Genomic DNA, 56732 nt, shown 5'->3' with positions numbered 1-56732 from the left:
TCGCCTCACTGATCGCGTCCCAGCCGACGTCGACTGCCGTGGGAGGCCCGGGCAGGACACGCACACGCGCCTCGATCCAACCGGTGTGTATGCCGCAGAAGCCGGTGAACTGAGACGGCCCGACGACGTGTATGAGGTCGTCGCCGAAGGTGTAGATCCCCATGCCGGACGCGCCCGGCACGGCGGACACCTCGTACTGACAGTGGCTGACGAACAACCTCGTCCAACTGGTCCCGGATGCGGGACTTCGATGATCTGCGTCATTCAAGTCGGCCACTCCCAGATCCTACGGCCGACCTCACCGGGCCCTCGCAGCTCGGGATCGCGTTCGTGTTCTGAACCGAAATTGAGGTTCTATCGTCCCTCAACGCGAGTCTGCCACGGTAGCGGCTCAGGAAGGCCGACACCGCGGCGCGCAGAACGAGCTGATCGGCCGGTAAAACGCTGGCAGCGGAGGCAGACGAGGTAGCCATGCATCACCGCGCGCCAGCAGCAGCGATGAACGCCAGTTCACCCGGAGCGGCATGAGCGTGCGTCCTGTGCTGCCGAGGACACGGGGCGGGGCCACCAGATAGTGCGCCATGTCGGGCCGGGCGGCCCGATATTCGGGCGTCTCGCCGGAGTGCGTCCACTAGCGTCCCACCTCATGGAGAACACCACCGTACGCACTGAACGCCTCGAGCTTCGCCCGGTGCGGGACGAGGACGTCGACCGGATCCTGGAATACCGGAATCTGCCGCAGGTCACGCGCTGGCTACTCCGCACGCAGGTCGACCCTGCATCCTTGCGCGCGGCATGGCGACGCGCGGCCGCAGACCCCGACGACCACAGCATGGCGGCCACGCTCGACGGCGTGGTGATCGGAACCGTCTCGCTCGACGTCGTCGACGGCATGGGTCAACCCGGCATGCCACCACGGACCGAGGCCCAGCTCGGCTACATCTTCGATCCAGCCTACGGCGGCCACGGCTACGCGACCGAGGCGGTCACCGCGATGGTGGCGCACGCATTCGACCGGCTGGGGGTTCGGAGAATCACCGCCGGTTGCTTCGCGGACAACCTCGCCTCGGTGCGAATCCTCGAGAAGGTCGGCATGCGTCGTGAGCAGCACGGCGTCGGCGATTCCTGGCACGCCGAACTGGGCTGGGTGGACGGTTACACCTACGCCCTCCTCGCCGAGACATGGCATCGAGAGTCAGCACCGTAGGAGCAGCCGAAGACTCTCAGGCTGGCATGAAGCCCTGGCCAGAATGTTCGCCGTGGGAGCCAGCTCGGTAGTACCCGTCGAGGAAAGCTGCGTAGATTCCGGGGTCGTACGACTCCTCCACCCAATTGATCACATCGAGGATCTCTCGGGCTTCCTCGGTGCATACGGTGGTGAGATACTCCTTGGTTCTGGCGACGCCCGCCCCCAGCATCAGTTCCGCGTCGATGGCGCCGGTCGCGTCCATACTGGTGCCGCGAGCGCGGTGAACCAACAGCGCGTCCTCGACGGCGCCGACGTGCCACAGCTGGACGGCGCACATCCGCATCAACTGCGTGTTGCCGGGTACGGTGCCCGTTCCAGAGTAGGTTTCCGCCTCGCGCCGGGTTTCGCGCACGAGGACATCCCGCACGATCGAGACCTGGTCAGCGCCGACCCGCAAACCGTAGGCGGCCAGGTGCTGGTCGGCGTCCCGCTCGTGCTGGTCATAGATGTCCATCCCCACGGACCGTGTGTAGCAGGAGCAGAGCCTTCGGCCAGACAGCGCTCCCGAACCGCGGCAGATGAGCGCGCCCGCTAGTGGCGCCGTTCGGCCGGCCAGGACCCGAGGCGGGGTATTTCTTGACTCTCGACCCGGTCGAGGGCCGACCCTTCCTGGGTGACGCCTGAAGAGCGCGACCAACGATCAATCCCCCTCGCGATTGACCTGGAGATGCTGCGGCCGGTACTGCGCGGCGGCTGGGGAGCGGATACCTGCGACCCGCACGATGTGCAGGATTGGCACGCCGGCAACGCAGCCCGTGGTCAATGCGGGGTGACTGCCTTGATCATTCAGGACCTGCTCGGCGGAGAGCTGATCCTCGGGGAGGTCCTCACCGGAGACGCCAAGGTCGGCTACCACTACTGGAATCGATTGGCCGACGGCCGCGAGGTCGACCTGACAGCTGACCAGTTCCAGCCACCGGAAGTCGTTGTCGGCGGTCAAGTCCAGCAACGCCCGCCGGGCCCACCTCGGCGATGCCGTCAGCAGTACGAGATCCTGCGGGACCGCGTCTTCGCAGCCCTCTACGGCGGCGATCCAACGCAATCCACGCAACCGTGACGGCCGGCGAACAGGCCGAGCGCACGAACGGCGGCAGATGAGTCCACCTACCGCGATTTAGGCTTCGCGCGTCCGGCAGAAGGAGCAGCCCGGCTCGACGGCCTTGAGAGCCGGCGTAGCGTCTTTGTCATGGCAGGTCGCTGGCATCCGGAACACGGGCCCGAAGGCTTCCTGGGAGTAACTGCTGACCAGGCACGCCTCGTGCTCGATGTCGAAGAGGGCTGGCCCACCTACGACGCGGGTCTCGAGTTTCAGGGGCTGGCCATGAGCGCTATGTCCGATACCCCCGAAGGCGAGTACCTACCTGACATACCGACCGCGCTCAACCTCATCTGGGGAGCACTGACAGATGAGATGGACGCTCCTGGAAGGGGATCGCCGGACCAGGACGCCGCTGCGGTCCGACACATGAAGCAGGCGGCAGCCGAATGGCTTGCGGTCGTGTATTCGCGAGTGGACAGGGCGGCCTACCTTGATCATTGGGTACACGATGAGTGCGGCTACCAGCGGATGGCCCCTGAATCGTCGATGTCTCCGCAGCCCGGCGAGGATTTCGCCGGGTGACGTGTTCCACCGCACCAACCACCTGCGGCGGCGCGTGACGCTCGGTCGGCGGCATGAGCGGATGCTCAGGGTCGGAAATGCCTGAGCGGCTGCTCGCGACCGGTGCCTGGGTCGACAGGCATGAGTTGTGTCGGTCGGCCGTGGGAGACTCTCGCGCCGTGAACGTTGGCGAGTTTTGGGCGGTGGTGGAGTCGGCCGGGGCGGGACTCGATGGGCGGACCGGCGATGACGGTGAGGCCGTTGCCGCGGCACTGGTGACGCGATTGGCGGCAACATCACCGGAGGGCATCCTCGAGTTCCAGGAGCTGTTCGATCAGCTCCATGGCGCCCTCTATCGCTGGGACGTGTGGGCGGCTGCGTACCTGATCGGCGGGGGATGCTCGGACGACAGCTTCATGGATTTCCGGGCGGGAGTCATCGCGCTAGGGCGCGAGTGGTACGAACGTGTCCTGGCCTCCCCCGAGGCACTGGCTGACCATCCCGTGATACGACAAGCGGCGGCCGAGGAAGACGACGGTGCGCTGTTCGCCGAGTCGGTGAACTACGTAGCCAGCGAGGCCTACGAGCAGGTCACGGGTGACGACCATGCCTTCTACGAGGCGATGAAGGCCCGCCAGCACGTTGCGGTCGGCATCGACGAGGCCCGCGAGCCCGACATGGGTGAGGACTTCGACTTTGATGACGATGACGAGATGCGGCGTCGGCTGCCCCGGCTGGCCGAGTTGTTCCTCGACCGCGGCGAGGATTGATCTCGGCAGCTGAGCCCCGACGCTTGGAGACGGCGTGGCCAAGCCAGGACAGAAGCCTTTCGTGGTGAGCCGTTACTTCCGTCGCCGGTGGAATGAATCGCGGGGCGACGAGTTCGACATCTGGGGCTACGCAACGTACTACTTCGAGACCGCGGAGGACGGCTGGCCGGTGCGCCAGGTTGAGGTGTACGACTCGGGGCCTGTCATGCGTTACGGGCCGGCTCACCGTGAGGACCGGTTCGGTGGCCTCGGGCAGGGGCAACTCGACGAGTTCGAAGAGTGGGCCGAGTGGGAAATTACGGCTGACGAGTTCGAGCGGCAGTGAAACGAGCTTACTGTATGCGGTACAGCCCGTCTCGGCGCTCGCATCGCCAGAAGCGGTCGTGTCTGCGGCGGCGGGAGCCGAGTGGATGGCTGGAGACCCATGGGATCATGACGTCATGTCGACCCAGCATGATGCCGGTGACGCTCGGGCGACCGACCGGGCCCGAGGAGTTCCAGATCGCGGCGGGTCATGGAGAAGTCTGCGCAAGTTCGGGTCGGCCGGCGAGGCTTACGGCTTCCGGCGCACCGGTCTCGTGTTCCTGACCTGCCTAGCGCTGGTCAGCGGACTCTCCGTGGCGGCGGCTACTGTCCGGATCAGCTCGTCACCGATCGGGAGAGCGGAGCAGGGCGTGGCCGAGGAGAGCGCGGTCGAGGTCACCTACTGCGCGGGATGGGATCCGGGGAGCCGGAAGCCCGTCGGCGTGATGAGTGTGGACGCGGCGCGCAAGCGCGATTCGGCCGGAGAGCCTTACGCGGTGCTGCTCACCGCCGACGCACGGCCGAGGGCGCTGCTGCAGATCGACTGGGGGCGCCATTACCTGGGCCTGTTCCTCTTCGACGAGCACAGCCGCCGCGACCGCGCCTTTGACTACCGCGAGCTCGAGCCGGGCCTGCTCGATCTGCGCCACTACGAGCAGTGGCGCTATGCGTCTGCGGACGAGCCGGAATTCCCCGAGCGCGCCTGGCACTTCACCCTCACGGCCCGACCGGACAGTGACACCGCCGGTGTGCAGCTGGACCATCACGGCCTTTTCCAGACCAGCCACGACATCCCGGAGCGGCACCGCACCCTGCGCAGGGCCCCGTTCGGCGACTGGACGGCGTACGCGGACGGCCGCATGCTCGGTTTCAAACGCAGTGCGGGGGGCGCCGGCGACGTGACGCTCGTACCCGCCAGGCACAAGGAAGATCAGGGGCACCGGGAGGCCCCGACGCCGCTGTGGAGGGCTCCATCGGGCATGCGTCCCCGCGATCTGCAGGCGATGTTCACCCCGGGCAGTCGGTTCTCAGACACCGAACTCGGCACCGCGATCGTTACCGAACCCGAACCCGCCAGAATGCTGCGGCTGCCCACCGGTGCGGTGATCGCTGCCGACCCCGGCACCCTCCGCGGCAGCGACGAGCCGTTCACGGTGATGGTCCCGGCCGGGGACTACCCGGTGCTGATCGGCGGCATGCGGTGGGAGAGCGAAGGCTGGAACGAGACGACCGCCGCGATGCTGCGGATCCTCGACAAGCCCACCACGAGCTGGGAACTCGCGGTCCGTCCCGGGCAGGACATACGGCTGCTCGGCGACGACGAGTTCTACGGCTTCGGAGTGGACACCGGCATGGGCGCATTCCTGGACGCGTCAGGGCGGGACGCCCTCGCCGCAGCGTACGAGCACCGGCAACAGAGCGACGCCTGGGACGACGACAAGGAGACGGAGATCGCCGATCCGAACAGCGCCACCAATCTGATCGCCTACCCGAGCGGGAGAGGCGACGGCTCCTACCCGGTCTGGATCGGCCGCACCGCCGACGGCGAGGTCACCTGCCTGGTGGCCGACATGCTCGTCCTCCACGACATGAAGCCCCTGCCGCCCACCGCACCCGACATCACCGTCTTCCTCACCCCCACCCCGACGGGCAGCGGCGTGCGGCCGGAGCCGAAGCCAGCAGACCCCGAGGCAACCGCCGAGTTCCTGACCACCGTGGCTGCCAGCATCGAAGCCAAGCAGGAGCAGGTCAGCCGTCGCTGACACACCGCCCGCCCAACGGCGCCCGGGTCCCGGCGAAGCCCCGCCTGCGGGCCCAGGCCGAAGGTCCCGGTCCGCCCCTGCCGGGTCGCTGGTTACGCTCTATCACAATCGCCCCGGGAATATCGCCGTCTGCACGGCGCTGGTACTCCCGACGAGTGTCTACAAGGAACACCTCATGCTGCTGGGCCTGCAGCGCCTGCCTCGGCGTCACCCGGACCAGGCGCTCGCGTGCTGCCTCCAGCTGCCGTAGGACGTGCGGATCACTCATTGGTATCCCTTCAGGCTGAGGCAGTGGCTCGAGACGGGCACGTGGCAAACCCGAAGATCACGGACAGAACATCGGCCGGATGGTCGGCGCGTCGGTACCGCCCGCAAGTCCCAGAAATGCAGCGGAACGAGCGATGAGGTCGCGCTCAGCCCAGGTCTGTCGGGGTCACTCAGCGCTTGAAGAACTCGGTCAACACTGGCGCGAGGACGTCGTCAGGAACGCCATGCCATCCACCGGGCAGGCTGCGGTGGAAGCCCTTGGGCAACGTCTTGGCAACTGCGGTGGCCATTCCGGTGAGATCGTCACCGCTTCCCTCGCTGCCCAGGACGAGGGTCGGCACGCGCACCGATGCGAGGAGTTGGAACGAGGTGGCCTCGCTGACCATGCAGTCGTAGACCAGGGTATGCGCGACCGCCTCCATCGCTGACCAGGACTGATCCTCGCGCATGCCGGCGATGATCTCGCCGGGAACGCCGATGCCGGTCAGGAAGTAGTCCACTGCGGCCGCACGGCCTCTCGCCGCTAGCAGCTCGGCGAGTTCGGCGGTGAAGGCCGCCTGTGCCGAACGATCCTCGTTGGTCTCGATCGGCGGCTCGAGAAGCGCCAGCCTGGGAATCGTGAGTCCGCTCGCGGCAGCGTGCAGGGCGACCAAGCCGCCCGAAGAAAAGCCATAGAGAAAGGCCGAGCCGCCGGCTTCGTCGATGAGCGCGGCGAGGTCGTCGATTTCGCGCTCCACGGCGTACGGCTGGGTGTCCGCGCTGTCCCCGCGACCGCGCCGATCGTAGTGGTAGACGGTGAAGTCAGCCGCGAGCAGGCCGATCATCCCGCCAAACGAGCTGAGTTCGCGGTAGTGCCCGGCGGCGTCCACCAGGATGAGCGCGGGTCCGGTGCCCGCCTGCTCGTAGGCGATCGGGGTGCCGTCCTTGGACGTCACCGTCTTGCTGGTCGTTGGCCCTAATATCGCCACTGGCTCGCTCCCCTCGCCCATGTACTGAACCGTACAGTTCAGTACGGTACCGAGCTGCTCCTGTACTGTCCAGTACAGTGCCGGGCACGTTTGGGGAGGCATTTCATGCGGAGAGTGGAGCAACCCGAGCAGGAGCCGCACGCGGTCGAAGGGCGTTCCGCCCAGAAGCGGCGGGCCATCCTGGGGGCAGCGCGCGAGGTGTTCCTCAAGAACGGCTACACGGGCGCAAGCATGGACGACATCGCCGCCCTCGCCGTGGTGTCCAAGGTAACCGTGTACAAGCACTTTGCCGACAAGCAGCGCCTGTTCATCGCCGTCGTAACCAGCGCCATCGAGGAGGCCGAGGAGAGTAATCAGTCGCTCACCGACCGCCTCGCCACGAGCGTCGACGTCGAGAAAGACCTCCGGAATTTCGCCCGCCAACACATCGTCCTGGTGACGCAGCCCCACCTCGTTCAGATGCGGCGAATGATCATCGCCGAGGCCAACCGCTTTCCGGAGCTGGCTCGGACCTGGCATCACACCGGCCCCGAGCGTGGCCACACCAAGCTGGCCGCACAGATCGAGCAGCTCGCACGCCGCGGGCTCCTACAGGTGACCGACCCGCTGCTCGCCGCCCAACATCTGAACTACCTGATTCTGTCAGTCCCGGTGAACGAGGCCATGTTCACAGGCCGAGACAAGCCCTACAACCTCCGGCAACTACAGCACTACGCAGACGAGGCAGTCCGTGTCTTCATGGCCGCCTACAGGCGCTGACGAAGTTTCGTCGGAGCCGGGCCGGACGCACTCATCTCGGCTAAAGTCGGACGTGTTCCGCACGCGGATTCACCAAGGCCCCATCAGCGGCTCGATGAGTGCGTTGCCGCGGGTGGGGTGTGCCGGCTGTCACCCGCAGCGCCAGATCACTGGGACGGGTAGGTCGCCGCCGGCCGATCCGTCGCCCGCGATGAGGTGACCGTCCCGGCTGATCGCCACGGCGTAGTTGGCCAGGCTGCTGTTGTGGTTGTTCAGGTCCGGCAGTGTCAGCGCGCCCGGGTGGCTGGCGAGTACCCCCCGCCCTTCCCGGTTGTTCCCAACGAGCCAGCCGTCGGCGCTGACGCTCCGGCCGCCGATGCTCATCTCTGCGTAGGTCTGGACCTCCCCGGTGCGCAGGTTCCACCGCGTCGGGACATCGGTGTGCGGGCCCCTCGCGGTACCTGCGACCCAGCCGTCCGCGATGGACATGGCGCGCGACGTGGTGGCCTTCGCGCCGTCAATGACCGGTAGCCGTAGTTTCCTGAGCGTGCCGTTGGGCAACCAGGCATACGCCTGCGGCATGCTGGCGCCCTGGCGGTTGAGCGTGCCGACGATCGTGCCGTCGGCGGCGATGTCCCTCGCCTCACCCTCCCAGGCGCCGCTCGGCATCCGCAGCACGGTCGGCTCGGTCGACGGTGATCGCCACACCACGGGCTGTCCACGGCCGGCCGAACCGACCACCACACCGCCATCATTGATGGCGTTGGCCCTGGTAGGGCGCTGGCCCGGCAGATACGTCGCCGCGCCGTCGCGGTACATCCAGGCCTGTTCACCCGTGGTACCGCTGACGCCAACCGCCACGCCGCTGGTGTTGATGTCGGTGGGTAGTTGCTGGTCCCCGGGCACGTGAACCACATGGAGCAGGCCGTTGTCCCAGATCAGCATGTCGAGTATTGGGCTTTTGCCACCTGGGTTGGTCCGACCCACGATGTAGCGCCCGGTCGGGTCCATCCCGATCACTATGTCCATGATGCTGCGTGCCGGCACCGCCAGCCGTTCGACCGGGCAGCGTGTGGGCAGGCCGCGCGGCGGCGTGGTGGACCTGGACGCCACCGGCGCCGGGTGGGCCGGCTGTGGCAGCGGTCAACCACGGTGGGCGCGGCCACGCTTGCCAGCACGGTGACGCCAACCACCGCCGCAGCCGATATCCACATCCGTGAGGTTCGCCGCCGAGCCGCTGCCCGCCCGGCCTGCACAATCTCCTCCGCGGAGAACCGCGGTCCGTCCACGATCAGGCCGGCCCGACGCTCCAGCGTGCGGCCAAGCCGACCATCCAGCCGGTCATTCACGGCGTTACCGCCTCCTTCTCCGCGTCTTCTTCGTGTAGCTGTCGGCGCAGCGCGGCAAGGCCTCGCGACGCGTGGCTTTTCACCGTGCCGCGCGAGATGTCCAACACCTCGGCGATCTCCGCTTCGGCCATGCCCTCGTAGTAGCGCAGCACCAGCACGGCGCGCTGCCTTACGGGCAGGGCCCGCAGGTGCTGCCACATCGTGTTCGCGCTCCAGCCGCGCATCCATCTCGTCCGCGTCGCCGCGCTCAGGCAGCTTGTCGACCAGTCGTTCTCGGTGCGACCGGCCCCGCCACCACGACGTCGCGGTATTGACCATCGCGCGTCGCACATACCCCTCGACCGCGGCGGGGCCCGGATACGCGGCCACTTGACATACGTCTTGACGAGCACCGTCTGCAGCAGGTCCTCGGCCCTGCCCCGGTCGCCGACCAGCAGGTACTCGCTGCGCAGCAACGCCGCCGAACGCGCTGTGACAAACCCCCGGAACGCGTCTTCGGCAACCTCGTCCATCGAACCTCCACCAGCCAATCCGACCGCTCGAATGAAGGACGCAGCCACTTACCGATCGGTTGTCCGTCGGCCTACTAACGACCTCGCGCACGGTTGCGAGTCCTTGAGCATCGATGATCGTTGTTGGCGTCATGGTTGGCGCTGCGATCATGATGAACCCTCGGATGACAGGTCTGTCCCGGCAGGTGATAGCGGGCCTGGTCGCGGAACTGGGACCACGGTGGCAGGCCCTCCACCAAGATCGGCTCGCGACGCGAACACGCCGTCGCCGCGTCGGCGCGGGTGCGAAGCACCGATTCGGGTTCGCCGACCGGCTGCTGGCCACGCTGGTGCACCTGCGGCACGGGTTGACCCATGACGTGGTAGCAGCCTGGTTCGGAGTGCACCGTTCGACGGTCACCCGCACCATCGCCGAGGTACGGCCGCTGCTGGCCGAGCGGGGTTGCCGGGTGCATGACGGCGTCCGGCTGCGCACTCTCGCCGACGTGGTCGGATACCTGGGTCAGCACCCGCGGGCGTTGATGGACGCCACCGAGGTGCGGGTCCGCCGGCCGGTCGAGGGGCGGGCGGGTAGGGACCGGTTCGTATCAGGCAAGGCCCGGCTGAACACGATGAAAGCGCTGGTGATCTGCGATCCGGCTGGTCGGCTGTTGTTCTGCGGCGAGACTCGGCCAGGCTCGATGCACGACCTCACCCAGGCGCGGACCGCCGGCCTTGTCGACCTCCTGCTCCACGCGCCCCTCGGGGTCCAGGTCCTCGCCGACGCCGGCTATCAAGGACTGGGCGCCGACACCGCCGGCGTGGTCATCACACCGAAGCCCAAGCCACGCAAACACCAAAAGTCACTGCCGCCGAGCGTCACCGCCGCGCACGACGCGGCCCGCAAACGGCACTCGTCGCAATGGATCCGCGTGGAACATGTCATCGGGCACCTGAAGAACTGGCGGATCCTGACCCGTTACCACGGCCGACGCGAACACTTCGACACCACCATCCGCGCCATCGCCGGCTTGCTATCCGACCACCAACACACCGACCGCACCGAGAACGCCACCAAGCCACTCAAGGCCCTACCAGCCGCACCTCACCGCCGATGAGGTAACTGACCATCCCGGCAACCGTGCACGAGGTCGTTAGCAGTCGTCCTGCTTCCACTTGCCGTCTTCCCGTACCCATGGCTCTTTGGTCTGGTTCAGCGCAGGCACGTCGTACGTGTAGGTCGCTCGAGCGAGATCACCCGCGATTTGCGCATCGAAGCTCTTGAGCGGCATCGCCTTGCCGTACATCTGCTTGGCCGCAGTCAGCATGCCGGTGAACTCGCTGAGGGTTACGCGATCCTTGCACCTGGCCGAGAACAGGTCGTACGCGACCGTGGGCTTCGCGTCGAGGAAGGCGTCCGAGTACGCCAACACCGCCTGGCGAAGCTCCTCCTGCCCATCAGGCGCCTGCGCAGTCGGGCTGGCAGCCGCACTTGGCGGCGCGATCGCCGAAGGCGCCGCGGATGTCGAGGACGCAGCAGCGTCTGGCTTATCGGCGTTGCCCGCGCAAGCGGTCAGAGGCAGAGCGAGAAGCGGAATTAAGATCATGGCGTTGCGGATCATGGCGCGGTGCGTCAGCGGCCCAGGGTCAGCGACGTGGCGAGCGTGCGGGCCGTTGACGGGCGGCATGGCGGTGTCATTGGGCGGCGGCCAGTGTAAGACGTACCCGTGTGTTCGGATCGGCCGGTTCGCGCGGCGATCTCCGCCGGATGCAGATCGGGATCCCGCCGGGTCGGCCTGTTCGCCATCCTCAGTCCCACCGAAACCCTCGACCTTTGCGCAACGCTGGCTGGGCCCACACCGGCGAGGCACCCGCCGCGGCCTCCGTCATGTTGAACTTCACGACGCCTCCTGTCCGGGCAGTCCAAACAGCAGCGGATGCGCTACGCCACCGGCAGGGGCTCCGCGAGCAAGAAGGCGGCTATCCACCTTGACGTTGCTGATCGGGTTACCGCCGCTGAAGGCGTACCGGTTGCCGGCGAACGGATCCGCTTCAATTTCCGCCGGCGGCGCCGCCGTCGCTGGTTAGTCGGCCGGGCAGGTGTGCCCCTAGAATCCCGGTGTCTCGGAACTCGACAGTTGGGAAGTTTCCGTGCGTCGCTGGACGGCCGTCCTGACCTTGATCGTGCTGCTCGCCGGGTGCGGTACAGGCGAACAGGTTGACTCGCAAGCTCCAGCGCCGGTTTGGCAGAGCGCCGCGCCGACCACCCCGGCCGCGCTGACGGTTGTTGAGGCGAAGAGCCGCTACCTGGCGATCGTGGCGCCGTACAACACCGCGTTGGAAGAGCTGGAGGACGCCGTCAACGCCGGGAAGCCGTGGCGGACGGTCCGTACGCTGGCCGCCGACGTGGCCCGAACGAACGCGGCGCACGCGGTTGAGCTGCGCGAGACGATCTGGCCGGCAGCGGTCTTGGCGCCAATGGCCGCACTTCTCAAGGAGAACGACGTCGCGTTACGGCATTGGCGGCGGGCCGGCGAAGCGGCGGATGTCGATGCGCTGATGCGGGAAATCCGCGCAGCAGCGGCGCACAGCGGAGCCAAGGAGGCCGGCAGGGTGCGCGTCGCGCTCGAGTTGCCCGCCTACCGAGAAGGCTGACCACCGCCTGCTGCCGGCGGATCATCGGCCAGGTGCGGCCGCAGCACCGGGGCCGTTGTGTTCAAGGACCCGGTTCAACTCGCACCGAGGCTCGCGCTGCCTCCTGCGCCTCACTACCTGACGACTGACCTACAAAAGACTGCGTGCCCCTGTTTTGCCGTTCGCACGCCTCGCGACTCGGGATAGCGTCCGCGCTGTGCGACTGCCGCAGCTATAAAAAGTTGCCGTTTGGAGAAGGCCAACTGTCCGGTGGGCGTCGGCACCTCCTGGCACTGACTCCACGTAGCCGACCCGCGCACACCGCGTCGAACCGTGCAACAGAGAGCGGAGCGGAGCAGGATCATCTTCCCAGGCCAGTCGCGCGTCAACGGCCGACGCCCCGGTTCGCCCCAGCCAAAGCCGCGCCGCCTTGACATCCTGTTCGATAGGCGGGAGGCGACGGTGGCCGCCGCGCGCACGTGGGGCCATCGGACGAGGTGCCCCAGCCGGCATGAGAAGCGGCAGTACGCAACCGGGTGACCCGTCTCTGGACTCCACCGGAACCCGCCCGGAACAGAAGGGTCAATGTTCAGCCGGCGTTGACAGTAGTAGGCTCCTCAATCGACGCATCCTCAGTTAGAGGACTAGGTACTCGTGGAAACAAGGAGTTTTGAACCCAAGAGAACCTCTTGTCGAGCCTCGTTCAGGGCTTGTCATTGCTTGTCAAAACCCCTTGTTACCGTCCGTAGCCACCCCGGACTTGTCGATGGTCGTCAGAAATAAGCGCTGAGCTGCACAGACACGGCCAGAGACCTATCGTCTCTTGTCACTGGGTGTCAACAGAAGGTGGGGGTTTTCGGGGGGTAAACGGGGGCAGACCGACAGGACGTCGGCAGGGTCCGACCGCGCCCGCCGCCCTGCCATCGGGGTCTTCCGTCACCAGGGACACGACGAGCGACCATCCATCGGGGCCTGCCTGCCGTAGGCATGGGAGCACCTCTTGATTGGTCGACACAAACCGATACCCATCGCGGATTGCGCCTTGTCGTCGCTATCCCGCTCGTCTGAAATCACTCAAACCTGACCGGTCCCGAGCTGACTACCCGGGACTCGTCGTGGCACGTGAGCTTCCTACGCCGCCAATGAGTTCCGCTGCCTGGACAGCGGCGACCGGTGTCAGCAGACTACGTGCGAGGTCATCACGCACTCCTCTGCACGTGAGGGCATGCTGGCACGTCGCCGCACTCAACCCGCTTCATTTGCGCTTCGTCGCAGTGGGGCCCGGACGATCCCGTCGATGCACAGCGACTCGATGACGTTCCCATCCGCTCGACATCCAGCTGTCCAAGGATCGGCCCCCGGCATGGGCCACCGGCGACGGGCCAGGCCGCCGGGGCAGAGTTTGGCGACTGGCGGGCCGCGTCACGCGAATCCGGGTCCATGCGGTTGGATTCAGGGCATCGCCGTGTGTCCCGGGAGCGCCGCCGTGAGTCCATATGATCAGCTTGCTGGCCTAGACCTGCCGACCCTTCAAGTGTTGGAGGCAGCTCTGGCGCTGGGCGGCCTGGTCACCGAGGCGGAGGTCTCGACGTTGGTCGGCGCCGACGCGATGCCGTACCTGCAGTGTGCCGCCGATGCGGGGCTTATCGCGCGGCTGCGAGGCCGGCTCACGGTGAACGGCATCCTGCGAGAGGTCTTCGCCCGTCCGCTGGGTGTCGGCCCGTCGGCTGGGCAGCTCGCCGCCGTGTTGAGCGTCGATGATCTGAAGGTCGTTGCGAGCAACCTCGGGCTGCCTAGGAATGGCCGCAAGGCGGACCTGCTGGGAGCGGTGGCGGAGTTCTTCCTCGACACGGACAACGTACACGCTCTGGTCAAGCGGATGCCGGCCGCGACGCGGACGGTGTTGGAGGAGGCTGACCGGGACGGTGGACAGGTCCGTCGCTACGGCGGCAGCGGTGTCGCATCCCGTGGCCGGTATTCGAGCCGCTATCGGCAGGTGCATCCGCTGAACTGGGCCGAGGAGCACGGGCTGGTCTACCGCGTGACTTGGGAGGACTATCAGCTGGCAGGCCAAGTTGCGCTCGCTTTGCGAGGAGCGGACTACCGGGCTCCGTTCCAGCCGCAGGAGCCGCCGGTTGCCTGGCACACGGCGGATGCCCCGGCAGTGCGCCGCGACGCCCAAGCGCAAGGCATCGCCGTGGTCGGGCTGTTGTCGGCGCTGCTGGACGGGGCGGGGCGTGAGCCGCTGGCCACGGTCAAGGCCGGCGGCGTCGGCGTGCGCGAGCTGACCCGGACGGCGAAGGCGCTGGGCGTGACGGTTCCGACCGTGCGGCTGCTACTGGCGATCGCCGAGGAGGCCAGGCTGGCCGACCTCGACGAACGCGTGATCCCGACGGCCGCGTACGATCGCTGGCTCAAGCTCGGTCTGGACCGGCGGCTCGCGGTGATGCTCAAGGCGTGGCGCGAGCTGGACTATCTGCCGTCGACGCAGACGGGGCCGTGGGTTCCGGAGCACCGCCAAAGCTGGTCTGTACAAGCCCGGATGGCCGCGTTGCGGGCGTTGGGTGACCGGGCGACGACGGACCTCGAGCAGACGGCGCAGTGGATCTGGTGGCGGCAGCCGCTGACCTTCGGCGGCACCACAACCGTGCGCGGCCTGCTGGGCGAGGCCGCAACCTTGGGGGCTCTCGGCGCGGGCGCTGTCAGCCCGGCGGGACAGGCGCTGCTGGCCGGCACGGACATCGCCGAGGCCGTCGGCGACCTGGGTGAGGTCGCCCGCACCGCCAGGCTGCAGGCCGACCTGACCGCGGTCGTGGCAGGAACACCGAACCCAGAGCTAGCTGAACTCCTCGGTGCGACCGCCGTCGTCGAGTCCCGCGGCATAGCCACCACCTGGCGCTTCAGCCCAGCTACGGTACGCAGCGCGTACGACGCAGGCTGGACCGAACAGCGCCTGACCAAAGCCCTGACGAAGATCGCCGAAGGCGGACTGCCGCAACCACTGGTCTACCTGCTCGCCGACATCGCCCGCCAACACGGGTCGGTACGGATCGCGCCCGTGGCCAGCACCCTGGTCAGCGACGACACCGCGCTGCTGGCGCAGATCTGCGCCGACAAACGGCTAGACAAGCTCAACCTGCGTCTACTCGCCCCGACCGTGCTGGCCAGCCAAGCCACCACCGCCGACACGATGGCCGCCCTGCGCAAAGCCGGCTACGCGCCCCGCCAGCAGAACGCCGACGGCCACGACGTCATCGAGAAGACCCGCCGCTACCGCGCCTGACGGGCTGGAGAGCAAGATGCTGATCGTCCACGCGACCAAGAAACTCCTCGATCACACCAACCCGCCTCGGGCTGTCCAAGGAGATCACGACACGACCCTGCTCGGACCGTGGTACGCCACCGCGCTGTTCTGGCGACCCCGGCTGGCACTGCTGGTAAACGAGCGAACCCTGCTACCGGTCCTGCTGCCGCTGGCACCAGCGCGCAGCCTTCCCGCCCGCGTCCCCGACGAGATCGCGACGGTGCTCGACGCCCACCAGGTGCCCAAGGCCTTCATCGCCGACGAGCTACGGCACATGGAGGACCGCCGCTTCGCCACGACGGCCAACCGCAGCGTCGTCGGGATCATGAACGAGTTCACCAGGCTCGCCGGGATCTACACGGACGATTCAGCCCGCCCCAACCTCGTCACACTGTCGCTGCGGCTGGCCACGACGCCCTGCGGCCCTCTGTACGCCAAGAACGTCAGCCCTGATCGCGAACTGGCAGCGCTGGTACGCTCCACCGCCGAAGCCGAGGCCGCCGGTGCCACGTAGGCCGCCGAGAGAGCGAAGAGGCGCCTTGCACATCACGGGCGCCCCTTCGCATCAACCACCGCTCATCCGTGAGCCGGGGGCCGGGAATTCGTTGATATGGAACTTCCGCCCCTGTCGATTGTTCCCCACGGCCCCACCGCGGCCGACCCGGCCGACGTCGAGTTTCCGTACCGGATCCAGCATCAGCGGATCGACGCCTGGTCGAAGATCGCCCGGCGCCCGCCGGCGGAATGGCTGCTCATCGCCCTCGCGAATCTCGATCGTCCGTGGGTGGGACGCCGGTGAACAGGACGGACGAGAACGCGACGACGTCCTCAGCCGGCGGCCCGGGCCGGCCTGCGCACCCGGGCGTGGTCGGCCAGGTCGACCAGAACGTGAGGGGCGAGACCGATCCGGCGATCCTCTTCGTGCTCGATGTCGCGAGGGGTCGAGGCGCGGTCGGCGAGTTGTACGACGCGGGCCTGACCCGGCACCCGGACCTGCTGCTCGACGCTTTGGCGGAGGTGTCCGAGGGCGGTATTCGGCGGGCGGCGCACCTGTTGTCCCCCTTCACGCCGCAGGGCCTGGGTTGGCACGACCAGCTACGTCTCGCCACGGAGATCGAGCGGTTGTACGTCTTCGTCGAGCAACTGCTCTTCTTTCGCGACGGGGGAGTCGACCGGGGCGCGGCCTAACCGGCCAGGCGTACCAAACTCTCCGCCGATTCGCGAACGGACCGCGACGGCCAACAGACCGAGTAGCCAAGGCGTGTACCGCTCCACACCGGACACGGACGCCGTCCTGTTGCTCATGCGCGTTGAATGGATCCCGCGATCGTATGGCTCAACGGCGCACCCACGGCGCGGGCAAGACGACGACCAGCGCCCTCGTACAGCAACTGATCCCGGATTCCCGGGTGTTCGACGCCGAAAAGGTCGGCGAAACACTCACGGACATTACGCCGGGGCTGCCCGAAACGGACAACTTCCAGCACTGGCCGTCGTGGCGGCAACTCGTCGTCGAGACCGCCCGACGCGTGCTCGGTTACACCGGTCCGGCGGCACTCTGGTGATGCTCTTGACATCCTCCACCGCCCTGAAGGGCGGGGATTCCCTCAGTCACCCGAGGGGGTTCCTGTTTCACCGGGCCGCGCCCTCACCGCTTTCGCGGGTCGGGTCTTACCGTCCCTCCACAGGCGTTTTACCTCTCCGCCAGCCCGGCGGCGAGAATGTTGCAGGCGGCGTTGACGTCCCGGTCGTGCACGGCATCACAGCCCGGACACGTCCAGACGCGAACGCCGAGGGCCATAGCGGTGTTGATTCGCCCGCACGCCGAGCAGGTCTTCGTGCTCGGATACCAGCGGTCGACGGCAATCACGGTCCGCCCGTACCAGGCGGCCTTGTACTCGATCATGCCGCGCAGGTGCGTCCACGCCGCGTCGGAGATGGCGCGGGCCAGACTGTGGTTGCGCAGCATGTTACGCACGCTGAGGTCTTCGATCACGACCGTTTGGTTCTCACGGACGAGTCGAGTCGACAGCTTGTGCAGGTGATCCCGCCGCCGGTCGGCGATGCGGGCGTGAATGCGGGCCACCGCAAGCCGGGCCTTGGCCCGGTTCGCGGAGTCCTTGCCCTTACGGGACAGGTCGCGTTGCGCCTTGGCCAACTTGCGCCGGTCAGCACGCTCGTGCCGCGGGTTGGTGATCTTCTCGCCGGTGGACAAGGTGAGCAGGCTCGTGATGCCCGCGTCCACCCCGACCACCGTGTACAGCGGGGGCAGCGCCTTGACGGTGGGGTCGTTGACCAGGAGGGACACGAACCAGCGACCGGCCGCGTCGCGGGACACCGTGACCGTCGACGGTTCAGCCCCTCCGGGAAGAGGTCGCGACCACACAATGGTCAGCGGGGCGTCCATCTTGGCCAGGGTGAGCTGTCCGTCGCGCCAGCGGAACGCCGAGCGGGTGTACTCCGCCGACGCCCGAGACTTGCGCTTGGACTTGAACCGCGGGTAACGCGACCGCTTGTCCCAAAACGCGGCGAACCCGGCCTGCAGGTGCCGCAGCGCCTGCTGCAACGGCGCCGAACTGACCTCGTTAAGGAACGCCAACTCCTCGGTGCGCTTCCACTCGGTCAGCCACGCCGACGACTGCACATAGGTGCTGCGCTGCCGGTCAACGGCCCACGCACGGGTGCGCGCCTCCAAGGCAAGGTTGTAGACCTTGCGCACGCACCCGAAGGTGCGGTTGAGCTGGTCGGCCTGCCCTGGGGTCGGATAGAAGCGGTACTTGTATGCCCGCTTCACCACCTCACCCATAGCTCACAATCTATCCACCCATCATGCAAGACGAGCATCGAGGGGAGGGAGCCGCGTTACCTCCCGGCCCTAAACGGCCGGGTTTCCGCCGCGATCCTGATGACCGTCCTTGTCGAGCAGTACTGGCGCGAGATCAGCACGGGCCTCGCCCACCATGCCATCTCGGTGAGGCACTTCGTCCTGCACGCTGACCAAGACACCCTCCGTGCGCGTATCGAGAAGGAACACCCCGTCCCCTCCCCGTTCCGCCTCAAGTACCTCCAGCCCTACGCCGAGGCGGCCCGCACGTGGCTGCATGCCGAGGCCGAGGTCGTGGACACCAAGCACCTCACGCCCGCCCATGCCGCCCTGCAGATCGCCCTGCGAGCTACTGGGAGGGCTCAGCCGGCGGCGAAGGCGCAAGCCCTCGCTGAGCTGGTTCGCCCGCTCGTGAACGCCGAGGTCCATGGCTCGGCAGACTGCGGCGAAAGCGGTCAATCCCCGATGATCGGAGGACGTCGCGTCACGGCGTCAAGGCATTGGCGTGGCCGTTGCCGGGTTGGGTGATGTCCGCGAGCATGTAAAACCACCGGTACTCTCGCCGTAGCCGCCGACTGACGACGAAATCAGCAAGTTCCTGGGCCTCCATCTGAGCAATGTTGCCAACGAACGGGCATCGCAACCCCGAATGAGGTGAGCATCAGTCTCTTTCACGTTTGGGTCCCACCACGAGCGCCGGGACGCCGGCTGCAAAGAAAGACGGAGTCCGTCAATCCCCGTCCGCGCCGCACGGGTTTAAGATCAAGCTTCGGTGGCGGCGATCAACAGGGTGATGATTGAGGCCAGTTGGGCACGATCGGCGTCGGGGAGCGCGTCGTCGGTGATGACCGCGTCCAGTTGGTTCAGGTCGCAGATCGGTACAGGTGCGGTCTGGCGCAGCTTGGACGAGTCCGCCAACAGCACAACCCGGTCGGCGATGCCGATGAAGGCCCGCTTGACCTCGGCGTCCAGCGGGGTGCCGCAGTATGCGCCGCGGTGGGTCAGACCGCTCGCGGCCAGGAAGAAGGTGTGCACCCGGAGCCGGCTGATCGCGGTCACCGTGTCCGGTCCGGTGAACGTCCGGGTGGCCGGGTGGTGGAGGCCGCCGAGACCGATGAGTGTGGCGTCCGGGCGCTCGCCGAGTGCCGCCATCGCGGGCAGCGAGTGGGTAACCACTGTGATGTCGCTGTCGGGCGGCAGCAGTCGAGCCAGCTCGAGGGTGGTGGTGCCCGCGTCGATGCCAATGGTGGCGCCGGCCTCGACGAACTGCAGCGCGTGGTGGGCGATGGCCCGCTTCGGACGGGACTGTGCCTGGGAACGGGCGCCGAACGGGGAGCCGGGTGGCATGCCGCCCGGCGGGAGCGCGCCGCCGTAGACGAGTTCGGCGAGGCCTAGGTCGGCGAGTCGCTGCAGGTCGCGGCGCACGGTGCGGTCAGATACCGACAACGTGGCGCTGAGCTCGGGGGCCGACACGTAGCCGGTCCGGCGCATCCGGCGCAGGATCTCCTCCCGGCGCTGGGGCGCGGAGGTGTAGCGCAGCTGCCGCTCGGCGGCGCGCTCTCGATCAGTCACGGCTAGACGGTACCGGTGTCGGGATGCCTTCCACGATCCTGATGGCCTTTATCTGGCGAAATTTGTCCGGCTCTTGACAACTTCGGGTCATCGGCTCGACAGTGGGGTCGTTAGTCGGCGACGGACAGGGGGCGTGGCGTGGGGGAATCCGCCGCCGCATGGCGGGCCGAAATCGCGGCCGACCTGCGACCGAAGGTGATCGTCGACGACGACCCCACGGGCACCCAGGCCGTCAGCGATGTCGACGTGATCCTGCGACCCGACCGGGCCGCGTTCGACGACTTCTTCGCCTCGACGCAGCGCTCGACATTCGTCCTGTCCAACAGTCGGGCGTTCACCGAACGCGGGGCGACCGCGCTGGTCGGCGACATCGCCCGCACGGTGGCGGCGGCCGCCCGGGCGGCCGAGCGACCCGCGACCCTGATCCTGCGCGGGGATTCGACGCTACGCGGTCACGTGATCGCCGAGGCCGAGGCCGTGGCGCCGCACACACCGGTGCTGTTCGTGCCCGCCTTCCTCGACGGCGGACGCTTCACCCGAGACGGGATCCATTATCTGCAAACCGATTCCGGGGCAGTTCCGGTGGCGGACACCGAGTTCGCCCGGGACCCGAACTTTGGCTACCGCAGCCGACACCTCCGCGACTGGGTGAGCGAGGTCAGCGGCGGCCGCCGGCATGGGTTAACCGTGCCGCTCGCCCGGTTGCATGAGCGCGGACCCGACGCGGTCGCCGAGGCGTTGCTGGGCGCGGTGCCTGAGGCGGTGGTAATTCCCGACTGCGTCAGCGACGCCGATGTCCTGGCCATCGCGGCCGGCCTGATCAGGGCGCAGGCCCGGGGCGCCCGGGTGGTGGTCCGCTGCGCCGCCTCGCTCGCGGCCGCGCTGGCCGGCCTGTCCACACGGCCGCTGACGCGTCTCGAACTGTCACCCCCCGGCCGGGTCCTGATCGCCTGCGGCTCGTTCACTGCTGCCAGCACCTGCCAACTGCGGGCGTTGGGCGAGCTGTGGCATCAACGAGTGGACATTCCGGTCGGCGCACAGCGCGGCGACGATCAACTGCTGGCCAAAGCGGTACGCGAGCGGCTCGAACGCGACGGCCAGGCGCTGGTGGCCACCGACCGGACGCCGCGGCATGGCAGCGTCCCCGCGGCACCGGAGCTGCTGATGGACACCCTCGTCGAGACCGTGCGACACCTCGCCGCCGACGTGGACCTCGTCATCGCCAAGGGAGGCATCACGTCCGCCCGGCTCGCCACCGACGCGCTGGGCGCGACCGGCGCCCGGGTGCGCGGACAGGTCCTGCCCGGCGTTCCGGTCTGGGATCTGCGCACGTCCGGGAAAAGCCAGTCCTACGTGGTCGTACCCGGCAACGTCGGCGCCGACAGCACCCTGCGGGACATCCTCGGCCGGATCGCCGCGGTGCCCCCCGGACGGTCTCGCCAGGGCGACCAGGGCGACCAGGGCGACCAGTGAACGTGGCAGAGCCGCTGCTGGCCGGCCTGGATGTGGGCACCACGCACACCAAGGCCGGCGTGTACCGCACGGACGGCAGCCCGGTGGCCCAGCGCCAGGCCGCCACCCCACCCGACGCCGAGGCGCTGCGGGACACCGCGCTGCGGCTGCTCGCGGACTGCGTGTCGGCCGCTGACGTACCGCCGCTCGCGCTCGGCGTGGCCAGCATGGCGGAGACGGGCGTACCGCTGGACGCCGCGGGCGCCCCCGTCGGCGAGCTGCTGCACTGGCGCGACCGCAGCGCTGGTCGGCAGGCCGACCAGCTGGGCCAGGCGGTCGGCCGCCCCGCCTTCTTCGCCACCACCGGCCTGCACCCGAGCGCGAAGCTGCCGCTGGCCCGCTGGATCTGGCTGCGCCAGCACGACCCGGACGTGCTGAGACGGATGGCCTGCTGGGCGAACGCCGCCGACCTGATCGTGGCCGCCCTCACCGGGACCGTCACCACCAGCCCGACCCTGGCCGCCCGGACCGGCGTATTCGACATCACGGCCGGGGGGTACCTGCCTGACCTGCTTGACCTGGCCGGACTGCGGCCCGACCAACTGCCGCCGGTGCTCGCCGCCGACCAGGTCGCCGGGCGGGTGACCGCGACCGCCGCACGGCGTACCGGTCTGCCCGCCGGCACCCCGGTCATCGTCGCCGGACACGACCACCTGGCCGCCGCCTGGGCCGCCGGGGTCCGGGTCCCCGGCCAGGTGGCCGATTCGATGGGTACGGCGGAAGCGATCGTCACCCCCGTCGTCGCGGTGCCACCCCCGACCACGCGAGCCACCGGAAACTCCGTCGGCCCGTTCGTCGATGGCCGTTCGTTCTGCCTGATCAGCGGCCTGTCCAGCAGCGGCGGACTGGTCGAGTGGCTCCTCGACCGGCTCGCGCCAGCCGGGCAGGCGAACCGGCACGAGTGGTTCACTGACCTCGTCGGCCCGCCGGCCCGCCCGCCCACCGGCATCACCGTGCAGCCGTACCTGCACGGGCGGGCCAGCCCGGAGCCGGACCCGCACCGAACGCTGTCCTTCCACGGCATCCGTCCGGAGCACACCCTCCCCGACATCGGCCGTGCCGTCCTCGAGGGGTTGTGCATGCAGGTGCGCTGGATGATTGAGACCCAAGTGAGCATCAGCGGTCGCCAACCCGACGCGGTGCGGGTCTTCGGCGGGCCTACCGCCAACCCCACCTGGATGTGGATCAAGACTCAGCTCACCCCGGCCCCGGTCGTCGTGCTGTCCGGGCACCAGGGCGCCGCGCTCGGCGCGGCCCAACTCGCCGGACGGGCGATCGGCGTGCCGGAGGTGCCCCCACCGGGGCCACCGCCGCAACCGGCGTCCGCAGCCGCGCCCGAATGGGAAGCGGCGTACCGGTCGCGGTTCCTGCCGTTGGCCACGGCCGCCAGCAGCCCGTCTCCCGACAGTGAGGAAACCTCGTGACCGTCCCCCCGCCCCTGACCCTGGACCGGCTCGCCCGCGCCACCGGAACGTTTGCCATGGTCGCCATGGACCAGCGGGAAAGCCTGCGCACCATGCTCAGCGAGCAGGGCCACCCAGCCGACGACGCCGCGCTCACGTCGTTCAAGCTCGAGGTCGCCACCACGCTGGCACCACTCGCCTCGGCGTTCCTCATCGACCGGCACTACGCGTACGCCGAACTCGTCCGGGACCGGCGGCTGCCGGTCGACTGCGGACTGATCCTCGCCGTCGACGCGCTGTCCCAGCCGCCCGGCGCGGCGGTGGACGACACCGCCATCGACGGGGACATCGACCTTGACCAGGCCCGGCGCGACGGCGTGGTGGCGTTGAAGCTGTTGGTGATATGGAAGCGAGACGGCGGGGAGGACCGGCGTGTGGCGATGGCCGGCCGTTTCGTCGAGCTTTGCCGGCAGGCGGGGCTGCTCTCCGTACTCGAACCGGTCGCCGTCCCCGCGCCCGGGCAGCACAGCTTCGACCTCGACGCGGCCATCCTCGACGCCGCTGCCGCCCTCGGCCCGCTCGGGCCGAGTCTCTACAAGGCGCAGGTACCACGCCGGGGCCGCGGTGACCTCGGTGAGCTCGTGGCCGCCTGCGAAAAGCTCGACCGGCAGCTCGGCCGGCCCTGGGTGGTGCTTTCCAATGGCGTGGAGGCGGTGGACTTCCCGAACGCCGTCGACGCCGCCTGCCGCGCCGGAGCGTCCGGGATGCTCGCCGGCCGGGCACTGTGGCGCGACGCCCTCGCCACGGCCAACCCGGCGGCGGCACTTCGCGAGGAGTCCGTCGCCCGGCTCCGGTGGCTGACCGAAACCGTCGACCGGTACGGCCGCCCGTGGACCGAGGCCCGCTGATGTACGCCGTGGTCAACCTGGGCCTGCTGTTCACCGAACTGCCGTGGCGGCAACGGTTCGCCGCCGCGGCCGAGGCGGGCTTCCACCGGGTGGAGTTCCCGTGGCCCCCGCTGGCACCCGATGAGGTGACCCGGCTGGTGCGGGAGGCGGGCATACAGGTCGCGTTGCTGAACATGGACGCCGGTGACCTCGCCGCCGGCGAGCGCGGCTACGGCAACGATCCCCGGCTGACCGTACGGTGGCGCGACCAGCTGCGGCAGGCGCTGGACCTGGCCCGCGACCTCGACTGCCCGCTGGTGAACGTCCTCGCCGGCCGGCGGCTGCCGGGGCTTGACGAGCCCGATCAGGTGCGGTGCCTGACCGTCAACCTGCGCTGGGCCGCCGACCTCGCCGCCCGGTACGCCCGGACCCTCGTCATCGAGCCGATCAACGACCACGACATACCCGGCTACCTGTTCCCCCGCGTCGTCGACGTACTCGCCGCCCTCGATGAACTCGACCACGAGGCGGTCAAACTTCAGCTGGACGCCTACCACGTCGCGGCCATGGGCGACGACGTCTCCCGTGCCGTGGCGGCGGCCGGCAGCCGGCTCGGCCACGTCCAGCTCGCCGACCACCCGGGCCGCCACGAGCCGGGCACCGGCGACCTGGACGTCGACGCGCTGCTCGCGGCCCTGACCGCGGCCGGTTACCGGGGCGGGCTCGGTCTGGAGTACGAGCCGACGATGCCCTCGGCGGCGAGCCTGCGCGCCGTCACCGCGCGACACCCGCGACTGCGCCCGGCCGAGGAGCGCCCCGTATGACCAGGATCTGCCTGCTGCACACCGTCACCGGCCTGCCCGCCGTCTTCGCCGACCTGCTCCCCACCGAGGTGGGCGCGGTGGACGCGGTCAACATCGTGGACGAGACCCTGCTCCGCGACACCATCGAGCACGGCATGCTTCCGCGTACCCGCCGCCGGGTGGCCAGCTACGCGGCCTTCGCGGCGGAGTCCGGCGCCGAGGCCGTGCTGGTTACCTGCTCGTCGATCGGGGAGGCGGCCGAACAGGCCCGGGCCGAGGTGGGCATCCCGATCTACCGGGTCGACGAGCCGATGGCCGAGCGGGCCGTCACCCTCGGCCGGCGCATCGGTGTACTGGCGACCCTCGCCGCCACGTTGCAGCCCACCCGGGACCTGCTGCGGCGTAAGTCCGACGAGCGAGGCGAGCCGGCCGAGATCCGCGAGTCGATGTGCCCCGGCGCGTTCGAGGCACTCCGGGGCGGCTTTCCCGGCCGGCACGACGACCTCGTCGCGGCCGAGGTGCGCCGCCTGGCCGGTGAGGTCGACGTGCTGGTGCTGGCGCAGGCGAGCATGGCGCGGGTGGTCGACGCGTTGCCCGCCGATCAGGTGCCGGTGCCGGTGCTCAGCTCGCCCCGATCCGGCGTACGGCAGCTGCGCCCGTTCGCCGCCGGCTGAACGTGATCGGGGCTGACACCCGTCCCGGCCGTGGGTGGGTCAGCGTCACGGTTTCCCCGCGACGTCGTCGGTCGCGTCGACGACCTGGTTGGCGGCGATCACGGCAGCGTAGTAGTGGGCGCTGTCCTTGAGGGTGCGCCGCTGGGTAGCCCGGTCGACGTGGACGAGGCCGAAGCGCTGGGTGTACCCCTCGGCCCACTCCAGGTTGTCCAGCAGCGACCAGTGCAGGTAGCCCAGCACCTGCGCGCCGTCGTCGACGGCGCGGGACAGGGCGAGCAGGTGCTCGCGCAGCGCGTGTACCCGCCCGGTGTCCCGTACCCGCCCGTCGGGGTCGGGCTCGGCGTTCCAGACCCCGCCGTTCTCGGTGATCAGCAGCGGGACGTCATAGTCGCGGTACAGGCGTACCAACAGGTCGTAGAACACCTCGGGGACGTCTTCCCAGCCGCTGTCGGTGACCGGGACGCCCGCCTGCGCCGGCAGAACGCGCCAGGGCAGGCCATCCGTGGGCGCCGCGCTGATCCGCCGGCGGGTGTAGTAGTTGACGCCGATGAGGTCCGGACGGGCGCCGATCAGGTCGAGGTCGCCGGGCTGCACCCAGTCCATCGGGCCGACCAGCCGCTCGAACAGCTCGACGGTGTCCGCCGGGTACCGGCCGCGCAACACCGGATCGAGGAACCAGCGGTTGGTGTAGCCGTCGGACCCCCACGCCGCGGCGGCGTCGGCCGGATCGTCGGTGACCGGATAGTTGGGAAACAGGCTCAGCGGGATGCCGACCCGAGCGGTCGGCCGGCGCTCGCGGATGCGCTGCGTCGCCACGCCATGGGCCAGCAACAGATGGTGCGCGACGAGCAACGACGTGCGCAGGTCCCGCTCCCCCGGCGCGTGCAGGCCGAGCCGGTACCCCAGCACCGACACCACCCACGGCTCGTTGACCGTCAACCAGGTGTCGACCCGATCGCCGAGCGCGTCGAGGCACACCTCGGTGTAGGCGGCGAACGCGTCGGTGGTCCCCCGATTGGTCCACCCACCCCGGTCCTGCAGCGCCTGCGGCAGGTCCCAGTGGTACAGCGTCGGCACCGGCGTGATGCCCCGCTCGAGCAGACCGTCGACCATCCGGTCGTAGTGTGCCAGGCCCGCCCGATTCACCGCGCCGGTCCCGTCGGGGACGATGCGCGGCCAGGCCAGCGAGAACCGGTACGCGTTCATCCCGAGCTGCGCCATCAGGTCGGCGTCGGCGGGCCAGCGGTGGTAGTGGTCGCATGCGGTCTCACCGGAATCCATCCCGCGCTCGACGGTGAAGGTGTCCCAGATGGAGGGTTGCCGGCCGTCCTCGCGTACGGCGCCTTCGACCTGGTAGGACGAGGTCGCGGCGCCCCACAGAAAGCCGGACGGGAACGTGTTCGTCGCTTGCTCGCTGGGCTCGTTCGGGCTCACCAGGTGACCTCCGGAAGGTTGAGGGCCGCCTCGCAGCCGAGCAGCAGCACGCCGACGCTCCATGCGTGCGACAGCGTCAGCAGCATGCCCTTGGCCTGGAAGCAGGCCGTTTGGTAATACCGTTCGCTGGCCATGCCCCGGTAGGCGTTGAAGTCGCCGTCGGCGCGGGCGATGAACTGCCGGAAACAGGCCAGGTTCTCCCTGGTCCGGTCCAGGTAGTACGGATCACCGGTCGCGGCGGCCAGTTCCACCATCTCGGGCACGCAGATCAGACCGTACGAGTGCAGGTGCTGGTTGCTGGGCGAGGCCTGGTCGGCGCCGCGGCTGCGGAAGCCGTACCGCCCGAGCAGGGTGTGCTCGTCGAAGGTCACGTCGTAGCTGTAGCGGAACGTCAGCATCCAATCCGCGGCACGGCGGGCCAGGTCCAGCCAGCGGTGTTCGCCGGTGGCCCGCCACAGCGCGACGTACGCCAGGATGGCGGCGTAGCCGTCCTCCGAGGTCGGCGCCAGGTCGACATCCTCGGGAGCGCCGTGCAGGAACTCCTCGTGCACGAACCGGCCGTAGTAGTCGCCACCGCGCCGGGCGGCGGCCAGGTAGGCCGGGTCGAGGTCGCGCGCCTCGGCGAGCGCGGCGACCCAGGTCAGCCCGGCCGCGCCGGCCCAGGACAACACTCTCCCGTCGGCGGCGTGCAGCAGGCTGCCGAGGTTGCCGTCGGCGCGCTGGTTGCGTACCGCGACGTCGAGGTTGCTCCGCACCGCGTCCAGCCAGCCGGGACGTGGCGTGCCGGCAGCCTGTTCGGCGCGGACCGCGCGGTGCAGGAACAGGGTCGCCTCGGCCAGGGTACGGGCGTGCAGGCCGCCGCGGACCGGCGTCCAGCTCTGGCCCCAGCCGCGGTCGGCGGTCCACTGCCCCCAGAACGTCCCCGCCGGCGCGAGGTTGGCGCAGATGTGGTCGATGACCGCCGCGCCCGCCGCCACGTGGTCGACGTTGCCGCGGCGGCGGCCGTGCGCCAGCAGCGCATGCGCGTACGGGATGCCGCTGACCCAGGCGACGTGCATCGCGCCTCGGTCACCGAGGCCCTTGACGTTGTCGTTGAACTCGCGGTCGAACGCCGCCGTCTCCAGCAGCACGGCCGGATCCGGGCGGAAGTGCCACCGGTGCAGGCCGTACGCGGCCAACTCGGCCGCCTCCACCACCCCGACCCACGGGTGCAGCGGCCCGGTGGCGGACCGGGCGTGTCGCTCACGCAGCACCGGCGCGTACGCGTGCCGATCGGCCGGCAGCCGGTAGAGGCACACCTCGACCGTGTGCCGCTCGCCCGGCTGCCAGAGGTGGGTCTGCGCCAGCGGTGTCGCGGGTTGCTGGCTGCCGACGTAGCTGACCGGCGCCTCGACGTACGGGAAGTCGGCGTGCACCAGTGCGATGCGGGCGTCGTGCGCGAAGCCGATCCCGGTCAGGCCGAGCGGGCTGTGTTCGTCGACCGCCAGGGCCAGCCCTCCGGACGCCCCCCAGGCGAACACCGCGGGGGTGGCCGCCCGGTCGGCCCGGAAGCTCCACGCGGGGGACACGAACCGCTGCGGGTCGGCGGGCTCGTCCGCGGTTCGCGCGAAGCGCGGGAAGAGTCGCCCGTTGTCCGCGGGGCGGTTCTCGCCGTAGAACAGCCCGGGAATGAGCCAGTACGGATCGTCGGCGTCGGCCAGGGTGGCCGACACCCGCAGCCGTGCCTCGGCCGGTACAGCGCCCCGATAGGTTGCGGTGATCGTCACGGTGACGCCGCCGGCGGTGGAGGGCGCCTGGTGTGTCTCCACCTCGAAGAGCTCCGGGTCCAGGCCGCTGACTGTCAGTCGTGCCTCGTCCACCCAGGTCGTCGCCATCAGTGGACCTCCGTCAGCATCTGGGCGGGCAGGTTCCAGCCGTCGAGGCGTATCCGCCGGTGCTCGGGCGGCACACCGTCCCATCGGCCGTGCAGCACACGTTCCTCACCGGGCAGCAGATCGATGGCGTTGTCGTCCCAGCTCAGCCAGCCCGCGTCGCCGGCCGGGCGGGCGTCGAGCAGCCGCAGGAACGGGACGGCCGGCCCCGCCTCGTGGCGCAGGCGCAGCGTCCAGGTCGGGCCGGCGGTGTGCAGCCGGGTGGTGATACGGGCTGGTGGCAGGGTCAGCAGTTCGCCGAAGTCGGCACCGGCGGTGAGCAGGTAGCGGTTGGTCTGCGCCGCGGCGTGGGCGTGCACCGACAGATCCAGCAGGAAGGGTCCCCCGCCCAACTCGCTGGCCGCGCACCGGATCTCACCGAACCGGTGCGGTCGCCCCTGGGCGAGCGGGGCCGACCAGTGCACCACCGCGATCTCGCGGCCGTCGAGACACAACACCCGTGCGGTGACGGACACCGGGCCGGACGCGGTGTCCCACCATGCCCACACGGTGGCGGTGAACTGGTCACCGCTGGCCCGGGGCGCGGGCAGGGCCGCGCACACGTGCAGCGGCCGGTACGCCCGGCGTACGTAGTGGTAGGCGGCCTTCGGCTCGCCGAAGTAGTCGACGGCGGCGGTGCACCAACCGTTCGGGAACGACTCGTTGAGCTGCCAGGGCAGTACGCCGCAGCTGTCCGGCCGGCGCCGGTTGGCCTCGACCGCGTAGCGCAGCCCGTCCGCCTGCAGGAACTGGCTGGCCCGGGACAGCGCCGCGAGGTCCCCGAGCCTTCCGCCGAACGTCTGTTGCACCAGCGGTTCGTTGTTCCACCACCGACCGAGGTGGTCCCAGATCGGGTTGCCGGCCGTCGGGATTTTCCGGTCCGGCTCGGGCACGACCGACTCGATGGCGCGCATGTTGCTCATGCCCTCGACACCGAACTCGCTGAGCAGCAGGCCGCGGCCTTCGTCGTAGAGCCGGTAGTGGTCGGACAGGCCCTGGTGCTCCCACGGTCCGTGCACGTCGTGGTGTTCCGGACCGCTCCGGATGCTGTCCAGGGTGTTGCCGAACACCGGACCGGACGGGGAGGTCGGCAGCCACTGTCGGTCCGGGTCGAGCCGCGCCACCACGTCGTGCAAGGCCGCCAGCACGGGGGAATCCTCGTCGGTCAGCGGTACGCCGTCGGCCCGCTGCAACTCGTTCCCGCCGCACCAGATGGCCAGGCTGGGATGGTTGCGTCGGGCGGGCACGATGCGCTCGGCCTCGGCGACCATCCGGGCGACGAATGCCTTGTCGTCGCTGGGCACGCTGCGCATCCCGGAGCTGGACTGGGCGAACTCCTGCCAGACCAGGATGCCGTAGGCGTCGCACAGGTCGTAGAAGGTTTCACTCTCGATGAGGCCGCCGCCCCACACCCGCAGCATCGTCACCCCGGCGTCCCGGGCCAGCCCGAGCAGGTGGCGCAGCCGGGCTTCGTCGACCGCGCCGTAGAGGGCGTCGGCGGGTACCCAGTTCCAACCCTTGATGTCGGTCGGGTGGCCGTTCACCACGAGCCGGTAGGGCAGCGAGGTTGGCGGGGCGTCGGCGTCGCGGCGGAAGTGGACGTCCTGGAAGCCCACCCGCGTCTCGTTGTCGTCGCTGCGCCGCCCGTCGCGGTCGTGCAGCACAGTGTGCAGCGTGTAGCGGTGCGGCTCGCCCCACCCGTTGACCTCCCACCGCCGAGGCGACTCGACGTCGAGGGTGAGCTCGGTGGTCGCCCGTTTCATCGGTACGGTCGCCGCGGCGACGGGAACGCCGTCCGGGTCGCTCAGCGTGCACGCCGCGGTCGCTGCGGTGACGTCGCCGTCGACCTGCAGCGTGATCGTCACCCGCCCACCCGTGTCCGTCACGGTGGTTCGCGCCCACACGTCGGCCAGCCGCATCGGCCCGGTGGTCCGCATCCGGGCCGGCGCCCAGAGGCCCTGGTGCACCAGCCGAGGGCAGAAGTCCCAGCCGTAGCCCATCCGACCCTTGTGGACGCGGACCGCGGCCGTGTAGCCGACCTGCGGTTCGCTGTCCGGGGCGGGATCGATGACCACGGCCAGACTGTGCTCGCCCGGACCGAGTCGCCCGGTCACCTCGACCACCAGTGGAACGAAGGTGCCCTCGTGCGTCGCAATGCGTTCGCCGTCCAGGTAGACGGATCCCGCGTAGTCGATGCCGTCGAACTCCAGGAAGACGCGCTCGCCGCCGGCGAGCCCGGGCGTGCGCAGCCTGGTGCGGTACACCCAGGTCCGCTGCGGCACCCATTCCGACAGCAGGCTCTGCGTGCCGACGTACGGGTCGGATATCTGGCCAGCGGCCAGCAGATCCGCCAGCACGCTGCCGGGCACCCGGGCGGGCACCCATCGCTGCGTGTCGTCGCGGCTGTCGCGGGCGTGCAGTTGGGCCCGGTGCAGCTGCCAGTCGTCGCCGAGGAATCCGCGCAACTGCCAGCCCGCATCGAGGCTGGACACCTGGGTCATGCCAATTCGCCCGCTCGCGCCGGGCCGTCGGCGACCGCAGGCCCGTCGGCGACCGCAGGCCCGTCGGCCCGAGCGGTCACTTCGGCCGCTTCGGCCGCCGTCACGGGGCGTTCCAGGAGGTCGGTCTCGACGACGGGCCGGCTGGAATCGCCGGGTACCAGCAGCGTCTTGATCTCGTGCGGGCCGAACGTGGCGGTGACGGTACGGCCGAGGAACGGCAGGTCGATGGTGGCGTTGGCCGCCGCACCGGCTGTCTCGTAACCCCGTACGACGTAGTCGTCCGTGCCGTCCTCGGCCCGTTTGACCACGGTGATCACCACGTTGTCGGCGTCGGACACGGCGGCGAAGGACTGGTGCTGGGGCAGCGGCCCGGGGTGGTACGACTCCAGCAGGGCGACCGTTGGCTGATCGAGTTCGGCGGCGACGCGGACCGTCCCGGCGGCCCGCCAGTCACCGGCGTGCGGGAGCAGCCGGTAGGTGAACCGCTGTACGCCCTGGTCCATGACCTCGTAGTCGCCGTCCGCGGGCAGCGGCTGTGGGGTGTGCCAGGCGTACGCGGGGCTGCGCAGGGCGGTGAGGCCGATCTCGCCGCCGGTCACGTCGACGCCGTACTTGGCGTCGTTGAGGACCGACAGGCCGGCCGGGCGGCCCGACAGTTCGCCCGACACGTCGACCCATGAGTGACTGACCGTCTCATGCCCGTCGGCGGTGCGCTCCAGGTGGCCGTACGGGATCGCGTGGGTCGCGGTGACGTCGGTCAGGGCGGTCGGGAAGCGCAGCTTGAGCATCCGGAGCCGCTCGTGCCAGTCGATCGTCACCCGGACCTCGATGTGCCGCGCCCCGGCGGCCAGCACGAACTCCTCTTTCAGGGTCGACGAGCCGTACTCGCTGTGCACCCGCAGCACCTGTCGGACCGGGCCGGACTCGACCCACCGTACCGACACCGGCGTGAAGGCGCCGATCACATCGCGATAGGAGACCACGCCGTGCCCCCAGGTGTCGGTCTGGTCGTCCAGCACGACCGCATGCCCGGAGCGTGCCGCGTCGTCGTTGATCAGCTCCGCGCCGGTGGCCTTGCACGCCAGGCTGGACAGCCAGCCGGTCTCCGGGTCGACCGTGACGCGCAGGTGCTCGTTCTCCAGCAGCGGCTCGGCGTCGACCGACGCGTCGGCGGGCACGCCGTGGTCGGAATACAGCCGGTAGAGCCGGTAGCCGAGCGGAGGCAGATCCACCGGTACGACCAGGCGCCGTCGTCCGCCGGTCAGCGTCACCGACGGGGCGACCTGGACGACGGTCCGTGTCTGCGCGTCGTCGACCGCCACGATCGCACCGTTGCCGAGCACGCTGCCGAACTCGACCTCGACGGTGTCCCGCACCGGCCACGGGTGCGGATTGAACACCGCCAGCGGGGCCATCCGTTCGTCGTCGGGGATGTCGATCTGCCGGCTGATCCGCTGGATCGCCTGGTTCTGCAGGCGGGCCGCGATCGAGCGGGCCTCGCCCAGCTGGTCGCGCGCGTCGTCGTACGCGCTGGGCAGCGCGGTGCCGGCTGCGGTGTCGTGGAAGTGGTTGAGCAGCACCTGCCGCCAGGCGTGCTCCAGCTGGTCGGTCACCCGGGGCATGCCGGCCACCGGACCCGCTACCGCGGTCCACTTCTCGGCGGCCTGGAGCGCGTGTTCGGTGTGCCGGATCAACTTCTTGATGCCGGAGTGCGCCGAGTAGCAGCCCACCCCGTGTGGCTGGATCTCGCCGGCGTACTCCGGCAGGTCTCCGCCTGCGGTGGCCGCGTCGAAGAACGCCCGTGCCGTGGAGAAGAGCATCTGCGGGTACTGGTCGCTGCGGTCCAGGTCCAGGATGCTGTCGATGTTCGCCCGCGTCGGGCCGCCGCCGTGGTTGCCGACCCCGTAGAAGCACATCAGCGGGTCGGTGGTGTGCGGCAGTTGGGCCAGCGCCTTGCCGACGTGCACGCCCAGGTGACCCGCCGGGCTGCAGTACTCGTGCGGTATCCGGTAGGCCAGCACTCGGGAGCCGTCGGCGGCCTGCCACCAGAACGTCGGTCCGGGCAACTGCGCCTCATGGGGCTGGGGGCGCATGAAGACGTAGCTGTCCATGCCGGCCTTCGCCAGCAGCTGCGGAATGGTGGCGTTCTGCCCGAACGGGTCGACGTTGCAGCCGACCGAGGCCATCGTCCCGAACCGGTCCGCGAGGAACCGCTGCGAGTAGAGCGCGTGCCGGACGAAGCCCTCTCCCCCGGGAATGTTGCAGTCAGGCTCGACCCACCAACCGCCGACGATCTCGAACCGGCCGGCGCGTACCTGCTCCTGAAGAGCCGCGAACAGGTCCGGATCGTGCTCCTCGATCCAGGCGAGGTAGCCGACGGAGTCGCAGGTGAAGACGAAGTCCGGGTACTCGTCGATGCGCTGCAGTGCGGCGCGGAAGGTGGCCCTCGCCTCCTGGTAACCCTCCTGCCACGGCCACAGCCACACCGCGTCGATGTGGGCGTTGCCGATCATGTGCAGGGCGCCGCGGGTGGCCCGGCCGGCGGGTGGCGCTGGTTGGCGAGGGATGGTCGGGCGCTGAGTGTCGGACTGCGGGTTCGCGCTGTGCATGGGGAACGGTGATCCCTTTCGGTGTGCGGCGCCGATCTGGTCAGGCGGTCGCGACGGCCCAGCGGTCGATGTGCTCGCTGAGCAGGTGCAGGAGCAGGACGTGCGCCTCCTGCACCCGGGCGGTGCGGTCCGAGGCCACCGCGAGCACGCGGTCGGCGTACCGGGCAGCGGGACCGCCACCGGTGTCGGGCTGCCCGGTGAACAGGACCGTCAACGCCCCGGCGTTCTGGCCGGCCCGCAGACCGGCGACGACGTTGGGCGACCGACCGCTGCTGGTGAAGGCCACCACCACGTCGGCGGGGCGGGCCAGTGCGGCGACCTGCCGGGCGAACACGTCCTCGAAGGAGTAGTCGTTGCCGATGCACGTCGTGACGGTCGGGTCGGTGGACACCGTCACGGCGGGCAACGGGCGCCGCTCGCGGCAGTACCGGCCGATGAGTTCGCCGACCAGGTGCTGGGCGTCGGCGGCCGACCCGCCGTTGCCGAAGGCGTAGAGGATGCCACCGCGGTCCAGTCGGGCACTGACCTCGTCAGCGAGAGCTTGCACGTCGGGGACGAGCTTGCGGACCGACTCGATCACGGTGAGGTGATCGTCCAGGTGCTGGACGAGCGGGGAGTGGTCATCGATGTTCACGCGGTTGCTCCATCGTCGAGGTAGAAAAAAGCCGATGCCGCCGCGCCGACGACGCCGACGGTGTCGCCGTGCGACGACAACTCCACCCGGGCCGCTGCCCCGGCTGGTCGCATGGCCTGGGTGAGCGCGGCGCGGCGTACCGGTAGCAGGAAGGCGTCGCCGGCGCGGGTGACCCCGCCGCCGAGGACGACGAGTTGCGGTTCCACCACGTTGATCATGACCGCGATCGCGCGGCCCAGCGCGGCGGTGGTCTCGTCCCAGATCCGGCGGGCCAGCGGGTCGCCCCGCCGGGCGTGCGACGACACGGTTTCGGCGGTCACCACGTCGAGGCCCCGCATGGACGACGCGGCATCGGTGCTCAACGCCTCGCTCGCCCGGCGCGCGATCGAACTGCCCGAGGCGTACGCCTCGATGCAGCCCCGCTGTCCGCAGCCGCAGACCCGGCCGTTCCAGTCGATGATCACGTGGCCGAACTCGCCGCCGTTGCCGGCTGCGCCCCGGTGGACCTGCCCGTCGAGGATCAGGCCGCCGCCCACGCCGGTGGACACTGTCAGGTAGAGCATGTGCGCCACGTCGCGCCAGGGCCCGAAGCGGTACTCCCCCAGCACGGCCGCCGTGCCGTCGTTCTCCAGGAACGCTGGGCGTGCGTAGGCGGCGGAGACCACATCGACGATGGGCACGTCGTCCCAGTAGGGCAGCCCGGGCGGGCCTTGCACCCGTCCGGTCACCGGATCGAGCGGGCCGCCGCAGCCGATGCCGATCGCGGCCATGTCGGCCTGACCGTGCCCGGCGGCGGCCAGCGCCTCGTGCCCGAGGTCCAGCAGCCGCTCGATGACCTTGTCCGGCCCCTCCTCGACTCTCGTGGGTGTGCGGACGAATGAGCGGACCTCGCCGGCGCGGCTCATGACCCCGGCGGCGAGCTTGGTGCCACCGATGTCGAGGGCGAGGACGTGTTCGCGGAAGGGCACGCTGACCTCAGCCCTTTCGGCCCTGGGTGGCGATGCCCTCGATGATGTGCCGCTGGGCTACGGCGAAGATAATGATCATGGGTAGGGTGGCGATCAGGCTCGCCGCCATGACGATCTCCCAGTGTTGCTCGCCCCCGTTGCCGAAGGTGTCGATGACCGCCTTGAGTCCGCGGGGCACGGTGAACAGCGAGGTCTCCTGCAGATAGATCAGTGGCCGGATCAGGTCGTTCCAGCTCGCCTGGATCTCGAACACGAAGACGATCGCCAGCGCCGGCCGGGCGAGCGGCAGGGCGATGCGCCAGAACAGCCCGAAGAAGCTGGATCCGTCGACGCGAGCAGCCTCGAACAGTTCACGGGGAAGGCCGAGGAAGAACTGGCGTAGCAGGAAGATGTAGAACGCCGAGCCGAAGATGTTCTGCGCCCACAGCGGCACCTGGGTTCCGGTCAGACCGAGCTTGTTCCAGATCAGGTAGACCGGGATCATCGTGACCGCCTGCGGCAGCATCATCGTCGCGAGCACCAGCCCGAACAGCACGTTGCGGCCCGGAAACCGGAAGTACGCGAAGCCGAACGCCACCAGTGCGCTGCTGATGGTGACCGTCGTGGCCGCGGCGATTCCCACCACCGCGCTGTTGCCCACCCAGGTGAGCACAGGCGCGTAGTCCCAGACGTCGGCGAAGTTCTCCAGGCGCAGCGTGCGTGGGATCAGGGCGTTGTCGAACACCTCGGTACGCGGTTTGAGCGAGGCGCTGATCAGCCAGACGAAGGGGTAGGTGAACACCACGCTGGCGAGGGCGAGCACGATCAGGTAGGGCGCACGTTTCCACCAGCCCGGATCACGTCCGCCGGAGTACGGCTGGCTGCCTTCGGTCCGATCGTGGTCCGGGCCGGGCGTGGTGGAAACGGCCGCCAGGCCGGGAGGCGATGTACTCATCTCAGTCCTTCTCGCCTTCGTAGTAGACGAACCGGCGCGAGACCCGTACCTGCACGGCGGTGATGATCAGGATGATCAGGAACAGCAGCCAGGCCAGCGCCGAGGCGTATCCCATGTGCAGGAACCGGAAGGCCTGCTGGAACAGGTAGATCACGTAGAACAGCGCGGCCTCGTTGGAATAGGTGCTGTTCTGCTGGGCGCCGAAGAACATCGTGTACGCCTGGTCGAACATCTGCAGTGCGGCGATCGTCTGCACGATCAGGGTGAAGAACAGCGCGCCGCTGATCATCGGCACCGTCACCTTGCGGAACTTCGTCCACGCGTTCGCGCCGTCCATCTCGGCGGCCTCGTAGAGGTCCTTCGGCACCTGACGCAGCGCCGCGAGGTAGATGACCACGGTCCCGCCGAGGCTCCACAGCATGGTGATGACGAGCCCGGGCTTCACCCAGTTGGTGTCGGTCGTCCAGTTGGGTCCGGTGATCCCGACCAGGCGCAGCGTGCGGTTGAGCAGTCCCTCCTGACCGTTGAGCAGCAGCAGGAACAGCGCGCCCACGGCGACGGTCGGGGTCATGACGGGCAGGTAGAAAACCGTCCGGAAGAAGCCCGACGCCCGGCCGACCCGGTTGAGCACCATCGCGAGGATCAGCGCCACCACCATCGCCGTCGGCACATACAGGACCGCGTAGATGAGCGTGTTGCCAAGGGCCTTGGCGACCTTGGGGTCCGCCACGAGTTCCCGGTAGTTCGCCACCCCCACGCCTTCGGGCGAGTCGATCGCGTTGTAGTCCGTGAACGACAGCACGAGGCTGGCGATCATCGGGCCGAGAGTGAACACCAGGAACCCGACGATCCACAGTGAGATGAAGCCGTAGGCGGCGCGGATCTCCCGCCAGTTTCTGGTCGGGCGTGCGCCACCCGGAAGCACCTTCCGGGTGGCCACATTCGCGGTTGTCACGGCCATCACTTCGCCGCGCTGAAAGCCTTGCTCGCATCCGCCTGCGCCTGCTTCATCGCCGCGTCGGGCTTCTGCTGGCCGGAGAGTGCCCGGTTCACCGCGTCCTGCCAGGCCGCCTTGATCTCGCTGCCGGCCTTGGAACCGGGGATGGCGAACGCATAGCCGGTGGACGCGTAGTAGTTCTCGATGGCCTTGTGGAATCCGGTCTGGCCGGGCTTGACGTGCTTAGCCTTGATCTGCTCGTCCGCCGAGGGGTTGGCGGTGAAGAGGCCGGTGAAGATGGAGTTGTTCTTCTCCACCGTGGCCTGCCGCGCGGCGCCGGCCTTGAGCCAGGTGTCGGTGCTGGTCATGACCTTCATCCAGTTGATGGCCGCGGCCGGGTTCTTGGCGCCCTTCGGCAGGCACCACGCGCTGCCGTTCTCGAAGCTGATGGGCGTTCCCTGCTTGTCGGTGAACGGAACCGACTGCAGGTCGACCTTCGGCGACGACTGGACCAGGACGTTGACGTACCAGCCCTCCCAGGGGAACGCGCCGGCCTGGTTCTTCACGAACTGGTTGCCGGCTCCGAAGAGGTCCCAGGTGTCCCGGAACGCCTTGAACTTCGACCAGCCACCCTGCTCGTTGATCAGGCTCAGGGCGTACGTCAGGGCCTCGATGATCTTCGGGTCGTCGAGGTTCGGCGCGCCGTCGGGGTTCACCAGGTCCGCGCCGTTGGCCTTCGCCCACAGGGGCAGGAACTCGGGGAGCTTCGGGTCGAACCCGATCCGGGCGATCCCGCCACCGCTGGCCTTGTACAGCTTCGTGGCGACGGTGTGCAGCTTGTTCCAGTCGGTGGTGCTCACGTCGGCGAGGGTGAGCCCGACCTCCTGCAGCGCCGCGCCGTTCACCAGGATGTTGCGGGTGTTGTAGAACTCGGGGACGCCGTAGACCTTGCCGTCGATCGTCACTTCCTTGATCGCGGCCTCGCGGTAGTCCCCCGTCTTGATGCCGGCGGTGGCGAGGTGGTCGTCCAGCGGTTGGATGGCCCCCTGCGCGGCGTAGCTGCCGACCAGGTCGCGGTTGAGGTACACCAGTGACGGTGCGTTGCCACTGGCAACCGCGGAAAGGAACTGCTGCGGATCGAAGTCGCCCTCGTTGATGGCGAGCTGCACGTTCGGGTAGGCGCTCTTGAACGCGTCGATGCGCGCCTGCCCCACATCGTCGGGCTTGCCGAATCCCTGGGTCGACAAGGAGCCGGTGTCGCCCTTGTCGCCCTTGTCAGCGTCGTTTCCACTCCCGCTGACACCGCCGCAGGCGCTCGTCGCGCCGAGTGCGAGGGCCCCTACCGAGCCGGCCAGAAGGCCCCGTCGGGTGATCGTCATGCGTCACTCCTCAAAGACGGCGGATGTCCAGGACAGGCACGCGTGAAACCCCGTCGTGACCTGGGCTTCAGCCTCATCGGCGGAGCCGTGGCCACTCATGGGCCGGACCCGGGACATCGGATGTGGCATCGTTACCACAGTGATCTGCAACATATGGCGGCCCGCAGGGACTGTCAAGAGTTGGTTGCGGCAGTGTTACCTGCGCGAGTCAGCCCGGCGACGGTGCGGTGGTGACCGGACGGGATCCGGCACCCGCCGCGTGCGTGCGAACACCGTGCGGAGCCGCGGTCGACCCACGGATCACAAGCGACGGCTCGATGTACCGGACCGTCGCCAGGGTGGGCGCGGATCCGCTGAGGCGGTCGATGACCAACTGGGCACAGGTGCGGCCGAGGTCGTCGGTGTGCTGGTCCACAGTGGTGATTCCGGGCGAGACCATGGACATCCACGGGACGTCGTCGAAGGCGACCAGCGACAGGTCGTCGGGTAACCGCAGCCCACGCCCCTGCAACGCCTGGAACGCACCCTCGGCCAGCATGTTGTTCGCGGCGAAGAGGGCGGTGACGTCGGGACGCCGGTCGAGCAGGGCGTTGACGGCGTCCCGGGCCGCATCGGGCTGGAATCTCGTCGGCACCACCAGGGCGGGATCCATCGGCAGCCGCGCGGCGCGAAGCGCGGCGCGGTACCCGGCCAGGCGGCCCGCTCCGGTGGTCCAGTCCGTCTCGTCGATGAGCAGCGCGATGGTGGTGTGACCGAGATCGATTAGGTGGCTGGTGATCTCCTGCGACCCCTGGACGTTGTCGACCAGGACGCCGTCCGAGGTCAGTCCGTCCACCATCCGGTCGGCCTGCACGACGGTGACCCCATCGTCCATCAACATCCGCACCGCCCGCCCGGATACCGGCGTGACGATCGCGGCCGACACCCGCACCGCCAGAAAGGTTCGGGCGCCCTCCACCTCGGCCTCCGCCTGGCCGCCGTTGTTAACCACGATCACGTGATAGCCGGCCGCTCGGAGTTGCTCTTCGATGCCCGCGGCGAGGTTGGCGTAGAACGGGTTGCGAATGTCGGAGATCAGCACCCCGACGGCACGGCTGGTCCGGTTGCGCAAGGCTCTGGCGTTGCCGTCGGGGACGTAGCCGATCTGCTCGGCGGCCGCCAGCACCCGGGCGCGCACCTCCGAGGCGACGTAGCCGTTGCCGCTCAGGGCGCGCGAGGCGGTGGACGGCGAGATGCCCGCGGCGCGGGCCAGGTCCTGGATGGTCGGGCGCCGGCGCGGATGGGGGGCGGCTTCCCGTCGAGGTTCGCCGCCACCATCCTCAGGTTTGCGCACCATGAGACGAGATTCTATGCGGCGGGACCAGGCCATGCTTGTCGCGATACGCCGTCCAAGCGGTCGCGATCGCCGACCATGTCGCCGGGGCGAGCAGGTCAGCGTCAAGATCCATCCGGTCGGCGTAGTACAGCGCCGGCACGCCCAACTGGGGCGCGGCGGCGGCGTACGCCACGAGGTCGGGCTGGCCGGGCAGGCACCACCCGTCGGTGTCGACCGGCAGCTCCGGGCACGCGGCCTGCACCACCCGGGCCCGGTAGGTCATCTGCGCGACGACGGCTGACCCGGGATCGCCGGGCGGTGGCGTCCGCCCCTCCGGATGGTCGAGGTGCAGTACGTCGTTGAGCCGGATCATGTCGGTCACGTCGAGGAATCCAGGATCTGGTGTGTGCGTCACGATCAGCGAGTTCGGCTTGATCTGTTTGGCGGTTCGGTAGACCACCGCGAGAAGCTCGTGCAACAGATCGAAGCCCCACGACGGGCCGGCGTGGCGCAGGGCCGTACCCGACGGGGTGCGCCCGGTGAAGTCAATCTTGAGCCCGTCGGCGTTGAGGCCATCCGGGTGGAGCATGTGGCGCACGGCGTCCTGGATGATCGACCGGCCGAGCGGGCTCTCCGGGTCGAGCGCCACCGGAACGCCGTCGGGATCCCGGACGCACGCGTCGTCGGGAGCGCCTTCCGGGTCCCACGCCTTCCACCAGAGCAGCACCCGTTGGCCTTCGGCGTGCCGGGCCGCGATGAAGCCGGCCAGGTCCGGCCACTTCCGCGGGTCGGGCCGGCAGGTCGCGTACTGCGCCTGCCACTTGTCGTCCACCACGACCGTGCCCGGCACGACGCCATTGCGGGTCAGCGTGTCGAGGAGCTCGTCATACAGTGCCTGGCGGGACAGGTCGGGTGCGGACGACCCGCCCTCGGTGGCCAGCGCGCACTGCGCACCCCAACCGCAGAAGATCGGCTGGCGCCAGTGGTCGGCCAACGGTCGAGGCGTCACCGGCTCGGTCAGGCCGCGCGCGACGAGTTCAGCCCGGTACCGGCGCAGCCCCTCGTACGGGTCCTCGGCCCCGAACAGCAGCAAAACCGTGGGCGTGGTGAACGTCCCGTCCACCGTGGTGTGCCCCTGGTACTCACAGCGCAGGCTGAACCCACCCGGGGTCGGGTCGTACCCGAACTCCACGAAGGTGCGACGCCGTGCCGCCAGCCCGACCATCAGCCACGGTCCGGCTGGCAGCTGGCGGTCGTCGTCGGCCCGCTGCCGGGACAGGCCGAAACAGGTCGGTGCCGGCGTGAACAGCCAGCGGCCCACGCCGGGTTCGCCGCCCTCCCCGTTAGCGCTGATCACCGCCGGCTCGGCCGCCGGTCGGGCGATGCGCCACGGGTGGTCGGGGTTTGGGGAGAAGACGGTGCGGTGGGCGGTGCCGCTGGGCAGCATGCCCTGGGGCAGGCGCGCGCCGCCGAGCAGCTGCACGGTGGTGATCCGACCGTGGCCGTGCACCGTGGCGCCGAAGGTGATCTGGCTGGGGTGGAACTCCACCACGTGGGTACGCCCGGACCATCGGGTGCTGGTGCACGTGATGGTCAGCCGTACGAGGTTGTCGTGGAGCTCCTGCGCGACCGACTCGACCCGGACCGTCTCGTCCGGCCCGTCCAGGGCGTGCACGGAGGAGAGCAGGCGTAGCCGTCCCCAGGAACCGCCGTCCGCAGTCGTGACCTCGGCCAGCAGCCGCCGGCGGTCGATCCGGGCGGTGTACTGCGGGGTACGGATCTCCAGTTGTCCGGCCGTGTCCAGCACGGCGACCTCGGCGCTCATCGCACGTCCACCAGAGCCTCGGCCTGCTGACCGAAGTCCCGGTCCCCGGCGGTCAGGTTCGCCGCCAACCGGGCCCTGCGCCGCGGTATACCGGGAGGAGGCAGGACCTCGAACCGTACGCAGGCCTCGCCCAGCGCGTCGACCTCGACTGCGCGATGCCCGGGCGACGCCCGCCAGCCGGCCGGAACCACCAGGTCGACGCGCAACCCGCACCGTCGCCGGAACGGGTTGCGGACCTCCACCTCCAGCTGCAGCGGTTCCCCGCCGGTCACCACCGAGCGGTACGGCAGGATCCGCGCACCGAATCCCTCCGCGCCGAAGTCGACGTCATCCAGCGGCAGGAGCGCCTGGTGCAGCCGGGCGAGTTCCTCGCCCTTGCTGAGCAGCATGTCCAGGTAGGTGTCGTCGACCCGCCGGGGCGCCCAGTGTCCGCTGATCATGAGATCCGGCGCCAGCCGCCGGTACAGCAGCGCCGAGTCCACGAAGTCGTCGATGCGGAACCGGTTGCGGTACTGGAAATTGAGCACCTCGGTACGCTGCCCGTCGACCCAGCCGCCGTCCTGCTGGTCGCCGGTGGCCACGACGGTGTTGCCGTCGGCCTGGAAGGCGATCGCCACGGCGTACAGGGTGTGGCCAGGTAGCGGCCACATGGTCAGTTCGTACTCGTGCCACCGCACGGGCACGCCGGTGGGTACCACCCGGTCGACCGGCAACGGGTCGTACCACAGGCACGGCAGGTCGTACCGGAGCGGGTCGCGCAGGATCGGCGCGACGGAGTCCGCCGCCCAGATCTGAGTGCCCTCCACCTCGTGCAACAGGTTGAATCCGGCCACGTGGTCGTCGTGGTAGTGGGTGGGCACGGCCACCTCGACGCGGTCGATGCCGTACGAGCGTTTCAGCGCGTCGAGTGAGGCGAGCCAGGGCCGGCGTGACGACCGGTCGCTGCCGGAGGGCAGGCCGGCGATCATGTCGAAGCCGTAGTCGATCAGCAGCGCCGCGCCCGAGTCAGACAGCAGCGCGTAACTCGTCGCGAAGGACGTCCGGTTCCGCAGCAGGTGCGGCGAGATCTCCTCGTACGGCTGCCGCAGCCGGGCGGTCAGGTCCCAGGGCTCGTCGCGCCGGAAGTCCACCAGCGCCTGCAGGTTGCGTCGCGTCTCGGCGATCGCCGGCAGCGGATCGGTGATCGGACGGCCGTGCGAGGGCAGGATCAGCTCTGGACGGCGGTCGGCGAGCAGGTCCAGTGACAGCACCGAGGCGGCCGCGCCTTCCAGCCCGCTGTAACTCCACTGCAGCGCCGAGACCGACCAGACCGTGCCGGGCCCGTGAAGCAGGTCACCGGTGAACGCCATCCGCCTGCCGTCCAGCTCCGCCAGGTAGCTGACCGAGCCCAACGTGTGCCCGGGCGTGGGCAGGGCCGTGATGTCGACTCCGCCGAAGCGGCTGGTGCGGTACTCCGGCACCACGCCGTGCACCGGTACATCGTCCAGCAGCGAAAACCGATCCTGCCGCAGGTCGTAATAGTTGTCGATGGTGCGCGTCTGCCAGTGCGTGCTGACCTCGGCGAACAGGTCGCGCTCCGAGGAAGGCACCCAGATGCGCGCCCCAGCGCCCGCCGCGCGAGCCAGGCCCTGGCCCTGGTCCCGGTGGTGGTGGGTCATGAGTACGTCGGTGATCCGCTCGACACCATAGTCTGCGAGATGATCGAGGACGGTGCCCGAGCCGAAGTCGATCGCGACCGCGTCCGATCCACTGATGATCAGGTAGACGTTGCAGGTGTCGTGGTGCACGTATACGCGGTTCGTCAGGCGCATGTGGCAACGATTCCATACCTCCGTGCCCAACGGAAGGCCGCAAACACGATCCCCGGCCATCCAGCAGGAGCCGTTGCTGCGGGTGAGGTGTCACCTTGACCGAGAGTCGCCGCTCGGTGACGACTTGCGCAATCGCGAAGAGGTCGCCCAAGTGGAGAGACACAACAACGCACCCGCAATCCGTACGTCCTCCGCGGCCTGATGTACTGCGCCGCCTGCAGCCGACGAATGTACGGCCAGTACACCCACGGCGACGCCTACTGCCGCTGCCGCTCCCCTAGACGTGTAGTTCCGAACCCGGTCAGGGGGTCGAGGAAGAACGGAACGGGATCTGTCGCGGGGCTTGGTCCTACTGGCAGGACCTTCAGCCGTCGGACCGCTCTTCGAACGCTTCTACGAGGGTCGAGGCGATGAGGGCGACAGCCTGGTCGTCGTCGTGGGTCAATTGCTGCAGGATGCCCTGCGCGATGGTCGCCGGCATCTCGGCGAGTGCCTGGGTCAGGCGTATCCGCACCGCGGAGTCCGCAGTGTGTGCGGCGAGTTCGTCGACCAGTGCGCTCATGATCCGGTCCGCGCAGCCAGGGTCCAGTGACAATGCCCCCAGGACCTCGGCCGCTTCGACGTCGTTCGTGCCTTCGACCACCATGTCAACGAGTGTCGGCACAGCTTCGGTCGCGCCACGCCTACCCAATGCCAGAGCAGCGTGCCTTCGCACCGTCGGGTCCGAGTCCCCGAGTGCGTCCGCGAGCACCGCGGTCGCCTCGTCAGCGGATATCTCGGCGATCGCCAGGACCGCGCGCCGCCGGATGTCGACGTTCTCCGAGTACACGCCGGACGCCACGCTTGCCACACCGTCACCGCCCGACCGCGCGAGGGCCCACCGCAGGGCGCCGGCGACGTTCGGATCGGATTCGGCGAGGACCGCCTCAGCCAGCATCTCGGTGGGAACCGGCAGGTCCTCGGCCGGGTTCAGGACGGTCTGCTGCCGGCGCGCAGCACTGGGCGAGTTGAGCCCGTGCAAGAGCTCGACGATGCGCAGGACGCCCTGCCAGCCGGAGGGCGCCGAGGCGTCGACCGTACGGAGTCGCTCGAGTAGCTCCTGTTCCCGCTTCAGTCGGTCTTCGGTCCGTTGGATGAGGTCGCCGACCAGTGCGGACGGCGCGAAGGCTGACGCCGCGAGAGCTGGGTCAGTTCGAGGACTTCCTCGATGCGGGCGCCGGTGTGCCGCAGCGTCTCAATCAACGCCCACGCCCAGAAGCAGTCGGCCTCCAGCGCGGTGACGTCGACCAAGTGGTTGTCGGCGTTCCGCAGCCAGATCCGATCACGTGCCCGCCTGCCGCGCAGCTGCGGATCGTGCCGGGTGTAGACCTTGCCGTCGATGGTGGTCTGCTGCCCGTGTGGAGTGGCCGAAGCCGCCGCGAGCAGCCGGGCCGACCATTCCCTGCGCTGCGTGGCGCCTTTAGCGGTCTCGGCAGCAGCGGCGTGAGGATTCGGGTGCGCTGCTGCATCCGCGCTGTTCGCTGCCGCTTCACCTTCCGCAAGGCCTGGACGTCAACGCTGCGGACGCCAGACATGCCAATCTTGCAACCGATCGGGCTCGGTCACGGCGACGGTGGCCCTGACGAAGGTGTGCCCCGAGTAGGCCGGAACGATGCCCGGAGCCAGGCGGCCGCGTACCCAGGAGACGATGCCGTCCGCGCCCGCCCCCCAGGCGATAACGGCCGGTTCCGTCGTCGAATCCGACCCCGGGCTCCGTCGTCCTCCTCGGTCAGCGACAGCGGGAGCGTTCCGAACTGGACGGTGCCGGGAGCGATGGCGGCGAGCAGCAGTTCACTCAGCACCCGACGGTGGGACGGCGAGCGGCAGGCCCAGCTCTGCCCAGACCAGATCCCACCGCACCTCGCTGCGTCGACCGTCGGAGTCGATCGCCACCTGGCGGGAGAGCGCGGCCCCGGAAGCGACCATGCCCTCGCGGAGCCGCCCGAGGCTGGCCAGCGCGTTCGGGTGCAGGACGATCCCGGCCCGGGCGGCACGCAGACGCGCGGCTCGCTCGACAGCCTGGACAAGATCTCCCGGTTTGCAACTGACCGGCCAGGGCAATCCCGGCGACCCCCGCTCCGACGACGAGCACGTCCGCCGTCACGGCCGACCGTCCAGCGGCGCCATCCAGCGCAGGTGTCCGTCGACGCGTACCAGGCTCACCGGCCGGGTGGTCTCCGGTCCGTGCCACGCCAGGCAGCCTTCCTCGGCACCCTCGCCGTGGTGCGGAGCGAAGGCCGGTTCCAGCCATAGGTGGTACAGGGGTCCACCGTCTCCGATCGAGTCGACCGCCTTGTCGAATGCGGCGCGCCGCTCAGCCGGCACGTGCATCCGGGTAGCGGAGTGGAACACCAGCCGGGCCTCGCCCGTGGGCAACTGCCGGCCGAGGTCCGGGCAGACATCAACCGCGTCACCAGCGATGATTCGGACCGGCTCGGCCACCGCCTGCTTTAGCGCGGCGTCGAGAAGGCCGGCGGCCGGTCGGTCCTCGGGCCAGACCAGCGCCCGCAGCCAGCGCCGCTGATCGGGGTCGAGGACATCGACCGGATGGAGGTCGACCCCCGTCCGGCTACCGATCTCGGGCAGGTGGGTGAGGTCCGGCGCGGGTCCGTCACCCCGCCATTCGCTTTCCACGGTCACCCGTGCGTCAGGCGCACCGAAGACTCGGCCGCCGAGCCGGTAGCGGTAGCGGTCGACGTGCAAGTGGAATCCGGCGCTCGCACCGACCTCGACGAGATGCATCGGGCCGTCGACGACGTCCCGCAGAGCCGCGAGGGCGAAGCGCAGGGCCAGGACGCGACGCACGACGTTGGACTGCACCAGCCGGGTGCCTATGAGTTCCTCGACCTGCTCGCCGTGGCTGCGGCAGAAGTCGAGAAAGACCGGGCCGGCGGCTGCCGGGTCACGCGCCGGCGTACCGACGACCGACGGGTAGAAGTCACCCAGGTCATGCTGAACGCCGCTCAGCAACAGGTGGTGCGCCGCGCCGAAGAGGAGGAAGGATGGCTGCTGGCCCGGCCGCCGGTGCACCAGGAGTTCCAGGGTCCGCTCGTCGTCGGCGATGACCTCGCACAGCGCCCGGTAGAGCGGGGAGGCCTTGAAGGTGCCGCCCGACTGCCGGAAGTGCTCGGCGAGTTTGGTGAGTTCCTCAGCCCTGGTCATGGTGCTCCTGTTGGATCGAGATCGACGAACCCGCCGGAGTGCCGTTCACGGCGGGCCGAATCCTGCACAGCCTTCAACACCGGGGACGGTGCCCGCAAGACCGCCGAGGTGCCCTCGACGACCGGGCGGCGGTCTGCGGCGAGGCGCTCCACCAGCAACGCCGCGTAGGAGAACGGGGCAGGGTGGCGATTGACGCGGCGGCCTCTCGCGCGGCGTCACGGTAGCCCGGTTCCGTGAGGACACGCCGCACGGCCGCCGAGATCCGGGCCGGGGACGGACCCGGTATCGCGCAGCACGATCCCGGCGCCCATCGCCTCCAGGCCCGGCAGCCGGGTGGGGTCGTCGGCGTTGCCGAGCGGAATGCTCACCACGGGGACACCATGGTGCAGCGCGGCGCGGATCGAGCCGTAGCCACCGTGGCAGACCACGGCGTCGGTGCGGCTCAGGATTTCGGCCTGCACCGCCTGCGGCAGAAATCGTTCTAGTCGCACATTCGCCGGTACGTGCCCAATGCGCCCGGGTCCGTCTGCGGCCCGGTGGTGGCGGCGACCCGCACCAGCTCGTCGGCGAGGGCGGCGAAGATGTCGTCGAAGACCCCCGGCCGGCGGTCGAACATCGTGCCGAGCGTGACGTACACGCAGGGCCGAGAGCCGTCGAGCTCCTCCAGTCACGACGGCATCTCGGGCTCCTCGTACAGAGCTGGCGGCGGTTGCAGGATGTGGGTGGCCGGCCCCAGGGATCGGGCCGGGAACCATCGGGGCGGCCCCACCAGGAATTGCAGCCAACGGTGCATGGAGCCGAGAGTCCGGTCCGGCAACAGACCCACGTCCGATAGCGCCTCCTGGAAAGGCCCGCCTCCTGGAAAGGCTCGCCCAGCAACATCGCGAGCAGGCGAGGTGGAGTGGGTGCGTGGTCCAGGACTGCGACGGGTAGTTCGTCGCGGTCGCCCACCAGCCAGGCGCTCCACGCCGCAGTCTCCCGGACCAGGACGTCCGCCTGCCAGTCCCGGGCGGCGGCGCTCAGCTCAGGCACGGTGCGGACCGCTTCGCTGGGCGAACGCCAACCAGCTGGCAACGGTCTATCTAATCCAGCCGCACGGCGAACACGTCGCCACGGAGTATTTCGACGTCGGTCCGAGCCGTTCCCTACCGTGGCAGCGCCGAACCCAAGCCAACCTTCTCCTCGCGGCGTTGCGCGACCCCAGGCGCGGGTTCGCCGCCGTCGTCGTCGGCGAACCGCACCGCGCCTTCTACGGCAATCAGTCCGGCCTCACGGTGCCGCTGTTCGCCCACTACGGCGTCGAGCTCTGGGTGCCCGAGATCGGCGGCCCCATCGACCCCGACAACGAGGCACACGAACTGGTCATGTCCGTCTTCGGCGGCATGAGCAAGGGCGAACGCAACCGCATCAAACTCCGCGTCCGCACCGCCATGGCCGCCCAGACCCTCCTCGAGAACCGCTACCTCGGCGGACGCCCGCCCTACGGCTACACACTCCGCGACCTCGGACCCCACCCCAACCCCGCCAAGGCCGCCGACGGCAAACACCTCAAGGGCCTCACACCCGACGAGCAGACCGCGCCCATCGTCCGGCGAATCTTCGCCGAGTTCCTCGCCGGCATCGGCCTCTTCGCCATCGCCGAGGGACTCACCGCCAACCACGTGCCCTGCCCATCAGCCCACGACCGCGCCCGCAACCAGCACCGCAGCGGCATCGCCTGGTCCAAGAGCGCCATCCGCGTCATCCTCACCAACCCCCGCTACACAGGGCGGCAGGTGTGGGGACTGCCCCGGGTGAACCGCCCCGGGTTCGGTGGAGACCTCAGTTGTTGGCTCCAACCGCCTCGCGGGGCTGGGGTTGAGCGTAGAACATCGATTCGTATTCGGCCGGTGGGACTGCGACGCGGAGGACGCGTTGCAAGCCGCCCACATCGAGCCGTACAGCGGCAGGAACAACGATGTGACCAACGGTTTACTGCTTCGCGCAGACGTGCACAACCTCTTCGACAAGGGCCTGATGTGGATCGACGGCAACTATCGCATTCGTACCTCGTCCGAGCTGGTGTCGCGCCACTACAAGGACCTCGATGGTAAGGAACTCCGGCGGCCAGTCAGCCGCGCGGACTGGCCGGACAAGGAGAAGCTATACGCGCATAGGGCAGGAGCCCGTCGCTGACGACTGCTGCGGATGGGGTTCGTTGAGCACTTCCGCCGCGGGCCCGTTGTCGAGGCGCATGATCTGCCGGGCACGAGTAGAGAACTCGGTGTCGGCGTAGTTAGGGGCGTAATGGGTGGTACGTGCGCGTCAGTCCGGTACGGTCACCCGCTGCTCCGGGGTCGGCTTGCCGGCGCCCGGGAAGTGCACCTCGGTGTCGAAGGCGAGCACCCCGTAGTAACCGCCCGAGGTGTATCCGCTGAATCGGATCGTGTAAGCGTCGCTGCCCGTCGTCGGGGTGACCGCGTGCGGGACCAGCCGGCCGCAGGACGCGGTGTGCCCGGGCCCGTTCCCGCTCGGTGAGGTGGCGGTGAGGGAGTAGTCCTGTTCGCCGGCGTGGCTGACCCGGCAGGTGATGGTCAGGCTCAGCGGCTCACGCGAGTCCGGGGTCCATCGGCCGTCGTCGTAGAAGAAGGGCTCGACGAAGACGTACGGGTTGAGGTGGTAGGCGCCCGTGTCGTTCTTGCGCAGCCGCTGGGTGCAGAAGCGGAAGTTTCCCTTCGTCTTGCCGCTGAGCGAGACGTACACCTGATTGCCGGCCTGAAGGGTGCAGGTCTGCGACAGCAGGGTGTAGCCGCGGGGGAATTCCGGGGCCGGGGTGGCCCTACCGGCGGGGGCCGGGGCGGCGGCCGAGCCGGCCCGCGCTGTCGCCGACGTGCGCGGCTTGGGCGTCGGGGAGGCGCTCGCGGGCAGGTTGCTGGGCGTGGGGGTCACCGCCGTGGCGGCACTCGTCGTCTCCGCCGCGGTGGGCGCCGTCGCCACGACGGTGGGCGCCGGGGTGGCCCAGACGGCTCCGGCAGCACCGGATTCGCCGCAGCCGGTAGCGCCCGTGGCGAGCAGCAGCGGCGCCAGTACGCCGTAGCGGAGGAGCGGACGGCGCCGCCGGACGGGTGCGCTCATCGCTGCAGCGTCGCGGTTGCGTAGCCGTCAGGATAGAACTCGTAGTAGTCGCGGTACCGGACCGTGAAGGTGGTGGTGCCGCGAGGCAGCGAGTAGGTGAGGGTGTATTTGCCGCTGGCGTCCAGCTTGCTGCGCCAGAACTCCCGCTCCGCCCCGCCGTTGGTCGACGCGGTGATCCACCAGTAATTGTCGTCACCGATGGGGGAGCTCCAGGTCACGGTGAGCTGCGCGGTCTGCTTGTCCTTGCCGGTCCCGACCTGGGCGGTGACGGCCAGATCGGTGACCGGCGGCTTCGGCGGGTGCGCCGGCCCGAAGGAGTGCAGCAGCTGGGTTTCCTGGTAGGGGTCGGTCGAGGTGACCGCCCAGGCCCGGGTGCCGTCCCGGTTGACTAGCAGCGTGCCCTCCCAGAGGCTGTCGCCGCTGCGGAAGTCGACGGCGTACGTCGGGACCGTGCTGCCCTTGCCGTAGAGGTAGACGTCGGCGTCACCGGAGGAGGTCGAGGCGCGGCCGATGGCGACGGTCGAGCCGTCCCCGGACCAGGCGGCGTCCTGCGGATAGACGCCGCTCGGATAGACGGTGGCGTCGGCGAGATCCGGCAGCCGGTACGAGTGGTGCTCGTACGGGTGGCCGACCGTCTCCACCACCTCGGTGCCGTCCGGGCTCACGGCGTAGTCGATGAGGTTGCTGCCGGTGTTGTCCCGCCGGGCGACGATCGTCGGGCTGTCGCCGGAGACGTCGATGACGTACGTGGTGACGGGCGAATACCCGGTGTCGCCGGCGACGAGGAGACCTGGCGCGCCGGGGCTGGCGTCGATGATCGGGTGGTAGTTGGGGCCTTCGGTGTAGACCACTGGCGGGATTCCGGGCGCGGACCAGATCAGCAGACCGCCGGAGCCGATGCCGGCGTCGATGAACCCGCCGATGATCTTCTCGCCGGTCGGTTCGACCGTGTACAGGTGGGCGCCGACGGGGGCGGGATAGCTGGCGATGATGGTGAGCGTGGCGGCATCCAACGCGATGATCCGGTTGAAGCCCTGGGCCGCGTACAGGATGCGTCCGTCGTCGCTGAGGACGAGGTCGGAGATGTCAGCGACGGCGGTGATCCGGGACAGCAGCCGGCCGTCGAGGTCGGTCACCACCAGCGGCAGTCCGCCACCGACCCCCTGTGCGAGGTAGAGGCGGCCGCGCGCCTCGTCGAGCTCGATCGCGCGCAGGTCGTCCACCGGCAGCTGGACGCCGACGCTCCTCAGCGGGGCCGCCGCGGCGGCGGCCGGCGCTGCTCTCAGTAGCTCCCCGGCACTGAGCCCGATGGCCGCGGTTATCCCGGACGCCAGCAGTTGACGACGTCGCATGGCACCTCCCCGTGTCGGCCAGCCGCGTACCGACGGCCAGGCGAGATCCTAGTACCGGGCTCGCCACTGGCGCTGTACCCCACCGCCCGCCCCGCTCTTGATCTAGGTCCCGTCCACCCGCGATGGACGATGGGGCGCACGAGCCTCCGCACCGCCTCGGCCGCCTGCCAGCTCCGCGGGTTTCATCAGCGCGGCTTCGGCACCTGCCGGTTGAAGCGGGGATTGAGGGCCAGGACCAGGGCCTCCTTCGTACCCTCCGGGTTGTCGGTCTCCTGCCAGCGGACCTCGCAGCGACCCAGCCAGCCGGCGATGTCCTGCGCTGTCGCCACCGGGCCCTGCTCGTCGAGGAGCTGGCTGGACGACCCCGGCAGCTGCTGCAGACCCGACACCGCGAGAACTGTCTGCCTGGCATGCGACCGCCAGGAAGCGGGTTGCAGGGGGGCCTGCGCCAGGGTGGGCCGGAGGGCGATGGTCAGGTGAGGGTACTAACCACCCCATCAGCGGACGGGGACGAGGTGCCGGCTCTACCCGCGATCAGACCGGCTGACCACCGTCGTCATGCCGCCCGATGCGGTCGGCGGGGAATCAGCTTCGTGGTGGCCTCTGCGGTGCCGCCCGGCGAGGCAGGCGGTGATGAGGGCGTGGTCGTCGGTGCAGTCGACGACCGTGTCGCCGGGCCGGCTGTAGGCGGAAACGAGACGGTAAGCCAAGCGGGCGCCAACCGTGCGGCCGGCGTCGGCTGAGGTGCGGGCGGTGCGCCACACGGTGATCGGCACCGGCGGGTTGCCGGCCACAAGATCGGTCAGGGTCGGGTCGGCGCCGGAGAGGTCCGGGTCGACGGGGCGGGCGGGGGCCTGGTGCTGCGGCGTGTGCTCGCTCATGTGGTGTCGGCTCCGCGCCGCGCGGGCAGTGCGCTGACACCCTCAAACCCGGGTTTGTGTGCTCTGGCGAACGCCCCCCGTTCTCACAACGGCTCACAACCGCTCACAACCAGCGCGAAATGAGGTACTTAGGCCGGATGTATCGCCTCACGACCGTGTGGCTGCCCCGCTTCGCAGCGGAACGGTGTCGCCGATGCGGCGCCAATGGGTCAGGGTGCGCCAGGCGAAGGCGAGCCGCAGGCCCAGCAGGTAGAGCAGCAGCGCGAGCCAGGCCGCGGGCTACGCTTGCTCGGTGCAGCAACCATCGGTGCAGCCGGGGCCTTGGCCGGTGGCGGCGTCGACGGCCGGCAGGGGTGCGCAGCCGTCGCAGCGTTCACCGCGCCAGGCTTCAACGCCTTCCTTGACCGCAACCCCGGCGATGACGAGCGCGGCGATCGGGTCAGCCCACGACCAGCCCCAGACGGCGTTGAGGACCAGGCCGACGAGCAGCACCGGCGAGAGGTAGGTGCACAGCATGGGCTGAGTCGGGTCCGCCATGACCGTTGCCGAGCCGAGTTTCCCGCCAGTGCGGCGCTTGGCCGCATGAGCAGCGGCATCACGATTAGCGACGCGACGGCAAGGCCGGTCCCCACCGGGCTGGCGTCAGCGTCACCGCCGGCCAGCAGCGACCGGGCGGCATCGAAGGCCACCAAGGCGGCCAGAGCGAGAAACGACGCGCCAATCAGCCGCAGCGGGAACCGCTCCCGATCCTCGGGCTGCCAGATCAACACGGCCGCGCTGGACACCTCGACGAACGAGTCCAGGCCGAAGCCGATCACACCCACGTAGAGTGCCGGTTCATGGGTTGGCACGGAACGCTTCTACTGGCGAAGCCCGCCAACGGAAATCTTCCGGCGCACCCACAGGTGCGGCCAGCGTTCGGGTCGCGGTTCATGACACCCGGCCCGTGGGGCAACCCGGTAGGGCTGTACGACCTGGGGGACGGCTGGCAGCGGGTGGGCGCGAAGCCGTTCTACAGCGAGCGGTTGCGGCTGGCGGCGGGCGTCCAGGCGCTGGTCGCGGCGACCGCGGCCCCGGTGCTGGCAGCGTGGGTTGCCGAAAGTGTGTGTGCCCATCTGGAAGGCCGCACGCCGGGGGGTGTGGTCCTGTCTGTGCACCTGCCCAACATCGACGAAGAGTGTGGATACGAGCACCTGGAAGGTCGACCGGCGCGGGTGCAGCCGCGCCTTGCCGTCGAAGCAGTGGAGGCTTGGGCTCACGAGGCTGGGCAGACCCCGTCGACCGAGGCCATTTCGGCCATCGTCAATGGCATCTGGAACGAGCGGCCCGCGATGGAAGACGAGGTGCTGGCACTGTTCGCTGCGCTGGGGTTTCCGCCGGGAACGGAGATCCCGCCGATCATCGACCCGGAGGATCCGGCGTTCGGAGATTACGGGCCCACGGCCGGCTGGGCCGACATGAAGGCTTCCGGCCTGATCCACGCGGCGAGTAGGGGCGAGGTGCTGGGTCCCGAGTACGACCTGACCCCGAAGGAGCGAGACTACCTGCGCTTCCGCGACCTGGTGTGGGGGCTCGGTCTACGGCGGCGGGCTCAGCCGCGACGAGCTGATCGCCCGATACGAGCAACAGACGTCGCAATGGCAAGACCAGTAATCGGGTCGCCGCTGCTGGCAGACCAGCGTCTGCCGGTCAGTTAGACGGGCCGTAGCTGCCGGTCAGGCGATCATGTCAAGCATCAAGTGGGACGCCGGTGTAAAGCATCAGCCGGGACACGACACAGCGGGTGGCGTCATATGTGATCCGACAACAGATCCGCGACACGTGTCCGCCAACTGAGGTGTGACAGATCCAGCGACCTAGAGGCGGCAGGTTTGGCCGCCGACGAAACGTCCTGTCATGCCGAGAGTGTGTCGAGGCGCCGATCGTGTCCCATCGACGGCCGCTGCTAGCGTCACCGGCAACCGTTGAGAAGGGAGTGCCGATGGTGGGTCGGGCGAAGGTCGGTGGACGGCCGCGGTCAGTAACGATTGCAGTGACTCTGATGACCGTCGTGGCCGTCGGGTATCTCGCAGACGCGATGGCGGTCACCGTTGGGGCAGCTGCGTACCCGGACCGTGTGCGGGAGGCACTGAACACCTCCGAGGTCGACCCACGCGCCTTTGACGCTATCAAACCACTGGCCTCGGCATTGCCCTACGTCGCGGCGTTGATCACCGCCGTGGCAGCACTGGTCCTACTGGGTATCGCGGCCTCAGTGCGTGCGGGGCACTTCGCGGGCCGCATCATCGCCTGGATCGCGATCGGTCTGTCCCTGATCTGCAGCTTCTGCGGTCTGGGTCAAGCTGGTACGCCCGCTTTCAGCGGAATCTTCTACGTGTCCGCGTTCACCCGTGACGCCTCCGGAACTAACACGTTCGTCCAGCGGTTGCCGGCCGCGTACCCGCCGGCCTATCAGTACCTCAGCGCCGGCTTTGCCCTCTTCGCGATGCTCGCCCTGATCGTCGTCGTCGTGCTGCTCGCGCGACCCTCAGCCAACCGCTTCTTCCGTCCGGTCAGACAGCTGGCACCGCCGCCAGCAACTCATTACCTGGCCGACTCGGCGCCAGCAACTCATCACCTGGGCGACTCGGCGCCAGCAACTCATTACCTGGGCGACTCGGCGCCAGCGCCGGTCGCTGGGGCAGCCCGTCCGATCATCGGCCAGATTTCCCAACTGTCGGTGCTGGTCGGGCAGCATCAACGCGGCGAGTTGACCGACGAGGAGTTCGCTGCGGCTCGCCAGCAACTGCTCGGTGGCCCCTGATACCAGCACGTCAGACATGCTGGTATCCACCCGGCGGGAGACGCAGCTGCGCGCCCTCAGGGTCACGCGGCACGTCCAAGGAGGGGAGACGTCATGACTGGTGCTCAGGTCGATGCGCTTATCCGGATCATGCCGCCAAGCCACGGCGCCGACGAAGAGGTGGACTGGGACGCCGCCGAGGCACAGTTAGGCACCCGTCTACCGGCCGACTATCGCGCCTTCATGGCGGTCTACGGCGGCGGCAGCATTGGCGGCCAACTAAGCATCCTGCTACCGCTGCCCGTCGACTCGGTATGGAGCGGCGGAACGATCGCCGGCGAGACTCCGAACTTGCGCCACTACTGGGAAGAGGAGGGCCGGCCAGCAGGGACAGAGCTCGGGGCGGATGCCGTAATGGCCTGGGGCGTCGGCAGCAGCAACCCCGACCTACTGGGCTGGCTGATGACCGGCTCAGATCCCGACCAGTGGCCAGTGGTGGTGTGGCGACGCCACGTGTCATGGGGCGACCCGAGCCTCGCACTCTTCGACTGCGGGATGGTGGAGTTTGTCAGGCGACTGTCGCTCGCCGACTTTGATCAGTGCCCGCTTAGCGATGTCTCTCTGTGGGGCCGCATCGAGCCGTTCGTGCACTGGCGTGAACAGGACCGCCGCTTCCTAGCCGGTCTCGATCCCATCACCGGCGAGTCCGACCCGACCTCAGACATGTTCAAAGGCTGGGACCGGCCGTAACCCAGGGCCCCGGCAAAGTCGCGGGGTTGCCCGGCTTGATGTGGTTGGTGTAGACGCGCCCTTGCTGGTGGTAGCAGGGCGGGCATGACCAGTTCAGATGATCATCGAGGTTCCTACGCCTTATCGATCGTCCGAAGTGAGCCATGCCCGCTCTGCCATCATCGCTGATCTCGTCCGTATCCGACGCACCGGCTGTCACCGTGCACGAAGCCGCTGCTGGGCTGCCCGCGGCGTTGACGGGTCTGCCGGATCCTCGCGCCCGTCGCGGTGTCCGGCACCGGTTGACCGTGGTGGTGACCGCATCGGTCTGTGCCGTGGTGGCCGGCTACCGCCCCTACGCCGCGATTGCCGAGTGGATCGCTGACGTCCCCGCTGCAACCGTCGTCGCGTTAGGTATCGCCCCGGACCGGCGCCCGTCGGAGGCGATGATCCGCCGGTTGTTGCAGGCCCTGGACCCGGACCTGCTCACCGCAGCCGTCAGCGGATGGCTGTCCACCCGGGCCATGACGACATCGCCAGCCGAGCGGCGGGCGATCGCCGTGGACGGCAAGACACTCCGCGGCTCCCGCAACTGCAACACTGCCGCCCAGCATGTCCTCGCGGCCTGCGACCAGGCCACCGGCGTGGTCCTGGCCAGCACCGATGTGGACGGCAAGACCAACGAGATGCGATTCCAGCCGCTGCTCGACCAGATCAGCGACCTGCGCGACACCGTGATCACCGCCGACGCCCTGCACTGCCAACGCGACCACGTCGCCTACCTCGCCGAACGCGGCGCCCACTGGATCCTGACCGTCAAGGCCAACCAACCCAGCCTGCACGCCCAACTCGCCGGCCTGCCCTGGCGGGCCGTCCCGGACGCCGCACGAGACACCGACCGCGGACACGGCCGCCGCGAGATCCGCACCTGCAAGATCCTCACCGTCTCCACCGGGATCGATTTCCCGCATGCCGCCCAGGCCCTGCAGATCCGCCGCCACAGACGCCGCCTCGACCAGCCGAAACGGTTCACCACCCAGACCGTCTACGCGATCACCGACCTCCGCGTTCACCAGGCCAGACCGGCGCAACTCGCGAGCTGGGTCCGCGGTCACTGGTCGATCGAGAACAAGGTCCACTGGGTTCGCGACGTCACCTACGACGAGGACCATTCCCAAATCCGCACCGGCACCGGACCGCAGGTCATGGCCGTCCTACGCAACGCCGCCATCGGCGCCCTACGCCTGACCGGCGTCACCAACATCGCCGCCGCCAACCGGCATCACGCCCGCGACAGCACCCGCA

General features: G+C 69.3%; 55 protein-coding genes and 4 pseudogenes (1 of these 59 running past the window's edge). 25 read left to right on the top strand and 34 right to left on the bottom strand.

Annotated features, from left to right (window positions below; all coding sequences use genetic code 11):
- Positions 1–181: the beginning of a hypothetical protein gene (locus KBX63_RS25345; protein ID WP_210915385.1), read on the bottom strand. The gene continues 1268 nt to the left of window position 1, outside the view; the window shows 181 of its 1449 coding nt (coding positions 1–181); the start codon lies at positions 179–181; the stop codon falls past the left edge of the window.
- Positions 182–646: 465 nt separating this feature from the next.
- Between KBX63_RS25345 and KBX63_RS25340 the strand changes: the two genes are divergently transcribed.
- Positions 647–1207: a GNAT family N-acetyltransferase gene (locus tag KBX63_RS25340; RefSeq protein WP_210915384.1), complete on the top strand. Its 561-nt coding sequence runs from the start codon at positions 647–649 to the stop codon at positions 1205–1207.
- A 16-nt stretch (positions 1208–1223) separates the two neighbouring features.
- On the opposite strand, the gene KBX63_RS25335 is transcribed toward KBX63_RS25340, so the two are convergent.
- Positions 1224–1703 (bottom strand): hypothetical protein, encoded by a 480-nt coding sequence (locus KBX63_RS25335; protein WP_210915383.1) that lies wholly within the window; start codon positions 1701–1703, stop codon positions 1224–1226.
- Between the two features lie 159 nt (positions 1704–1862).
- On the opposite strand from KBX63_RS25335, the gene KBX63_RS25330 reads away from it, so the two are divergent.
- The 5 genes from KBX63_RS25330 to KBX63_RS36520 all read left to right on the top strand — a co-directional run bounded on the left by KBX63_RS25330 (position 1863) and on the right by KBX63_RS36520 (position 5685).
- Positions 1863–2306, top strand: a complete 444-nt coding sequence (locus KBX63_RS25330; protein ID WP_307871833.1) for a hypothetical protein — start codon at positions 1863–1865, stop codon at positions 2304–2306.
- Between the two features lie 129 nt (positions 2307–2435).
- Positions 2436–2870, top strand: coding sequence for a hypothetical protein (locus tag KBX63_RS25325; protein ID WP_210915382.1), 435 nt, complete (start codon positions 2436–2438; stop codon positions 2868–2870).
- Positions 2871–3028: 158 nt separating this feature from the next.
- Positions 3029–3619, top strand: a complete 591-nt coding sequence (locus KBX63_RS25320) for a DUF4240 domain-containing protein (RefSeq protein WP_210915381.1) — start codon at positions 3029–3031, stop codon at positions 3617–3619.
- Between the two features lie 64 nt (positions 3620–3683).
- On the top strand, positions 3684–3944 hold the full coding sequence (locus KBX63_RS25315) for a hypothetical protein (RefSeq protein WP_247663054.1): 261 nt from the start codon (positions 3684–3686) through the stop codon (positions 3942–3944).
- A gap of 349 nt (positions 3945–4293) precedes the next feature.
- Complete coding sequence (locus KBX63_RS36520; protein ID WP_210915380.1) at positions 4294–5685, top strand: DUF4241 domain-containing protein; 1392 nt, start codon at positions 4294–4296, stop codon at positions 5683–5685.
- A gap of 437 nt (positions 5686–6122) precedes the next feature.
- On the opposite strand, the gene KBX63_RS25305 is transcribed toward KBX63_RS36520, so the two are convergent.
- Positions 6123–6941: an alpha/beta fold hydrolase gene (locus tag KBX63_RS25305; RefSeq protein ID WP_210915379.1), complete on the bottom strand. Its 819-nt coding sequence runs from the start codon at positions 6939–6941 to the stop codon at positions 6123–6125.
- Between the two features lie 93 nt (positions 6942–7034).
- On the opposite strand from KBX63_RS25305, the gene KBX63_RS25300 reads away from it, so the two are divergent.
- Positions 7035–7679 carry a TetR/AcrR family transcriptional regulator gene (locus KBX63_RS25300; RefSeq protein ID WP_307871832.1) on the top strand — a complete coding sequence of 215 codons (645 nt, stop codon included), beginning with the start codon at positions 7035–7037 and terminating at the stop codon, positions 7677–7679.
- Between the two features lie 129 nt (positions 7680–7808).
- Here KBX63_RS25300 and KBX63_RS25295 read toward each other — a convergent pair whose 3' ends face one another.
- Together KBX63_RS25295 and KBX63_RS25290 are read right to left on the bottom strand one after the other, a co-directional pair.
- Positions 7809–8771 (bottom strand): hypothetical protein, encoded by a 963-nt coding sequence (locus KBX63_RS25295; protein WP_210915374.1) that lies wholly within the window; start codon positions 8769–8771, stop codon positions 7809–7811.
- Between the two features lie 232 nt (positions 8772–9003).
- Positions 9004–9519 carry a SigE family RNA polymerase sigma factor gene (locus KBX63_RS25290; protein WP_247663053.1) on the bottom strand — a complete coding sequence of 172 codons (516 nt, stop codon included), beginning with the start codon at positions 9517–9519 and terminating at the stop codon, positions 9004–9006.
- 164 nt (positions 9520–9683) lie between these two features.
- Here KBX63_RS25290 and KBX63_RS25285 point away from each other — a divergent pair, with 164 nt between their 5' ends.
- Complete coding sequence (locus tag KBX63_RS25285) at positions 9684–10616, top strand: transposase (RefSeq protein WP_247663052.1); 933 nt, start codon at positions 9684–9686, stop codon at positions 10614–10616.
- A gap of 36 nt (positions 10617–10652) precedes the next feature.
- Here KBX63_RS25285 and KBX63_RS25280 read toward each other — a convergent pair whose 3' ends face one another.
- Entirely contained in the window at positions 10653–11120 is a 468-nt protein-coding gene (locus tag KBX63_RS25280) for a hypothetical protein (RefSeq protein WP_210915370.1), read from the bottom strand.
- A 529-nt stretch (positions 11121–11649) separates the two neighbouring features.
- Here KBX63_RS25280 and KBX63_RS25275 point away from each other — a divergent pair.
- The 6 genes from KBX63_RS25275 to KBX63_RS25250 all read left to right on the top strand — a co-directional run bounded on the left by KBX63_RS25275 (position 11650) and on the right by KBX63_RS25250 (position 17001).
- Entirely contained in the window at positions 11650–12153 is a 504-nt protein-coding gene (locus KBX63_RS25275) for a hypothetical protein (protein WP_210915369.1), read from the top strand.
- 1513 nt (positions 12154–13666) lie between these two features.
- Entirely contained in the window at positions 13667–15415 is a 1749-nt protein-coding gene (locus KBX63_RS25270; protein WP_307871839.1) for a helicase-associated domain-containing protein, read from the top strand.
- 16 nt (positions 15416–15431) lie between these two features.
- Complete coding sequence (locus KBX63_RS25265; protein ID WP_210915367.1) at positions 15432–15950, top strand: hypothetical protein; 519 nt, start codon at positions 15432–15434, stop codon at positions 15948–15950.
- A gap of 96 nt (positions 15951–16046) precedes the next feature.
- Positions 16047–16235: a hypothetical protein gene (locus KBX63_RS25260; RefSeq protein WP_210915366.1), complete on the top strand. Its 189-nt coding sequence runs from the start codon at positions 16047–16049 to the stop codon at positions 16233–16235.
- Positions 16232–16624 carry a hypothetical protein gene (locus KBX63_RS25255; protein ID WP_210915364.1) on the top strand — a complete coding sequence of 131 codons (393 nt, stop codon included), beginning with the start codon at positions 16232–16234 and terminating at the stop codon, positions 16622–16624. Before KBX63_RS25260 ends, KBX63_RS25255 begins: the two co-directional genes overlap by 4 nt.
- A 143-nt stretch (positions 16625–16767) precedes the next feature.
- Positions 16768–17001: a hypothetical protein gene (locus tag KBX63_RS25250; RefSeq protein ID WP_247663051.1), complete on the top strand. Its 234-nt coding sequence runs from the start codon at positions 16768–16770 to the stop codon at positions 16999–17001.
- Positions 17002–17129: 128 nt separating this feature from the next.
- Here KBX63_RS25250 and KBX63_RS25245 read toward each other — a convergent pair whose 3' ends face one another.
- The 4 genes from KBX63_RS25245 to KBX63_RS25235 form a co-directional block, all read right to left on the bottom strand.
- Positions 17130–18242, bottom strand: coding sequence for an RNA-guided endonuclease TnpB family protein (locus KBX63_RS25245; protein WP_210915363.1), 1113 nt, complete (start codon positions 18240–18242; stop codon positions 17130–17132).
- Positions 18243–18311: 69 nt separating this feature from the next.
- Positions 18312–18719 (bottom strand): hypothetical protein, encoded by a 408-nt coding sequence (locus tag KBX63_RS25240; protein WP_210915362.1) that lies wholly within the window; start codon positions 18717–18719, stop codon positions 18312–18314.
- Positions 18720–18744: 25 nt separating this feature from the next.
- On the bottom strand, positions 18745–18870 hold the full coding sequence (locus KBX63_RS36065; RefSeq protein ID WP_256443163.1) for a hypothetical protein: 126 nt from the start codon (positions 18868–18870) through the stop codon (positions 18745–18747).
- A 152-nt stretch (positions 18871–19022) separates the two neighbouring features.
- Positions 19023–19832 carry a DeoR/GlpR family DNA-binding transcription regulator gene (locus KBX63_RS25235; protein ID WP_210915361.1) on the bottom strand — a complete coding sequence of 270 codons (810 nt, stop codon included), beginning with the start codon at positions 19830–19832 and terminating at the stop codon, positions 19023–19025.
- Positions 19833–19970: 138 nt separating this feature from the next.
- On the opposite strand from KBX63_RS25235, the gene KBX63_RS25230 reads away from it, so the two are divergent.
- From KBX63_RS25230 to KBX63_RS25210, 5 genes are read left to right on the top strand one after another with little or no spacing between them, the layout of a single operon-like run.
- Positions 19971–21305: a four-carbon acid sugar kinase family protein gene (locus KBX63_RS25230; protein WP_210915358.1), complete on the top strand. Its 1335-nt coding sequence runs from the start codon at positions 19971–19973 to the stop codon at positions 21303–21305.
- A 2-nt stretch (positions 21306–21307) separates the two neighbouring features.
- Positions 21308–22768: an L-fuculokinase gene (locus KBX63_RS25225; RefSeq protein WP_210915355.1), complete on the top strand. Its 1461-nt coding sequence runs from the start codon at positions 21308–21310 to the stop codon at positions 22766–22768.
- Positions 22765–23655, top strand: coding sequence for a hypothetical protein (locus tag KBX63_RS25220; protein WP_210915352.1), 891 nt, complete (start codon positions 22765–22767; stop codon positions 23653–23655). Before KBX63_RS25225 ends, KBX63_RS25220 begins: the two co-directional genes overlap by 4 nt.
- On the top strand, positions 23655–24458 hold the full coding sequence (locus tag KBX63_RS25215; RefSeq protein WP_210915349.1) for a hydroxypyruvate isomerase family protein: 804 nt from the start codon (positions 23655–23657) through the stop codon (positions 24456–24458). The genes KBX63_RS25220 and KBX63_RS25215 overlap by 1 nt, the downstream gene beginning before the upstream one ends.
- The gene (locus tag KBX63_RS25210) at positions 24455–25111 is read left to right on the top strand and encodes an aspartate/glutamate racemase family protein (protein WP_210915345.1); all 657 of its coding nucleotides are present in this window, start codon (positions 24455–24457) and stop codon (positions 25109–25111) included. The genes KBX63_RS25215 and KBX63_RS25210 overlap by 4 nt, the downstream gene beginning before the upstream one ends.
- Positions 25112–25156: 45 nt before the next feature.
- On the opposite strand, the gene KBX63_RS25205 is transcribed toward KBX63_RS25210, so the two are convergent.
- From KBX63_RS25205 to KBX63_RS36515, 19 genes and pseudogenes are all read right to left on the bottom strand, one after another.
- Positions 25157–26545: a GH1 family beta-glucosidase gene (locus tag KBX63_RS25205; RefSeq protein ID WP_307871831.1), complete on the bottom strand. Its 1389-nt coding sequence runs from the start codon at positions 26543–26545 to the stop codon at positions 25157–25159.
- Positions 26542–28419 carry a hypothetical protein gene (locus KBX63_RS25200; protein WP_210915340.1) on the bottom strand — a complete coding sequence of 626 codons (1878 nt, stop codon included), beginning with the start codon at positions 28417–28419 and terminating at the stop codon, positions 26542–26544. The genes KBX63_RS25205 and KBX63_RS25200 overlap by 4 nt, the downstream gene beginning before the upstream one ends.
- The gene (locus KBX63_RS25195) at positions 28419–30947 is read right to left on the bottom strand and encodes a glycoside hydrolase family 2 TIM barrel-domain containing protein (protein ID WP_210915339.1); all 2529 of its coding nucleotides are present in this window, start codon (positions 30945–30947) and stop codon (positions 28419–28421) included. The genes KBX63_RS25200 and KBX63_RS25195 overlap by 1 nt, the downstream gene beginning before the upstream one ends.
- 5 nt (positions 30948–30952) lie before the next feature.
- Complete coding sequence (locus KBX63_RS25190; protein ID WP_210915338.1) at positions 30953–33565, bottom strand: alpha-mannosidase; 2613 nt, start codon at positions 33563–33565, stop codon at positions 30953–30955.
- 40 nt (positions 33566–33605) lie between these two features.
- Entirely contained in the window at positions 33606–34199 is a 594-nt protein-coding gene (locus KBX63_RS25185) for an SIS domain-containing protein (RefSeq protein ID WP_210915337.1), read from the bottom strand.
- On the bottom strand, positions 34196–35167 hold the full coding sequence (locus KBX63_RS25180) for an ROK family protein (protein ID WP_210915334.1): 972 nt from the start codon (positions 35165–35167) through the stop codon (positions 34196–34198). The genes KBX63_RS25185 and KBX63_RS25180 overlap by 4 nt, the downstream gene beginning before the upstream one ends.
- A 7-nt stretch (positions 35168–35174) precedes the next feature.
- Positions 35175–36101, bottom strand: a complete 927-nt coding sequence (locus tag KBX63_RS25175; protein ID WP_210915332.1) for a carbohydrate ABC transporter permease — start codon at positions 36099–36101, stop codon at positions 35175–35177.
- Position 36102: 1 nt separating this feature from the next.
- Positions 36103–37056 carry a sugar ABC transporter permease gene (locus KBX63_RS25170; protein WP_307871830.1) on the bottom strand — a complete coding sequence of 318 codons (954 nt, stop codon included), beginning with the start codon at positions 37054–37056 and terminating at the stop codon, positions 36103–36105.
- 5 nt (positions 37057–37061) lie between these two features.
- Positions 37062–38417, bottom strand: a complete 1356-nt coding sequence (locus KBX63_RS25165; protein WP_210915329.1) for an ABC transporter substrate-binding protein — start codon at positions 38415–38417, stop codon at positions 37062–37064.
- A 208-nt stretch (positions 38418–38625) separates the two neighbouring features.
- On the bottom strand, positions 38626–39786 hold the full coding sequence (locus KBX63_RS25160; RefSeq protein WP_210915327.1) for a LacI family DNA-binding transcriptional regulator: 1161 nt from the start codon (positions 39784–39786) through the stop codon (positions 38626–38628).
- Complete coding sequence (locus tag KBX63_RS25155) at positions 39737–41557, bottom strand: hypothetical protein (protein WP_210915326.1); 1821 nt, start codon at positions 41555–41557, stop codon at positions 39737–39739. Before KBX63_RS25155 ends, KBX63_RS25160 begins: the two co-directional genes overlap by 50 nt.
- A complete protein-coding gene (locus tag KBX63_RS25150; RefSeq protein WP_210915325.1) occupies positions 41554–43368 on the bottom strand; it encodes an MBL fold metallo-hydrolase in 1815 nt (604 codons plus the stop codon). Before KBX63_RS25150 ends, KBX63_RS25155 begins: the two co-directional genes overlap by 4 nt.
- A 364-nt stretch (positions 43369–43732) precedes the next feature.
- Positions 43733–44527 (bottom strand): annotated as a pseudogene (locus KBX63_RS25145) (HEAT repeat domain-containing protein); the annotation flags it as partial.
- A complete protein-coding gene (locus tag KBX63_RS25140; protein WP_210915324.1) occupies positions 44479–44658 on the bottom strand; it encodes a hypothetical protein in 180 nt (59 codons plus the stop codon). The gene KBX63_RS25140 and the pseudogene KBX63_RS25145, both read right to left, overlap by 49 nt.
- A 540-nt stretch (positions 44659–45198) precedes the next feature.
- Positions 45199–45468, bottom strand: coding sequence for a hypothetical protein (locus KBX63_RS25135; protein ID WP_210915321.1), 270 nt, complete (start codon positions 45466–45468; stop codon positions 45199–45201).
- Positions 45469–45507: 39 nt separating this feature from the next.
- A complete protein-coding gene (locus KBX63_RS25130) occupies positions 45508–46569 on the bottom strand; it encodes a DUF2332 domain-containing protein (RefSeq protein WP_210915318.1) in 1062 nt (353 codons plus the stop codon).
- 215 nt (positions 46570–46784) lie between these two features.
- Positions 46785–47030, bottom strand: coding sequence for a glycosyltransferase (locus KBX63_RS25125; RefSeq protein WP_210915315.1), 246 nt, complete (start codon positions 47028–47030; stop codon positions 46785–46787).
- Between the two features lie 20 nt (positions 47031–47050).
- Positions 47051–47185 carry a hypothetical protein gene (locus tag KBX63_RS36060; protein ID WP_256443162.1) on the bottom strand — a complete coding sequence of 45 codons (135 nt, stop codon included), beginning with the start codon at positions 47183–47185 and terminating at the stop codon, positions 47051–47053.
- Positions 47186–47714: 529 nt separating this feature from the next.
- A complete protein-coding gene (locus KBX63_RS36515; RefSeq protein WP_307871829.1) occupies positions 47715–48230 on the bottom strand; it encodes a hypothetical protein in 516 nt (171 codons plus the stop codon).
- On the opposite strand from KBX63_RS36515, the pseudogene KBX63_RS36510 reads away from it, so the two are divergent.
- Positions 48189–48296: pseudogene (locus KBX63_RS36510) on the top strand (hypothetical protein); the annotation flags it as partial. The gene KBX63_RS36515 and the pseudogene KBX63_RS36510 sit on opposite strands and share 42 nt — an antisense overlap.
- An 85-nt stretch (positions 48297–48381) precedes the next feature.
- A complete protein-coding gene (locus tag KBX63_RS25115) occupies positions 48382–48744 on the top strand; it encodes an HNH endonuclease (protein WP_307871828.1) in 363 nt (120 codons plus the stop codon).
- Between the two features lie 129 nt (positions 48745–48873).
- Here the strand turns inward: KBX63_RS25115 and KBX63_RS25110 are convergent, their stop codons facing one another.
- The 5 genes and pseudogenes from KBX63_RS25110 to KBX63_RS25090 form a co-directional block, all read right to left on the bottom strand.
- Positions 48874–49683: a hypothetical protein gene (locus KBX63_RS25110; RefSeq protein WP_210915310.1), complete on the bottom strand. Its 810-nt coding sequence runs from the start codon at positions 49681–49683 to the stop codon at positions 48874–48876.
- Entirely contained in the window at positions 49680–51035 is a 1356-nt protein-coding gene (locus KBX63_RS25105; protein ID WP_210915308.1) for a hypothetical protein, read from the bottom strand. The genes KBX63_RS25110 and KBX63_RS25105 overlap by 4 nt, the downstream gene beginning before the upstream one ends.
- A gap of 185 nt (positions 51036–51220) precedes the next feature.
- Positions 51221–51424: a hypothetical protein gene (locus tag KBX63_RS25100; RefSeq protein WP_210915306.1), complete on the bottom strand. Its 204-nt coding sequence runs from the start codon at positions 51422–51424 to the stop codon at positions 51221–51223.
- 204 nt (positions 51425–51628) lie between these two features.
- A pseudogene (locus tag KBX63_RS25095) lies at positions 51629–51916 on the bottom strand (hypothetical protein); the annotation flags it as partial.
- A gap of 279 nt (positions 51917–52195) precedes the next feature.
- A pseudogene (locus KBX63_RS25090) lies at positions 52196–52734 on the bottom strand (cation transporter); the annotation flags it as partial.
- A 21-nt stretch (positions 52735–52755) separates the two neighbouring features.
- On the opposite strand from KBX63_RS25090, the gene KBX63_RS25085 reads away from it, so the two are divergent.
- From KBX63_RS25085 to KBX63_RS25070, 4 genes are all read left to right on the top strand, one after another.
- Complete coding sequence (locus KBX63_RS25085) at positions 52756–53613, top strand: hypothetical protein (RefSeq protein WP_247663050.1); 858 nt, start codon at positions 52756–52758, stop codon at positions 53611–53613.
- Between the two features lie 344 nt (positions 53614–53957).
- On the top strand, positions 53958–54719 hold the full coding sequence (locus KBX63_RS25080; protein WP_210915303.1) for an SHOCT domain-containing protein: 762 nt from the start codon (positions 53958–53960) through the stop codon (positions 54717–54719).
- A gap of 93 nt (positions 54720–54812) precedes the next feature.
- Positions 54813–55448, top strand: coding sequence for an SMI1/KNR4 family protein (locus KBX63_RS25075; protein WP_210915300.1), 636 nt, complete (start codon positions 54813–54815; stop codon positions 55446–55448).
- A gap of 200 nt (positions 55449–55648) precedes the next feature.
- On the top strand, positions 55649–56732 hold a 1084-nt coding region (locus KBX63_RS25070), incomplete at its 3' end, for an ISAs1 family transposase (RefSeq protein ID WP_210915297.1).

Origin of the sequence: Micromonospora sp. U21, from assembly GCF_018070045.1 — a bacterium.
GTDB lineage: Bacteria > Actinomycetota > Actinomycetes > Mycobacteriales > Micromonosporaceae > Micromonospora.
The sequence above is the reverse complement of the archived record's forward strand: the minus strand, read 5'-3'. Positions and strand labels throughout refer to the sequence as shown.

Excerpts from the sequence above, each read along its gene's own strand:
- KBX63_RS25340 (WP_210915384.1), top strand. The coding sequence starts at position 647 with ATGGAGAACACCACCGTACGCACTGAACGCCTCGAGCTTCGCCCGGTG.
- KBX63_RS25335 (WP_210915383.1), bottom strand. The coding sequence starts at position 1,703 with ATGGACATCTATGACCAGCACGAGCGGGACGCCGACCAGCACCTGGCC.
- KBX63_RS25325 (WP_210915382.1), top strand. The coding sequence starts at position 2,436 with ATGGCAGGTCGCTGGCATCCGGAACACGGGCCCGAAGGCTTCCTGGGA.
- KBX63_RS25305 (WP_210915379.1), bottom strand. The coding sequence starts at position 6,941 with ATGGGCGAGGGGAGCGAGCCAGTGGCGATATTAGGGCCAACGACCAGC.
- KBX63_RS25290 (WP_247663053.1), bottom strand. The coding sequence starts at position 9,519 with ATGGACGAGGTTGCCGAAGACGCGTTCCGGGGGTTTGTCACAGCGCGT.
- KBX63_RS25285 (WP_247663052.1), top strand. The coding sequence starts at position 9,684 with ATGACAGGTCTGTCCCGGCAGGTGATAGCGGGCCTGGTCGCGGAACTG.
- KBX63_RS25280 (WP_210915370.1), bottom strand. The coding sequence starts at position 11,120 with ATGATCCGCAACGCCATGATCTTAATTCCGCTTCTCGCTCTGCCTCTG.
- KBX63_RS25265 (WP_210915367.1), top strand. The coding sequence starts at position 15,432 with ATGCTGATCGTCCACGCGACCAAGAAACTCCTCGATCACACCAACCCG.
- KBX63_RS25260 (WP_210915366.1), top strand. The coding sequence starts at position 16,047 with ATGGAACTTCCGCCCCTGTCGATTGTTCCCCACGGCCCCACCGCGGCC.
- KBX63_RS25250 (WP_247663051.1), top strand. The coding sequence starts at position 16,768 with ATGGCTCAACGGCGCACCCACGGCGCGGGCAAGACGACGACCAGCGCC.
- KBX63_RS25245 (WP_210915363.1), bottom strand. The coding sequence starts at position 18,242 with ATGGGTGAGGTGGTGAAGCGGGCATACAAGTACCGCTTCTATCCGACC.
- KBX63_RS36065 (WP_256443163.1), bottom strand. The coding sequence starts at position 18,870 with ATGGAGGCCCAGGAACTTGCTGATTTCGTCGTCAGTCGGCGGCTACGG.
- KBX63_RS25215 (WP_210915349.1), top strand. The coding sequence starts at position 23,655 with ATGTACGCCGTGGTCAACCTGGGCCTGCTGTTCACCGAACTGCCGTGG.
- KBX63_RS25210 (WP_210915345.1), top strand. The coding sequence starts at position 24,455 with ATGACCAGGATCTGCCTGCTGCACACCGTCACCGGCCTGCCCGCCGTC.
- KBX63_RS25200 (WP_210915340.1), bottom strand. The coding sequence starts at position 28,419 with ATGGCGACGACCTGGGTGGACGAGGCACGACTGACAGTCAGCGGCCTG.
- KBX63_RS25190 (WP_210915338.1), bottom strand. The coding sequence starts at position 33,565 with ATGCACAGCGCGAACCCGCAGTCCGACACTCAGCGCCCGACCATCCCT.
- KBX63_RS25175 (WP_210915332.1), bottom strand. The coding sequence starts at position 36,101 with ATGAGTACATCGCCTCCCGGCCTGGCGGCCGTTTCCACCACGCCCGGC.
- KBX63_RS25165 (WP_210915329.1), bottom strand. The coding sequence starts at position 38,417 with ATGACGATCACCCGACGGGGCCTTCTGGCCGGCTCGGTAGGGGCCCTC.
- KBX63_RS25160 (WP_210915327.1), bottom strand. The coding sequence starts at position 39,786 with ATGGCCTGGTCCCGCCGCATAGAATCTCGTCTCATGGTGCGCAAACCT.
- KBX63_RS25155 (WP_210915326.1), bottom strand. The coding sequence starts at position 41,557 with ATGAGCGCCGAGGTCGCCGTGCTGGACACGGCCGGACAACTGGAGATC.
- KBX63_RS25150 (WP_210915325.1), bottom strand. The coding sequence starts at position 43,368 with ATGCGCCTGACGAACCGCGTATACGTGCACCACGACACCTGCAACGTC.
- KBX63_RS25130 (WP_210915318.1), bottom strand. The coding sequence starts at position 46,569 with ATGACCAGGGCTGAGGAACTCACCAAACTCGCCGAGCACTTCCGGCAG.
- KBX63_RS36060 (WP_256443162.1), bottom strand. The coding sequence starts at position 47,185 with ATGTTCGACCGCCGGCCGGGGGTCTTCGACGACATCTTCGCCGCCCTC.
- KBX63_RS25110 (WP_210915310.1), bottom strand. The coding sequence starts at position 49,683 with ATGAGCGCACCCGTCCGGCGGCGCCGTCCGCTCCTCCGCTACGGCGTA.
- KBX63_RS25105 (WP_210915308.1), bottom strand. The coding sequence starts at position 51,035 with ATGCGACGTCGTCAACTGCTGGCGTCCGGGATAACCGCGGCCATCGGG.
- KBX63_RS25085 (WP_247663050.1), top strand. The coding sequence starts at position 52,756 with ATGGGTTGGCACGGAACGCTTCTACTGGCGAAGCCCGCCAACGGAAAT.
- KBX63_RS25080 (WP_210915303.1), top strand. The coding sequence starts at position 53,958 with ATGACCGTCGTGGCCGTCGGGTATCTCGCAGACGCGATGGCGGTCACC.
- KBX63_RS25075 (WP_210915300.1), top strand. The coding sequence starts at position 54,813 with ATGACTGGTGCTCAGGTCGATGCGCTTATCCGGATCATGCCGCCAAGC.